At 69.9% G+C, this 47,562-nt stretch carries 41 protein-coding genes (2 of these 41 only partly in view); 27 read left to right on the top strand and 14 right to left on the bottom strand.

Annotation, left to right across the window (positions count from 1 at the left end):
- Positions 1–333: 333 nt before the first annotated feature.
- On the bottom strand, positions 334–2,217 hold the full coding sequence (locus ACX93N_RS01245) for a TolC family outer membrane protein (protein WP_459426562.1): 1,884 nt from the start codon (positions 2,215–2,217) through the stop codon (positions 334–336).
- A 313-nt stretch (positions 2,218–2,530) separates the two neighbouring features.
- Between ACX93N_RS01245 and ACX93N_RS01240 the strand changes: the two genes are divergently transcribed.
- Together ACX93N_RS01240 and ACX93N_RS01235 are read left to right on the top strand one after the other, a co-directional pair.
- Positions 2,531–3,196 (top strand): transglutaminase-like cysteine peptidase, encoded by a 666-nt coding sequence (locus ACX93N_RS01240; protein ID WP_459426561.1) that lies wholly within the window; start codon positions 2,531–2,533, stop codon positions 3,194–3,196.
- 23 nt (positions 3,197–3,219) lie between these two features.
- The gene (locus tag ACX93N_RS01235) at positions 3,220–5,127 is read left to right on the top strand and encodes a bifunctional diguanylate cyclase/phosphodiesterase (RefSeq protein ID WP_459426560.1); all 1,908 of its coding nucleotides are present in this window, start codon (positions 3,220–3,222) and stop codon (positions 5,125–5,127) included.
- Positions 5,128–5,139: 12 nt separating this feature from the next.
- Here ACX93N_RS01235 and ACX93N_RS01230 read toward each other — a convergent pair whose 3' ends face one another.
- The gene (locus tag ACX93N_RS01230) at positions 5,140–5,469 is read right to left on the bottom strand and encodes a hypothetical protein (protein WP_459426559.1); all 330 of its coding nucleotides are present in this window, start codon (positions 5,467–5,469) and stop codon (positions 5,140–5,142) included.
- Positions 5,470–5,583: 114 nt separating this feature from the next.
- On the opposite strand from ACX93N_RS01230, the gene ACX93N_RS01225 reads away from it, so the two are divergent.
- The gene (locus ACX93N_RS01225) at positions 5,584–6,159 is read left to right on the top strand and encodes a helix-turn-helix domain-containing protein (protein ID WP_459426558.1); all 576 of its coding nucleotides are present in this window, start codon (positions 5,584–5,586) and stop codon (positions 6,157–6,159) included.
- A 1-nt stretch (position 6,160) separates the two neighbouring features.
- Here ACX93N_RS01225 and ACX93N_RS01220 read toward each other — a convergent pair whose 3' ends face one another.
- Both ACX93N_RS01220 and ACX93N_RS01215 read right to left on the bottom strand, forming a co-directional pair.
- Complete coding sequence (locus tag ACX93N_RS01220; protein ID WP_459426557.1) at positions 6,161–7,225, bottom strand: COX15/CtaA family protein; 1,065 nt, start codon at positions 7,223–7,225, stop codon at positions 6,161–6,163.
- A gap of 103 nt (positions 7,226–7,328) precedes the next feature.
- Positions 7,329–9,278: an acetoacetate--CoA ligase gene (locus ACX93N_RS01215; RefSeq protein ID WP_459426556.1), complete on the bottom strand. Its 1,950-nt coding sequence runs from the start codon at positions 9,276–9,278 to the stop codon at positions 7,329–7,331.
- Between the two features lie 223 nt (positions 9,279–9,501).
- On the opposite strand from ACX93N_RS01215, the gene ACX93N_RS01210 reads away from it, so the two are divergent.
- On the top strand, positions 9,502–11,406 hold the full coding sequence (locus tag ACX93N_RS01210; RefSeq protein WP_459426555.1) for an ATP-binding cassette domain-containing protein: 1,905 nt from the start codon (positions 9,502–9,504) through the stop codon (positions 11,404–11,406).
- Here the strand turns inward: ACX93N_RS01210 and ACX93N_RS01205 are convergent.
- Positions 11,403–12,593 (bottom strand): amino acid aminotransferase, encoded by a 1,191-nt coding sequence (locus ACX93N_RS01205; protein ID WP_459426554.1) that lies wholly within the window; start codon positions 12,591–12,593, stop codon positions 11,403–11,405. The two genes, ACX93N_RS01210 and ACX93N_RS01205, sit on opposite strands and share 4 nt — an antisense overlap.
- A gap of 207 nt (positions 12,594–12,800) precedes the next feature.
- Here ACX93N_RS01205 and rbsK point away from each other — a divergent pair, with 207 nt between their 5' ends.
- Complete coding sequence (gene rbsK, locus ACX93N_RS01200) at positions 12,801–13,721, top strand: ribokinase (protein ID WP_459426553.1); 921 nt, start codon at positions 12,801–12,803, stop codon at positions 13,719–13,721.
- 138 nt (positions 13,722–13,859) lie between these two features.
- Positions 13,860–14,078 carry a hypothetical protein gene (locus ACX93N_RS01195; protein ID WP_459426552.1) on the top strand — a complete coding sequence of 73 codons (219 nt, stop codon included), beginning with the start codon at positions 13,860–13,862 and terminating at the stop codon, positions 14,076–14,078.
- Between the two features lie 13 nt (positions 14,079–14,091).
- Here the strand turns inward: ACX93N_RS01195 and cmoB are convergent, their stop codons facing one another.
- Positions 14,092–15,078 carry a tRNA 5-methoxyuridine(34)/uridine 5-oxyacetic acid(34) synthase CmoB gene (gene cmoB / locus ACX93N_RS01190; RefSeq protein ID WP_459426551.1) on the bottom strand — a complete coding sequence of 329 codons (987 nt, stop codon included), beginning with the start codon at positions 15,076–15,078 and terminating at the stop codon, positions 14,092–14,094.
- Positions 15,079–15,104: 26 nt separating this feature from the next.
- On the bottom strand, positions 15,105–15,845 hold the full coding sequence (gene cmoA / locus ACX93N_RS01185) for a carboxy-S-adenosyl-L-methionine synthase CmoA (RefSeq protein WP_459426569.1): 741 nt from the start codon (positions 15,843–15,845) through the stop codon (positions 15,105–15,107).
- Positions 15,846–15,963: 118 nt separating this feature from the next.
- On the opposite strand from cmoA, the gene ACX93N_RS01180 reads away from it, so the two are divergent.
- On the top strand, positions 15,964–16,917 hold the full coding sequence (locus ACX93N_RS01180; protein WP_459426550.1) for an aminotransferase class IV: 954 nt from the start codon (positions 15,964–15,966) through the stop codon (positions 16,915–16,917).
- Between the two features lie 5 nt (positions 16,918–16,922).
- Entirely contained in the window at positions 16,923–17,660 is a 738-nt protein-coding gene (locus ACX93N_RS01175; protein ID WP_459426549.1) for a sulfotransferase-like domain-containing protein, read from the top strand.
- A 3-nt stretch (positions 17,661–17,663) separates the two neighbouring features.
- On the opposite strand, the gene lon is transcribed toward ACX93N_RS01175, so the two are convergent.
- Both lon and ACX93N_RS01165 read right to left on the bottom strand, forming a co-directional pair.
- Positions 17,664–20,075, bottom strand: coding sequence for an endopeptidase La (gene lon, locus ACX93N_RS01170; RefSeq protein ID WP_459426548.1), 2,412 nt, complete (start codon positions 20,073–20,075; stop codon positions 17,664–17,666).
- Positions 20,076–20,597: 522 nt separating this feature from the next.
- Positions 20,598–20,939, bottom strand: a complete 342-nt coding sequence (locus ACX93N_RS01165; protein WP_459426547.1) for a DUF1820 family protein — start codon at positions 20,937–20,939, stop codon at positions 20,598–20,600.
- 211 nt (positions 20,940–21,150) lie between these two features.
- On the opposite strand from ACX93N_RS01165, the gene miaB reads away from it, so the two are divergent.
- The 11 genes from miaB (at position 21,151) to ACX93N_RS01110 (ending at position 32,154) form a co-directional block, all read left to right on the top strand.
- Complete coding sequence (miaB, locus tag ACX93N_RS01160; RefSeq protein WP_459426546.1) at positions 21,151–22,503, top strand: tRNA (N6-isopentenyl adenosine(37)-C2)-methylthiotransferase MiaB; 1,353 nt, start codon at positions 21,151–21,153, stop codon at positions 22,501–22,503.
- Between the two features lie 26 nt (positions 22,504–22,529).
- The gene (locus ACX93N_RS01155; RefSeq protein WP_459426545.1) at positions 22,530–23,600 is read left to right on the top strand and encodes a PhoH family protein; all 1,071 of its coding nucleotides are present in this window, start codon (positions 22,530–22,532) and stop codon (positions 23,598–23,600) included.
- Positions 23,597–24,082: an rRNA maturation RNase YbeY gene (gene ybeY, locus ACX93N_RS01150; protein ID WP_459426544.1), complete on the top strand. Its 486-nt coding sequence runs from the start codon at positions 23,597–23,599 to the stop codon at positions 24,080–24,082. The genes ACX93N_RS01155 and ybeY overlap by 4 nt, the downstream gene beginning before the upstream one ends.
- On the top strand, positions 24,075–24,920 hold the full coding sequence (locus tag ACX93N_RS01145; RefSeq protein ID WP_459426543.1) for an HlyC/CorC family transporter: 846 nt from the start codon (positions 24,075–24,077) through the stop codon (positions 24,918–24,920). The genes ybeY and ACX93N_RS01145 overlap by 8 nt, the downstream gene beginning before the upstream one ends.
- A gap of 2 nt (positions 24,921–24,922) precedes the next feature.
- Positions 24,923–26,473: an apolipoprotein N-acyltransferase gene (lnt, locus tag ACX93N_RS01140; RefSeq protein ID WP_459426542.1), complete on the top strand. Its 1,551-nt coding sequence runs from the start codon at positions 24,923–24,925 to the stop codon at positions 26,471–26,473.
- Between the two features lie 112 nt (positions 26,474–26,585).
- The gene (leuS, locus tag ACX93N_RS01135; protein WP_459426541.1) at positions 26,586–29,045 is read left to right on the top strand and encodes a leucine--tRNA ligase; all 2,460 of its coding nucleotides are present in this window, start codon (positions 26,586–26,588) and stop codon (positions 29,043–29,045) included.
- Entirely contained in the window at positions 29,045–29,569 is a 525-nt protein-coding gene (locus tag ACX93N_RS01130; protein WP_459426540.1) for an LPS-assembly lipoprotein LptE, read from the top strand. Before leuS ends, ACX93N_RS01130 begins: the two co-directional genes overlap by 1 nt.
- Positions 29,569–30,573: a DNA polymerase III subunit delta gene (holA, locus tag ACX93N_RS01125; protein WP_459426539.1), complete on the top strand. Its 1,005-nt coding sequence runs from the start codon at positions 29,569–29,571 to the stop codon at positions 30,571–30,573. The genes ACX93N_RS01130 and holA overlap by 1 nt, the downstream gene beginning before the upstream one ends.
- A gap of 103 nt (positions 30,574–30,676) precedes the next feature.
- Positions 30,677–31,408: a translesion DNA synthesis-associated protein ImuA gene (gene imuA, locus ACX93N_RS01120; RefSeq protein WP_459426538.1), complete on the top strand. Its 732-nt coding sequence runs from the start codon at positions 30,677–30,679 to the stop codon at positions 31,406–31,408.
- A 77-nt stretch (positions 31,409–31,485) separates the two neighbouring features.
- Positions 31,486–31,920, top strand: a complete 435-nt coding sequence (locus ACX93N_RS01115) for an OsmC family protein (protein WP_459426537.1) — start codon at positions 31,486–31,488, stop codon at positions 31,918–31,920.
- A 27-nt stretch (positions 31,921–31,947) separates the two neighbouring features.
- Positions 31,948–32,154 carry a DUF2788 domain-containing protein gene (locus tag ACX93N_RS01110; protein WP_459426536.1) on the top strand — a complete coding sequence of 69 codons (207 nt, stop codon included), beginning with the start codon at positions 31,948–31,950 and terminating at the stop codon, positions 32,152–32,154.
- A gap of 79 nt (positions 32,155–32,233) precedes the next feature.
- On the opposite strand, the gene ACX93N_RS01105 is transcribed toward ACX93N_RS01110, so the two are convergent.
- Positions 32,234–34,069: a DUF885 domain-containing protein gene (locus ACX93N_RS01105; RefSeq protein WP_459426535.1), complete on the bottom strand. Its 1,836-nt coding sequence runs from the start codon at positions 34,067–34,069 to the stop codon at positions 32,234–32,236.
- A 215-nt stretch (positions 34,070–34,284) separates the two neighbouring features.
- On the opposite strand from ACX93N_RS01105, the gene ACX93N_RS01100 reads away from it, so the two are divergent.
- The 6 genes from ACX93N_RS01100 (at position 34,285) to ACX93N_RS01075 (ending at position 41,997) form a co-directional block, all read left to right on the top strand.
- Positions 34,285–35,703, top strand: a complete 1,419-nt coding sequence (locus ACX93N_RS01100) for a Y-family DNA polymerase (protein ID WP_459426534.1) — start codon at positions 34,285–34,287, stop codon at positions 35,701–35,703.
- 144 nt (positions 35,704–35,847) lie between these two features.
- A complete protein-coding gene (locus ACX93N_RS01095) occupies positions 35,848–37,029 on the top strand; it encodes a TolC family protein (protein WP_459426533.1) in 1,182 nt (393 codons plus the stop codon).
- Positions 37,029–38,039: an efflux RND transporter periplasmic adaptor subunit gene (locus ACX93N_RS01090; protein WP_459426532.1), complete on the top strand. Its 1,011-nt coding sequence runs from the start codon at positions 37,029–37,031 to the stop codon at positions 38,037–38,039. The genes ACX93N_RS01095 and ACX93N_RS01090 overlap by 1 nt, the downstream gene beginning before the upstream one ends.
- On the top strand, positions 38,036–41,107 hold the full coding sequence (locus ACX93N_RS01085; protein ID WP_459426531.1) for an efflux RND transporter permease subunit: 3,072 nt from the start codon (positions 38,036–38,038) through the stop codon (positions 41,105–41,107). The genes ACX93N_RS01090 and ACX93N_RS01085 overlap by 4 nt, the downstream gene beginning before the upstream one ends.
- Positions 41,100–41,432: a DUF3240 family protein gene (locus ACX93N_RS01080; RefSeq protein WP_459426530.1), complete on the top strand. Its 333-nt coding sequence runs from the start codon at positions 41,100–41,102 to the stop codon at positions 41,430–41,432. The genes ACX93N_RS01085 and ACX93N_RS01080 overlap by 8 nt, the downstream gene beginning before the upstream one ends.
- A gap of 214 nt (positions 41,433–41,646) precedes the next feature.
- A complete protein-coding gene (locus ACX93N_RS01075) occupies positions 41,647–41,997 on the top strand; it encodes a hypothetical protein (protein ID WP_459426529.1) in 351 nt (116 codons plus the stop codon).
- Positions 41,998–42,059: 62 nt separating this feature from the next.
- Here the strand turns inward: ACX93N_RS01075 and ACX93N_RS01070 are convergent, their stop codons facing one another.
- Together ACX93N_RS01070 and ACX93N_RS01065 are read right to left on the bottom strand one after the other, a co-directional pair.
- Positions 42,060–42,617, bottom strand: coding sequence for a lipocalin family protein (locus ACX93N_RS01070; RefSeq protein WP_459426528.1), 558 nt, complete (start codon positions 42,615–42,617; stop codon positions 42,060–42,062).
- A gap of 65 nt (positions 42,618–42,682) precedes the next feature.
- On the bottom strand, positions 42,683–43,876 hold the full coding sequence (locus tag ACX93N_RS01065; RefSeq protein ID WP_459426527.1) for a cation:proton antiporter: 1,194 nt from the start codon (positions 43,874–43,876) through the stop codon (positions 42,683–42,685).
- Positions 43,877–44,014: 138 nt separating this feature from the next.
- On the opposite strand from ACX93N_RS01065, the gene ACX93N_RS01060 reads away from it, so the two are divergent.
- Positions 44,015–45,553: a CYTH and CHAD domain-containing protein gene (locus ACX93N_RS01060; protein ID WP_459426526.1), complete on the top strand. Its 1,539-nt coding sequence runs from the start codon at positions 44,015–44,017 to the stop codon at positions 45,551–45,553.
- Here the strand turns inward: ACX93N_RS01060 and ACX93N_RS01055 are convergent.
- The gene (locus tag ACX93N_RS01055; protein ID WP_459426525.1) at positions 45,550–46,143 is read right to left on the bottom strand and encodes an alpha-ketoglutarate-dependent dioxygenase AlkB family protein; all 594 of its coding nucleotides are present in this window, start codon (positions 46,141–46,143) and stop codon (positions 45,550–45,552) included. The genes ACX93N_RS01060 and ACX93N_RS01055 overlap by 4 nt on opposite strands.
- A gap of 107 nt (positions 46,144–46,250) precedes the next feature.
- Between ACX93N_RS01055 and ACX93N_RS01050 the strand changes: the two genes are divergently transcribed.
- Positions 46,251–47,562, top strand: the 5' portion of a protein-coding gene (locus ACX93N_RS01050; RefSeq protein WP_459426524.1) for a DUF418 domain-containing protein. The gene runs 11 nt beyond the window's last position; the window shows 1,312 of its 1,323 coding nt (coding positions 1–1,312); it begins with the start codon at positions 46,251–46,253; the stop codon falls past the right edge of the window.
- Positions 47,481–47,562 carry the end of a hypothetical protein gene (locus tag ACX93N_RS01045; RefSeq protein WP_459426523.1) on the bottom strand. The gene runs 389 nt beyond the window's last position, so only the last 82 of its 471 coding nucleotides appear in the window; the start codon falls outside the window, past its right edge; it ends in the stop codon at positions 47,481–47,483. The genes ACX93N_RS01050 and ACX93N_RS01045 overlap by 93 nt on opposite strands.

The following is a 47,562-nucleotide window of genomic DNA, read 5'->3' as shown; positions in this document are numbered from 1 at the left end:
GGATGCCCCCAGTCGCTCCCCATTACACGCTTTGTGGGGGCATCCTCCAGCAGCCGCCCCTATCGCCTCAGCAGTGCAAATGACTCAGGCGCAATGGGTGGGTACATACCGAGCTATTGCGGGCATTTTCCCATTTTGCGCTACCCGGCGGCCGCAAAATGCGGCACTTCTTCCTGGAGGTTCCAGCACGCTGCCTGAAAAACACGGCGGTCGTGAACGCGCAAGGGCCTGCGTGGGGGAAGCTCCTTCACAAAGCGTGTAACGGGGAGCGACTGAAGGAGCTTCCGCCACGCAGGCCCGCCCCGCTAACCGCACAGGGACCCGGAACGCCGATCAATTGGCGCTGAGGATCATCTCCACCCGGCGGTTGCGCTCCCGGCCTTCCGCGGTGCTGTTGTCGGCCTTCGGGGCGGTCTCGCCGCGGCCGACAGCCACGACCTGTGCCGGATCGACGCCGTACTCCTCTACCAGCTTGCTGCGCACCGCGTCGGCGCGCTGCTGCGACAGCCACTGGTTGTACGCCTCGTCGCCCAGATTGCAGCTATGCCCCTCGATGAGGGCCTCGACGTCCGGGTGGTCGCGCAGGAAGGCCCCGGCGCGGCGGATCTCCTCGTCGAAACCGGACGTGATCTCGGCGGAGTCCAGGGCAAAGGTTACGTTCACTTCCGCCTCGTAGCGGTCGCTGCCCGCCGGGACGAAGGTCGCGCTGCCCGCGGCCATGGCGGCGAGGGCTGCCCTCGACTCGGCGCTCGCACCCTCGCCGTCGGCCGCGCGCCTGTCGAGGCGGTCAAAAAGCGACTCACGGTCGATGGCAATCTCCGGCGGCGGCTCCGGCGGACAGAGCGGCTGGGCATTCTCGTCGTCCGGGTCGCGGCTGAAGTCGAGCTTCAGGGCCTCGATCTGCTCGGCATTGAGACCGTCGAGTTCGAGCGCGGCGAGCAGCAGACCCATGTTGGCCAGCGTCTCGGCACGGGCGCCTATGAGGTTGGTCTGCGCCGTGATGTAGGCACGCTGGGTGTCGAAGAACTCGTTCTGGCTGTCGAGGAGGTCCAGGAGCGTGCGCTGGCCGATGTCGAACTGGTCCTTGTAGGCCCGGCGCGTCTGGTCCTGGGACTCGAGGTTGCGCTTGAGGAGCTGCACCTGCTCGGTCAGTGCCCGGATGTCGTTGAAGGCGATCATCGTCTCCTGGCGCACATTGATGCAGGCCTGCTTGCGCTCTTCCATGGCCGCGTTGTAGAGCGCGTAGGCCTCGCGCTTGCGGGCGCTGTCGGAGCCGCCGCGGAAGAGGTTGTAGTTCAACACCAGCTCGATGGCTTCCTCGTCGTAGGTGCCGTTGAAGCCGTCCGTGTCGTGCTCGATCTCGTTGCGGTAGCGCAGGTCGATACGCGGCATGAACGGCGCGTTGCGGGCATTCAGGAATTCCCGGCTCGCGCGCAGGTTCTCGATCGCCGCGTTGATCACCGGGCTGCGGCTATAGGCCACCTCCAGCGCGGCCTCCCGGAACCTGGGAATCAGCGTATCGGGCAGCGTGGGCATGGCCAGGTCGTCCGCGGGCAGACCGCCGATCACCCGCTGGAAACGCGCCTGCACGTCGTGCAGGTTCTGGAGTTCCGTGACCAGGTTCGACTCCGCGAGGGCGATCCGCGCCTCGGCCTGCTGCAGGTCGACGCCCTGGCTGACGCCGCCGGCGGCCCGCTCCTCGATACGGTTGTAGATCTGCCGGTGGTAGACGTAGTTGTCCTCGGCGTACTCGACGAGCTGCTGGAAGCGCAGCGTGTCCAGGTAGGCCCGCGCCGCCTCCAGGGCGACCGTCTCGGAAATACTGCGCAGGTTGTAGTACTGCGACAGCTTCTCGAAGTTGCGTGTGGCCACGGTGTTGCGCGTCTCGAAGCCGTCGAACAGCATCTGCGTCACCGTGAAGCGGGTCGCATCCCGGGTGTAGCTGCCGAGGTCGACGAGCGGCGTGTCGCGCTGCTCACGGCCGATCTCCGAGGACAGGTCGACGCTCGGCAGGTAGCCGCCGCGGGCCGCGCGCTCGGACTCCCGCGCCGCCTCGAAGTTATAGTACTCCGCGCTGACGCGTGGGTTGGTGTTTACCGCCTGGTTGACGGCCGAGCGGAAGTCCGCGGGGGCACCCTGCGCCAGCACCTGCCCGGCAAGGGCAAGCCCGACGGCGCCGGGGAGCAGTCGTTTCGCGTGACGATGTAGCCAATTCATGAATCTTTCCTCAGGACCCCGTCGCGCGCGACGAGCGTCCGGTTGCTGTAGGGCCGGCTCCGGATGGCCGCCACTCTACCGCAGGTCCCGGCCTTGCGGCGGCTTGCGGCTTGCATTTTTTTCTGCTTTTTTGCGCCTAGTCACAGTTTCCGGCCCGCGCCACACTGGCCCCGTGAACCGACCGCCGACAAGGACGACTGAAGGGCGTGAAATACCTGCATGTGATCGCCAGGCCGGGCCACCGGTGCCGCGCTGCCCGGGGCTTCGGCGGACCGTGAATGGCCCCCCTCAGCCAGCCCGGAGGCCGGTCCCCGTGACCGCGGCGCGGCTCCTGCGCGGGCTGTTGCCCCTGCTGCTGCTGGCGGCGCTGCTCGCGGAGTCGCGCTTTGCCGATCGCGAACAGTTGCTGGCTACGGCCCGGGACCGCTATGGCGCCGAAACGGCCGCCCGCGTCGCCCGGTGGCAGGATCTCCTCGACGCCATGGCGGGCAAACCGGTGCCGGACCAGCTCGACGGCGTCAACCGCTTCTTCAACGTGCAGCTGTCCTGGCGCGACGACCGGGCGATCTGGGGCCGGGAGGACTACTGGGCCACGCCCATGGAGGCCTTTTCCCGGGGCGCCGCGGACTGCGAGGACTTCAGCATCGCCAAGTATGTCAGCCTGCTCGAACTCGGCGTCCCGGTGGAGGCGCTGCGCATCACCTATGTCCGGGCGCGGCCCGTGGGCGGGGGCGAGCCCCGGGCCCACATGGTCCTCGCCTATTATCCGCGTCCCGGCGCGGAACCCCTGATTCTCGACAACCTCGCCGCCTACGTGCTGCCCGCTTCCCGGCGCACGGACCTGACCCCCGTTTTCGGCTTCAACACGGCCGGGATCTGGGTCGGCGACGGGGCCGCCCCGGCGAGCCGCGACCCAACGGCACGCCTGTCCCGCTGGCGGGACCTCCTGCGACGGATGCGGGAGGAGGGTTTACACTGACCGGGCCGACTGGGAGTGAGTCCATGTCCCTCTACAAGCAGCTTTGGCTGGCGATCGTTTTCCTGCTCTCGCTGGTGTTCTGCGTCAGCGTCGCGCTCAGCAGCCTGTCGGCAAAGCGCTACCTGGAGCAGCAGCTTGCCATCAAGAACGCCGACAACGCGACTGCCCTGGCGATCTCCCTGACCCAGCAGGACGCGGACCCGGTGCTCATGGAGCTGACCCTGGCCGCGCAGTTCGACACCGGCTTCTACGAACTTATCCGCCTGACCGGCCCGGGCGGGGAGGTGCTCCTCGAGCGCCGCGACGGCAGCAGCGGCACGCGCGCGCCGGGCTGGTTCACCGCCCTGCTGCCCATCGAGGCAGCGCCGGGTATCGCGACGATCCAGCGCGGCTGGAGCCAGGCCGGCACCCTCGAGGTCCGCAGCCATTCGCGCTTTGCCTACGACGAACTGTGGCAGGCCACCTGGAGCCTTGCACTGGCGTTTTTCCTCACCGCCCTCGCCGCGGGTGCGGTCGGCTCCGTGCTGCTGCGCCGGCTGCTCGCCCCGCTGGCCGGCGTGGTCGGCCAGGCCAGCGCCATCGGCGAGCGACGCTTCGTCACCCTCGAGGAACCGCACACCCGGGAGTTCCGGGACCTGGTCGCCGCCATGAACCGCCTCTCGGCCCGCGTCCGGGACATGCTGGCGAGCGAGGGCGAGCGCCTGGAACAGCTGCAGCGGGCGACCACCGCGGACCCGGTGACCGGGCTCCTCGACCGCAGCGCCTTCGGCGCTCAGCTCGCCGCCACGCTCGCCGGCGACGACGCGGGCGCGACCGGCAGCTTCTGCATGGGCCGGCTCACCGAACTGGTGCGCTACAACGAGGCCTACGGCCACGAGGTCCTGGACGCGGTCCTGGCCAGCGCCGGTCGCAACCTGAACACGCTGTGCCGCGAGCGGGACTGGTCCTGCGGCCGCCTCAACGGTTCCGACATCGCCCTGCTCGCGCCCGGCGCCGAGGACCCGCGGGTCGTCGGTATGCAGCTGCAGGACGTGCTCGCAGCGGCCTTCACCGCCCATGACGTGCAGCTGCCCGAGATCCCGGTCGCCTGCGGCGAGTATCACCCGGGCGACCGCGCGGGCGACCTGCTGACGGCCCTGGACGCCGCTCTGCAAGGCGCGGAGCGTGGTGGCACCGGCGAAGTCGCCCTCGCCCAGCGCGGCGCGAGCACGCCGGTAAGGGAACAGCTGGAGCACTGGCGCGCGCGCCTGTCAGCCGCGTTTTCCGGTGACGGCTTCACGCTCGTCACCTTCCCGGTGCTGGAACACGGCGGCGCCGTGCTGCACCGGGAAGCGCTGGTGCGCCTGCGCGAGCACGGCGAGCTGCTGCCTGCGGCACGGTTCCTCCCCTGGATCAACCGCATGCAGCTCGGCGGGGAGCTGGACCGGCGGGTCGTGGAGCTCGGACTGCGTCTCGCCGCCGAGAGCGGTGAGCCGCTGGCCGTGAACCTGTCGACCGCCGCCCTCGCCGACGATGACTTCCCCGGCTGGCTCGACCGCCGGGCCGCCGAAGCGGGGAACGCCGCCCGGCTGGCCCTGGAGGTCGCCGAGAGCGCGGCTTACCACCACCTGCCAAACTTCCGCCGGCTCTCGGCGGTGGCCCACCGCCACGGCATGCAGACGGGCATGGACCGGGTTGGCCGCCGGCTGGCCGATCTCGGCCAGCTGCACGACGTGGGCATAGACTACGTCAAGCTCGATGCGGTGTTCGTGCGCGACATCGACAGCGACGCGACCAACCAGAACCTGCTGCGCACCCTCAGCACCCTGGTGCACGCGGTCGGAGTCAGGGTGATCGCCGAGGGCGTGGAGAACCGCGCACAGTGGCAGGCGCTGGAAGCCCTTGGCGTGGATGCGGTGGGCGGGCCGGGCGTCCGGCCCGCCGGGGAATGACGCGCCGGCCGCTCAGTCGTCGCCGAGGAGGTCGAGGCTGCCGCCGATGCGGCTGCGCAGCTGCTGGCGGTGCAGGACTTTCTTCTGCGCCGACGCGGGCAGCTCGGTGAACAGGATGATGCCCTTGTCCACCAGCAGATCGACCAGGTCCTCGATGACGCGTACCAGTTCGAGGTCCGAACTGGCGAGCTGCCCTGCCTCGCCACCCCGGCTGCCGGCCAGGCGGTCGAGGAAGCCCGAGGCCTGCAGCTCCTCCTCGCTGACTTCTTCGACGCAGTCTCCCTCCGCCTCGTGACTGGCGGCGACGATGGCGCCCTCGGCATTGCGCTTGACGAATGGCATCGCTGTCCCCCCCCCGGCGGTCCGGGCAATGATGCACGCGCGGACCGGCCCGGGCAAGGGCGCGGCAGTGCTAGACTCTGCGGCTGATCGAGGCCCCGGGAGAAGACCGACACCATGACCAGCGCCCCCGGCGACCCCGCCAGCAGGGTACTCTGCGAGCGGGTAACCACGCTGCGCCAGAAACACCGCTTCACCCTGGAGCAGCTCGCGGCCGCGTCCGGCGTCAGCCGCTCCATGCTCAGCCAGATCGAGCGCGGCCGGGCGAACCCCACGCTGGCGGTGACCTACCGCATCGCCCAGGCCTTCGGTATCAGTATCGGCGAGCTCGTGGACGATCCGGACGCCAGCGCCAGCATCGAGCGGATCCGCGGCGACGATCCCGGCATGCTGTTCCGCGGCGACGAGGAGTGCAGCATCCGCACGCTGTCGCCGCTGCACCAGGAGAAGGCGGTGGAGTTCTACGAGATCGTCCTGCAGCCCGGGGCCCGGCTCGCCAGCGGCGCCCATTACGAGGGCACGCGGGAACTCTTCACCGTGGCGAGCGGCTGTGCGGAAGTCAGCGCCGGCAGCGACCACTGCCCCCTCGCGGCCGGCGACACGGCCCACTACCGGGCCGACGTGGACCACGTCATTGCCAACAGCGGCACGGAACCCCTGCGCGGCTACCTCGTGGTGACCTACAGCAGCTGACCTAGCGCGGACGGGGTCGCGCCTGCGCCTCCGGCAGGCGGCGCAGGCCGTGAGCCAGGAAAAGTGCGCAGGAGAGCAGCAGCACCGCGCCGCCCTGGTGGGCGGCGGCGAGCGGGACCGGCACGTGCGCCAGCAGCGTGCTGATGCCGAGAACGACCTGCAGCAACAGCGCCGCCAGCAGCAGCCAGGCTCCCCGGCGCACCCGCGGGGCGCGCTCCCGCCGCAGCACCGCGACGACGAGGGCTGCCACCAGCACCGTCAGCACGTAGGCGAAGAGGCGGTGGTTGAACTGGATCGTGACCACGTCCTCGAAGGCCGCGAGCCAGGCCGGGTCCGTGCGGTAGAGTCCCTCGGGAATGAAGGTCGGACCCATGAGCGGCCAGGTGTTATAGGAAAAGCCCGCGTTGGTACCGGCGACGAAGCCCCCGGAGAGCATCATCAGGTAGACCAACGGCACCAGGGCCAGGGCCAGGGGCGCGAGCGGCGAGCGCCGCGCGCCCGCCGGCGGTGCCAGCAGATCCAGCACCAGCCAGAGCATGAAGCCATAGATCACGACCGCCAGACCGAGGTGTGCCGTGAGCCGGTACTGGCTCACGTCCGGCCGGTCCACGAGCCCCGACTGCACCATGTACCAGCCCAGGAAGCCCTGGCAGCCACCGAGCACGAACAGGAGCAGCAGCTTCGGCATCAGGCCGGGGCGGATACGCCGGCGCAGTGCGAAATAGACCAGCGGGATGAAGAACAGCAGGCCGATGAGGCGCCCGAGCACCCGGTGCAGGTACTCGTACAGGAAGATGACCTTGAACTCGTGCAGGGACATGCCGCGATTGACCAGGCGGTACTCCGGGTACTGCCGGTACTTGTCGAAGACCGCCTGCCACTCGGCCTCGGAGAGCGGCGGAATGATGCCCATGAGCGGGCGCCACTCCACCATGGACAGGCCGGATTCGGTCAGCCGGGTGACGCCGCCGAGCAGGATCATGCCGAAGATGACCGTGGCGCAGGCGGCGAGCCAGAGGCCCACCTGGCGATCATGGCGGGGCGTGTAGGAGGCTGCGGTGCTCATGCTGTCGGGGTCGATTGCTGTCGGGGTCAGGGCCGGCGGGGCCGCAATGATAACGGAAAATCCCTTCCGCCACCGGCCCTCGCGGAGCGGCCGGCCCGTGCCGTCAGTCGGCCAGTTCCGGGCGGCCGCGGAACGCCGCCAGGGCCTCGGGGTTGGCCAGGGCGTCCGTGTTCTCGACCGGCTCTCCGTGCACCGCGCTGCGCACCGCGAGCTCCGCGAGCTTGCCGCTGATCGTGCGCGGGATGTCCGGCACCGCCAGGATCCTGGCCGGTACGTGCCGCGGCGTCGCGTTCTCCCGGATCACGGCGCGGATCCGCGCGGCCAGCGCCTCGTCGAGCACGGCGCCGTCGCGCAGCACCACGAACAGCACCACGCGCACGTCGTCGTCCCGGCGCTGGCCGATGACCACGCTCTCGAGCACTTCCTCCACGCGCTCCACCTGGCGGTAGATCTCCGCCGTGCCGATGCGCACGCCCCCGGGATTCAGCACCGCGTCGGAGCGGCCGTGGATAATAAAGCCGCCGTGCGCCGTCAGCTCGGCATAGTCGCCGTGGGCCCAGACCCCGGGCCAGCGATCGAAGTAGGCACCCCGGAAGCGGCTGCCGTCCGGGTCGTTCCAGAAGCCCAGCGGGCAGGACGGGAAGGGCCGGGTACAGACCAGTTCGCCCTTTTCGCCCGTGACGGGCTCACCGGCCTCGTTCCAGACCTCCACGGCCATGCCGAGCCCGGCGGCCTGGATTTCCCCGCGGTAGACCGGCAGCACCGGGCACCCGCCCACGAAACAGGACACGATATCGGTCCCGCCGGAGATCGAGGCGAGGCAGAGCTCCGCCTTGATGTCACGGTAGACGTAATCGTAATGCGCCGGCGACAGCGGCGAGCCGGTAGACAGCATCGTGCGCAGTGAGCCTAGCTCATGGCTCTCCCGCGGGCGATGACCGGCCTTCTCCAGGGCGGCGATGTACTTCGCGCTGGTGCCGAACACGGTGATCCCCTCGCGGTCGATGGCATCGAGGAGCGCGCGCCCGTCATCGGCGAAGGGCGAGCCATCGTAGAGCACCAGCGTCGCCCCGCTGGCCAGGCCCGAAGCGAGCCAGTTCCACATCATCCAGCCGCAGGTGGTGAAGTAGAAGAAAACATCCCCCTCGCCGAGGTCCGTGTGCAGCTGGTGCTCCTTGAGGTGCTGCAGCAGCGTACCGCCGGCGCCGTGCACGATGCACTTGGGCACGCCGGTCGTACCGGACGAGTAGAGCGCGTAGAGCGGATGATCGAAGGGCAGGCGCTCGAAGGCGATGGCGCCGGCCGCGGGCTGCCGGAACGCCGTCCAGCACCGGGCGCCGGGCACGGTCTCCCCCGGGTCGGCAGTGCCGAGCACCGGGACCACCACCAGCTGCTCGATGCTGTCGATCGCCGCGGCGATCTCGGCCACCCGCGGCAGGCAGTCGAGGGTCTTGCCGTTGTAGTAATAGCCGTCCGTGGCGAACAGCACCTTCGGACGCACCTGGCCGAAGCGGTCGAGGACGCCGTTCACGCCGAAGTCCGGGGAGCAGGAGGTCCAGAGCGCACCGAGGCTGGCGGCGGCGAGCATGGCGACGATCGCCTCCGGCACGTTCGGCAGGAACCCGGCAACCCGGTCCCCCGGGCCCACGCCGGCATCGCGCAGCGCAGCGGCCACGGCCGCGACCTCGCCATAGAGTGCGTCCCGGGAGAGGACGCGCCGCTCGCCGTTCTCGAGCAGGGAAACGATGGCCGCCTGCGGGCCGCGGTGACGCAGGAGGTTCTCGGCGAAGTTGAGCTGTGCGTCGGGAAACCAGCGCGCCCCGGGGAAGCGGTCGCCGTCCACGAGCACCGCGTCTCCCGCATCGCCGATCACCCCGGTGAAGGTCCAGAGGGCCTGCCAGAACGCCTCCGGCGACGTCACCGACCAGCGGTGCAGGGCCTGGTAGTCCCCGGCCACCGGCGGACCGCCGGCAGCCTCCACCGCTGCCGCGAAGGCGGTGAGTCGCGCGCGGCCGATACGCTCGGCGGACGGTATCCAGAGTGGCTCGGTCATCGTTCAGGTCCCCTGTGCGCCGTGCGGTCCCCGGCTGGCCGCGCTGGATGCCGCCTGCAGCGCCCGCCAGGTCGTTGCTTTTGCAACGATCGCCGCAAGGGTCGCACAACGGGACTGCGCCCGCCAGCACCGTTGGCCGCAGCACCGTTGGCCGCAGCACCGTTGGCCGCCGGGGCGCGGGCTGCCGTAGAATGCAGCGCCCAATGCCACCGGACCCCGCCAGATGGAACTCCTCCGCCTCGACCAGGCCAGCCTCGCCTACGGCACCCAGGTGCTCCTGGACCGGGTCGATCTCGTGCTGCGCAAGGGTGACCGGCTGGGGCTCCTGGGACGCAACGGTGCCGGCAAGACGTCCCTGCTCAGGGTTCTCGCCGGGGAGCAGGAGCCGGATGCCGGCAGCCGCTGGCTGCGGCCCGGAACGCGCCTCGCGCGCCTGTCGCAGGCGCTGCCGCCCGGTGACGCGGTAACCGTCTACGACGCGGTCGCCGGCGGCCTGGCGGAAGTCGGCGAGCTGCTCTCGCGCTACCATCGGCTCGCGCACGCCGGCGCCGCGACGGACCTGGAAGCCCTGGCCTCGGTACAGCAGGCCCTCGAGACCGCCGACGGCTGGCGCCTGCAGCAGCGGGTGGAAACGGTGCTCAGCCGCCTGGACCTGCCGGCGGACCGGGAACTGGCAGCGCTCTCCGGGGGCTGGCGGCGCCGCGTCGCCCTCGGCCGGGCCCTCGTCGGCGAGCCGGAGATCCTGCTCCTCGACGAGCCGACCAACCATCTCGACATCCCGGCCATCGCCTGGCTGGAGGCACAGGTCGCCCAGTACGGTGGCGCGCTGGTCCTCATCACCCACGACCGCCGCTTTCTCCAGGCCACCGTGAACCGGATCGCCGAGCTGGACCGCGGGCACCTGGTGACCTGGGACGGCGATTACCGCGGCTTCCTCGCCCACCGGGAGCGGGAAGCCGCGGCCGAGGCCCGCGCAGACGCGAAGCAGGATCGCAAGCTCGCCGAGGAGGAGGCCTGGATCCGCCAGGGCATCAAGGCCCGGCGCACGCGCAACGAGGGCCGGGTGCGCGCCCTTGAGCAGCTGCGCCGCGAGCGTGCGCAGCGTCGCACCGCCCTCGGCCGCGCGCGCTTCGGTGTCGAAGAGGCAGAGGCCGGCGGGCGCATCGTCGCCGAACTCCGGGACGTGAGCCTGCGCCTCGGCGGACGCACGATCCTCGACCACCAGTCGCTGATCATCCAGCGCGGCGACCGCATCGGCATCGTGGGCGCCAACGGTGCGGGCAAGTCGACCCTGGTCAAGCTGATCCTCGGCGAACTCGAGCCGGACAGCGGCGAGGTGCTGCGCGGCAGCCGCCTGCAGGTCGCCTACGCCGACCAGCTGCGCTCGGAGCTGGACCCGGAGAAAAACCTCATCGACAACATCTGCGGGGGAAGGGAGTTCATCGAGGTGAACGGCCGGCGCAAGCACGCCATCGCCTACCTCGGCGACTTCCTGTTCACGCCCGAGCGCATCCGCACGCCGGTCAAGGCGCTCTCCGGCGGGGAGCAGAACCGGGCCGTGCTCGCACGCCTGTTCCTGAAACCGGCCAACGTCCTCGTCCTCGACGAGCCGACCAACGACCTCGATATCGAGACCCTGGAACTCCTGGAGGAGATTCTCCTCGCCTTCGAGGGCACGGTCCTGCTGGTCAGCCACGACCGGGCCTTCATGGACAATGTGGTGACCAGCCTGCTGGTGCTGCCCGGGGACGGTACCATCGACGAGCAGGCCGGCGGCTACAGCGACTGGGAGGCCCGGGGCGGCGGGCTCGTTGCCGAGCGGTCGTCCGTCGGCGAAGGCAGCCGCACAGCGGCGGCAGCCAGCCCCGCGGCGGCACCTGCCGGGCCGCCGGCGCGCGGCGAGCGGAAGAAGCTGTCCTACCGGGAGCAGCGCGAACTGGCCGACCTGCCGGCGCGCATCGAGGCACTGGAGGCCCGCCACGCAGAGCTGGAGGCGATGACGGCCGCAGCGGACTTCTACCAGGGCGATGCGTCGACCGTGCAGGCGACGCTCGCCGAGTTCACGGAACTCCAGGCGACCCTGGAGGCCGCCGTGGAGCGCTGGGCGGAGCTGGAGGAACGCGCCTAGGCAATCACTTTCGCCACGGCATCGGCAACGTAATCGATGTTGCGGGCGTTGATGCCGGCGACATTGATCCGCGATGAGCCGAGCATGTACACGCTGTGTTCCTCGCGCAGCCGCCGCGTCTCGTCCTCGCTCAGGCCGAGGAAGGAGAACATGCCCTTCTCCTCGCGAATGAAGGCGAAATCGCGCCCCGTGGTGCTCTCGAGCTTCTGCACCAGCGTTTCGCGCAGGGCGTTGATGCGGTCGCACATGCCGTGCAGTTCCTCGCGCCAGGCCGCCTCCAGGCCCGGGTCCGCCAGCACGCGGCCGGCCAGCAGCGCCCCGTGCGCCGGCGGCATGGAGTAGATGCGACGGGCCGCCACCTTGGCCTGGCTGAGGATCGCCTCGGCGCTGCCGGCATCGCGGCAGAGAAACTGCGCGATCCCCGTCCGCTCCCGGTAGAGCCCCATGTTCTTGGAGCAGGACGCGGCGACGATGAGTTCCGGCAGCCGCTCCGCCAGCAGCCGGAGGCCCGCGGCGTCCGCCTCCAGGCCATCGCCGAGCCCCTGGTAGGCAATGTCGATGAAGGGCAGGAAACCCTGGCGCTCGGCCATCTCCGCGATGACGCCCCACTGCTCGAGGGTGAGATCCGCACCGCAGGGGTTGTGGCAGCAGCCGTGGAGCAGCACCAGGTCCTTTGCCTTGGCGCGCTTCAGGTCCTCCACCATGCCGTCGAAGTCGACCCCGTGGCTCACGGCGTCGTAGTAGCGGTACTGCTCGAACTCGAGGCCGACGCTGCCGATGAGTGGAATGTGCACCGGCCAGGACGGGTCGGAGACCCAGACCTTCGCGTCCGGGGAGGCGACGCGCGCTATCTCGGCGCCGATGCGCAGCGCCCCGCAGCCGCCGGGCGCTGCCACGGAGGTCACGCGGCCGTCCGCGAGGGCGGCGCTGTCGCCGCCGAAGACCAGCGCCCGCATGCCGCTATTGAAATCCGGGTCACCGGCCGGGGGCAGGTAGGCCTTGCTGGTCTCTTCCTCCACCAGCGCGCGCTGGGCATCGCTGATGGCCCGGAACACCGGGCAGACGCCCTCCTCGTTCATGTAGATGCCGACGGTGAGGTCCACCTTGTCGGGGTTCGGGTCCGCGCGGCAGGCGGCGGCGAGGCCGAGAATCGGGTCATCCGGGAGGCGCTCGAGGGTGTGCAGCATGTCGGCTTCCTTGTCGTTCGGGTATCTCACCGGTGTCGGGCTGGTGCCAGGCCTTGCCGCGGCGAGGCCCGGGGCGTGCCCGGGCCGTGACGGACACCGGCGGGGGGCGTGACGGCGGGGCGGGATTGCGCCCCGGCATTTCGCAGCGAAGAATAGCGTACTCCGGCGACGCCTGCCCAGCGCCGCCCCCTGCCCCGGAGGTTTCCCGTGTCCCGCATCCTCGTCATCGGCTCTTCCAACACCGACATGGTCATCCGCGTACCCGCGCTGCCGCGTCCCGGTGAGACGGTCCTCGGCGGCGAGTTCGCGATCAACGGCGGCGGCAAGGGCGCGAACCAGGCCCTGGCTGCCGCCCGGGCCGGCGGCGCGGTGACCTTCCTGGGCCGCGTCGGGGACGATGACTTCGGGCGCCGGGCTCTGGCCGACCTCGGCGCGGCCGGCATCGACACCGCGCCCTGCATCTTCGATGCGGACAACCCCTCCGGTGTGGCCCAGATCCTCGTCGACGGGGACGGGGAGAACTGCATCGCCGTCGCACCGGGCGCGAACGCCCGGCTCGCCCCCGAAGACCTTGCGGCTGCCGGGGCGCAGTTCCGCGCCGGCAGCCGCGTGCTTCTGCAGCTGGAGACACCGCTGGCAACGGTACAGGCGGCCCTGACCCGGGCCCGGGAAAGCGGCTGCCACACGGTGCTCAACCCGGCCCCCGCGCAGGCCCTGCCCGCGGGGCTGCTCGGGCTGACCGACCTGCTGACGCCGAACGAGAGCGAGGCCGAGCGCCTCACCGGCATCGCGGTCGGTGACGATGCGAGCGCCGCGGCCGCGGCCGAAGCGCTGCACCGGCAGGGTGTCGACACGGTACTGCTCACCCGGGGCGCGCGCGGGGTCTTTCTCTCGCGCGCGGATGGCGAGCAGCAGGCCTTCCCCGCCTTCACGGTCGCTGCCGTGGACAGCACCGCCGCCGGGGATGTCTTCAACGGCTGCCTGGTGACCGCCCTCGCCGAAGGCATGAGCCTCGCCGCCGCGATCCCCTTCGCCCAGGCGGGCGCCGCTCTCTCCGTACAGCAGCCTGGCGCGCAGGACAGCATACCGGCGCGGGCGGCCATCGAGGCTTTCCTTGCCACTGCCTGAGCCCTGCCGGCGCCCGTGAGGAGCCCCCGCGGGCGCGGACTGTCAGAATTTCACAGCAAAGCTGCGCAGTTTTTACGCGATCGATTTACCTTGACTGCGTTACAGTTTCTCTTGAATACCCGTGTGAAGTGTCGAGCCATGACAGAAGAAGCACCCGGAAGCAACAATAAGCAGGGGGCGCAGGCCGGCGAGGAGAACCGCAAGAGCCTGGTCGCCTTCCTCAAGAGCATCAAGTTCCGCCGCGGCGGCAAGCGCGAGGAAGTCGCCGAGTGCGACGGTCACTTCGCCGGCCTCAAGGCCAAGGTCAAGCGCCGCCGGCCCAAGGACGAGACCCTCGCCATCCGCAGCGCCAACTGAGCCCCGACGGGGTTCAGGGCGCCTTCGCGACCACCACCGCCCGGCGCGGCGCCGGGTAGCCTTCGATCGTCCGGCCCGGGTCTGAGGGGTCGAGGAAATCCGCCAGCGAGTGAAAGCGCATCCAGTCGGTGCGCCGCTGTTCCTCCGTACTGGTCACCGTGACATCCACCACCCTTGCGTCGCGGAACTTCACCTTCGCCAGCCACCCGAGCAGCGTCGCAGTGCTGGGCAGGAACCAGACGTTGCCCATGCGTGCGTAGCGCCCGCGCGGCACCAGGGTCATGCCCGCTTCGCCCTCGATGACCAGTGTCTCCAGCACCAGCTCGCCGCCGGGGCGCAGGCAGTCGCGCAGGGCAAGGAGATGGTCCAGGGGGGAGCGGCGGTGGTAGAGGACGCCCATGGAGAAGACCGTGTCGAAGGCCGGCAGCGGCCGCGGCACCGCCTCCAGGGGCAGCGGCAGCACGTTCACCGCGGCATCGCGGAGATAGCGCTGGAGGGCCTGGAACTGCAGCACGAAGAGCGGGCTCGGGTCGATCCCCGTCACCTCCGCCGCCCCGGCCCCGCGCATGCGCCAGCAGTGATAGCCATTGCCGCAGCCCACGTCGAGGACGCGCCGGCCTTCGAGCGGCGCAAGCGCCCCGGCCAGCCGGTCCCATTTCCAGTCCGAGCGCCATTCCGTGTCGATGTGCAGCCCGAAGAGCTCGAAGGGCCCTTTCCGCCAGGGGTGCAGCCCCTGCAGCGCCCCGCACAGCGCCTCCCGCATCGCCGGCGCCAGGGGCGCGGATGCCTCCGCGCCGACGCGGCCCCGGTCGAGGTGGACGGCCGCGACGTCGATGTCGGGAAGGGCGTCGAGCGCCGCCTGCCAGCGCGGCAGGTCACCGTGGCGCTCCGGGGAGAGGCCCTCGGCAACCTGCTCCGCCAGCAGGGGCGCCCAGGATGCGAGGGGACCGTCGGCCCAGCGGCGGGCCAGCGCGTCGATGTTCAGACCTTGAGGGTTCACGCCTTGAGGGGTCACGACTTGAGCAGTCACGCCTTGAGGGCGATGAGCGACGCGAAATTGAAGCACTGGAACCAGACGTCGCAGGAGGCGAAGCCGGCGGCGCGGCAGCGCGCCCGGTGCACGTCCAGGGTCTCGGGCAGCAGCACGTTCTCCAGCGCGCTGCGCTTCTGCGCCACCTCGAGGTCCGAGTAGCCGTTGGCGCGCTTGAACTGGTGGTGCAGGTCGATGTTCAGCGCATCCAGGGCCGGGTCCGCGAAGGTGACTTTCTCCGAGAGCACGAGCACACCGCCGGGGCGCAGTCCCGCGCAGATACGCGCGAGCAGGGGCTCCCGGTCCGCGACGGGGACGAACTGCAGCGTGTAGTTGAGGACGACCATCGACGCGTCCTCGATGGGCACCTCGCGGATATCGGCCTCGACGAGGTCGACCGGCGTCGGATGCGCGTCGGCGTCGATCACTGCCCGGCAGCGCTCGAGCATGGCGGGGGAATTGTCCACCGCGACGATGCGGCAGCCCCCGGTCTCGATGTGCTGGCGCATGGCCAGCGTCGACGCACCGAGCGAGCAGCCGAGATCGTAGAGCGTACTGCCGGGGCTCGCGAAGCGCGCCGCGAGCAGCCCGGACAGGGCCACGACCGTCGGATAGCCGGGCACCGAGCGGCGGATCATGTCCGGGAAGACCCGGGCGACCTCGCTGTCGAAGGTGAAGGGTGCCGTGGCCCCGAGGGGGTCGGCAAAAAGCCTGTCGCTGGCGTCGCTCACTGTCATCGGGGGTCGTGGCACTGCGTGGCGCCATCCTACCATGCGCCGCCCTTGGCAGCGGTGCCGGCGAGGGTTGATAATCGCCCCCTTTTGCCCCCCCCGTTCCACGCCCGGAGACCCGCCCATGAAAGGCACGCACGAGTACGTCGACGACCCCCGCAACGCCGGGATTCTCATCGACATCAATGGCGAACTGGTGCCGCGGGCCGAGGCGACGGTCTCCGTGTTCGACTCGGGTTTTATCCTCGGCGACGGCGTCTGGGAAGGGCTGCGGGTGGAAAGCGGGACCGTGCTCTTTCTCGAGCGGCACCTGGAGCGGCTCTTCGAGGGCATGAAGACGCTGGACTTCGAGCCGGACTTCGACCGCGACGCCCTCACCCGCCGCCTCTACGCGGTACTCGGCGCCAACGGGATGCACGACGGTGTGCACATCCGCCTCATGGTCTCCCGCGGGGTCAAGGCCACCCCCTACCAGGACCCGCGCATGACGGTGACGCCGCCCACGGTAGTGATTATCCCCGAGTACAAGGATCCGCTGCCGGAGACCGTGGACCGGGGCGTGCGCCTGTTCACGGTGCACGTGCGCCGGGGCTACTCGGACGTGCAGGACCCGACGCTCAATACCCACTCCAAGCTCAACTGCATCACCGCCTGCATCCAGGCGGCCAAGGCCGGTCACGACGAGGCGCTGATGCTCGACCCGCACGGCTTCGTCGCCACCTGCAACAGCACGCACTTCTTCATCGTGCGGCGGGACGAGCTGTGGACCTCCACCGGGGACTACTGCCTCGACGGCATAACGCGCGAAAAGGTACTGCAGATCGCCGGCGAACTCGGCATCCCCGCGCGGGAGAAGAACTTCACGCTGAACGACGTCTATAACGCGCAGGAGGCGTTCGTCACCGGGACCTTTGCCGGCCTGGTACCCGTGCGCGAGGTGGACGGCCGGACCATCGGTGATGGTGGCGGTGAGGACAGCGGCAGGCGCCCGTTCATCACCCGCCTGCGCCAGGGCTACCGCGACCGCGTGCAGCGCTACATCGACGGCCCGGGGGCCAGCCACCCGCGGGAGGGCTGAGCGCCGTGCGTCGCATCGCCATGTGGTCCGGGCCGCGCAACATCAGCACGGCCATGATGCGGGCCTTCGAGAACCGGCCCGACTGCGCTGTTGTCGACGAGCCCTTCTACGCCGCCTACCTGGTCGAGACCGGCCTCGAGCACCCGGCGCGGGAGGCCATCATCGCCAGCCAGCCCACGGACTGGCGCGTGGTCGCCGAGGACCTTGTCCACGGCGCGCGCGGCGATGCCACTGTCTTCTACCAGAAGCACATGACGCAGCACCTGCTGCCGTCCATGGATCTCGCCTTCACCGACGGTCTCGAGAACTGCTTCCTGATCCGCGAACCGCGGCGGATTCTCGCCTCCTACGCGCGCATCCGCCCGGCCTTCAGCCTCGAGGAGGTCGGCTTCCCGCAGCAGATCGCCCTCTTCCGCCGGGTCCGCGAGCGCCTCGGCGCCGTGCCGCCGGTGATCGACTCCGCACTCACGCTGAAAGACCCGGCAAGCGTCCTGCGCCAGCTCTGCGAGAGGATTGGCATCGCCTTCAGCGACCGCATGCTGCACTGGCCCGCGGGCCCGCGGGACAGCGACGGGGTCTGGGCGCCGCACTGGTACGCCGCCGTGGAGGCCTCCACGGGCTTCGCACCGCCGGAGCCGAATGCCGCGCCCCCGCCCCTGCCCGCGGCGTACGAGGCTCTGTGCGCGGAAGCCGAGGCGATCTACGCCGAGATGCTACCCTACGCGATCCGCCCGGACGACTGACCCCTAGTGCAGGGCCCCGTCCCGACGGTGGGCGGAGAACACGTACTCGAACACTTCCCGGTAGCTGCGCGCGAAGTGGGCCGTCATGCCCTGGCGCAGGTAGTCCGGCAGTTCCTCGTAGTCGCGCTTGTTCGCCTGCGGCAGGATCACCTCGAAAATGCGGCTGCGCCGCGCGGCAATGATCTTCTCGCGGATGCCCCCCACCGCCAGCACCTGCCCGGTGAGCGTGAGCTCCCCTGTCATGGCCAGCGGCCGGCGGATGCGCTCGCGGCGGGCCAGCGATACCAGCGCCGTGGCCATGGTGATACCCGCGCTCGGGCCGTCCTTGGGCGTCGCGCCTTCCGGCACGTGCAGGTGCACCATGGCCATGTCGAAGAAGTCCCGGTCACAGCCATAGTCCTTGAGATGCGCGACCACATGGCTGTAGGCGATTTCCGCCGACTCCTTCATCACGTCGCCCAGCTTGCCGGTGAGCTTGAAGCCGCGGTTGAGCGTGTGCACCTGCGATGACTCGATGGCCAGCGTCGCACCGCCCATGGCCGTCCAGGCCAGGCCCGTGGCCAACCCGACACCACGCTGCGGGCGCTCCTGGGTGTAGACCGGCTTGCCGAGCAGATCCTCGATATCCTTCTTGCCCACGCGCAGCTTCGCGCTGCGGTCGCCGTCCATGAGCCTGCGGATGCTCTTGCGCATGATGCGGGCGAGCTGCTTTTCGAGGTTGCGCACCCCCGCCTCGCGGCAGTAGGACTCGATCACGACCTTCAGCGCCGCGTCGTTGATCTTCAGCTGCTCCGGCGGCAGGCCGTGGCGCTCGAGCTGCTTCGGCCACAGGTGGTGCTTCGCGATCGCCAGCTTCTCCTCGGCGACGTAGCCGGCGAGGCGCAGCACCTCCATGCGGTCGAGCAACGGCCCGGGGATCGTGTCGAGCTGGTTCGCGGTGCAGATGAACAGGACCTGCGACAGGTCCACGCGCAGGTCCAGGTAGTGGTCGAGGAAGCCGGTGTTCTGCTCCGGGTCCAGCACCTCAAGCAGCGCCGAGGCCGGGTCGCCCTGGTAGGAGGCGCCGATCTTGTCGATCTCGTCGAGCATGATCACCGGGTTGGCGACCTTCACTTCCTTCAGCGCCTGCACGAACTTGCCGGGCATGGCACCGATGTAGGTGCGCCGGTGCCCCTTGATCTCCGCCTCGTCGCGCATGCCGCCGAGGCTGAAGCGGTAGAACTCCCGCCCCAGCGCCTCGGCCACGGAGCGGCCGATGCTGGTCTTGCCCACCCCCGGCGGCCCCACGAGCAGGAGGATGGAGCCGGCGATGCGGCCGCGGAAGGCGCCGACGGCGAGGAACTCCAGGATGCGCGCCTTCACGTCCTCGAGACCGTCGTGCTCCGCATCGAGCACCTGCTGCGCGTGGCCGAGGTCCAGCTGGTCCTCGGAGTACACCCCCCAGGGCAGGCTGGTCGCCCAGTCGAGGTAGTTGCGGGTCACGCCGTACTCCGGCGAACCGGTCTCGAGCACGCCGAGCTTGTGCAGTTCGTCCTCGATGCGCTGCGCCACCGGCTCCGGGGGATCCAGCGCTGCGAGGCGCTCGCGGAACAGCTCCGCATCGGAGGTGCGGTCGTCCTTGGAGATGCCGAGCTCCTTCTGGATGACCTTGAGTTGCTCGCGCAGGAAAAACTCCCGCTGCTGCTTCGAGACTTTCTCGTTGACCTGCTCGCTGATCTTCCCCTGCAGTTCGGCCACCTCGCGCTCGCGCCTGAGCAGCCCCAGCACCTTCTCCATGCGCGACTGCAGCGGCAGGGTCTCGAGGATTTCCTGCAGGTCCTCCCCCGACGCCGTGGTCAGCGCCGCGGAGAAGTCCGCGAGCAGGCTCGGCTGGTTCGGGTTGAAGTTGGCGAGGTACTGCTTGAGCTCTTCGCTGTACAGCGGGTTCAGTGGCAGCAGTTCCTTGATGGCCTTGATCAGGGCCATGGCATAGGCCTTGATCTCGTCACTCTCGCGGTCGCCCTGGCTGCGCGGGTACTCGACCTGCACCAGCCACGGCGCCTCGTCGGTCAGCCAGCGTACGATGCGGAAGCGCTTGAGCCCCTGCGCGAGGAAATGCGCGGGGTTCTCGGCCATGGACTGCGGCTTGTGCAGGCGCACCGCGCAGCCGAGCTCCGGGAACTGCCGCTGCTCCACGTCCCCCGGGGCGATCCCGGGCACAAACGCGAGCCCGACCACGCCGCTGCCGCTGCGGCCCACGGCCTTGAGCGTCTCCCCCCACTCCTCGGGGTTGATCGCCACGGGCTGCACCTGCCCGGGAAAGAACGGCCGGTTCGGCACGGGCATGAGGTAGATGGTATCCGGCAGCACCTCGTCGGCCACCGCCGGCGCCGCCTGGCTCCCCTGCCCCGCCTTCGCTTCCTGCTCGTCGCTCATGCTGCCATCCACTCGCCGAAAGCTCTGGATGTGGGGCTTTTTTACGCTTATTCAAGCTTCAAGCGCTGGTGGAGCCTGCTGACTGGGGAGGTGCCACGTTGTCGCGTCGCGACCCGTAGGCGACCAATGGAGCCGCTTCCACGCCAGCGGTGCCATATTGCCGCGTCGCGGCGGGAGGGGGTGTCCCGGACACGCCAATTCGCCATCCATGGCGGCTCGGGCTCGGCGTCCTGCCTCGCACGGTCCGGGACACCCCCTCCCGCCACGCCGCTGCCGACGGAGCACGATGCAACGCCGTAGCACCTGCACAGCCGTTCGCTGGCTACGCCGTCAGGGGCCGGCGCGGAAAAGGGGTACCGGGATCGTGCACGGCCACGGAGGGCCGTGCCCGAGCTGCCATGGATGGCGCTTTTTGCGTATCCCGGTACCCCTTTTCCGCGGCGGACCCGAGCTACGAAGCTGCGCCTTCGGTCTCTCGGTCTACAAAAGCGCCGCTCTCAAACGCCCGAAGCAGAGAGCATCCTACTCCTCAGGCCCGTGCTGCCCGGGATGGTTCGGGGGGAAGGGGAAGGCGGCGACGTTGCCGCGGGGTTTGCCCTCGGAGATCTTGCCGGTGCCTTCCTTGTCGACCTCGTCGATGCGGATCACCGAGTGCAGGGGAACGTAGCTGCGCTTGACACCGCTGAAGGCGTTCTTGAGCTTCTCCTCGCTCGGGTCCACCAGCAGCTGCGAGCGCTCACCGAAGACGAACTCCTCGATCTCGATGAAACCCCAGAGGTCACTCTGGTAGATCTGCCGGGCATAGACCTCCACGACCTCGTTGCCGTTCTGGAAGATGACCTTGTAGACCGGTTGTTGCGCCATGTTCTCGGATTGGTTCTGTGCTGGTTTCGTGACGGGTGTCGGGTGGACCGCGACAGGGCCCGCCGCACGGGCGGCCGGCCATGGTACCACCAAAAAAGGCAAAAGCCATCGACCCTAGGTTTGGCCGGGCAGCGCCGGTATAATGCGCGCCCGTTTTAACGACGGGCACCATTCATTGACAAGAGCACAGGGCATCGCCCGGGGAAAAGACGTGGCCAGGAAACTGTACGTCAAGACACACGGCTGCCAGATGAACGAGTACGACTCCGCGCGGATGCAGGACCTGCTGCGCGAGAGCCACGGCCTCGTGCCCACGGACGACCCAGAAGAGGCCGACGTGCTGCTCCTGAACACTTGCTCCATCCGCGAGAAGGCACAGGAGAAAGTATTCCACCAGCTCGGCCGCTGGAAGCAGCTGAAAGAGAAAAATCCGAACCTGGTGATCGGCGTCGGCGGCTGCGTGGCCAGCCAGGAAGGCGCGGAGATTGGCAAGCGCGCCCCCTACGTGGACCTCGTGTTCGGGCCGCAGACCCTGCACCGGCTGCCCGAGATGATGGAACAGCGCGGGCCCGGCGGTACGCTCGTGGTGGATGTCAGCTTCCCGGAGATCGAGAAATTCGACCGGCTGCCGGAGCCCCGGGTCGACGGGCCGACGGCCTTCGTCTCCATCATGGAGGGCTGCAGCAAGTACTGTACCTTCTGCGTCGTGCCCTATACCCGCGGCGAGGAAGTCTCGCGGCCGCTGGACGACGTGATCCTCGAGGTCAGCCAGCTCGCCGAGGGCGGCGTGCGCGAGGTGACCCTGCTCGGCCAGAACGTGAACGCCTACCGCGGCGAGAACCACCTCGGCGAGATCGTCGATTTCGCGGAACTACTGCACTTCGTGGCGCAGGTGCCGGGGATCGACCGCATCCGCTACACCACCTCGCACCCGGTGGAGTTTTCCGACGCGCTCATCGACTGCTATACCGAGATCCCGGCGCTGGTGGACCACCTGCACCTCCCCGTGCAGAGCGGCTCCGACCGCGTCCTCGCCGCCATGAAGCGCGGCCACACGGCCCTCGAGTACAAGTCGAAGATCCGCCGGCTGCGCCGGCTGCGGCCGGATATCAGCATCTCCTCCGACTTCATCGTCGGGTTCCCCGGCGAGACCGAGGCGGACTTCGCAGCGACCATGAAACTGGTGGAGGACATCCGCTTCGACACCTCCTTCAGCTTCGTCTACAGCGCCCGGCCCGGGACGCCGGCCTCGGAGCTGCCGGACGACACGGACGAGGCGACGAAGAAGCAGCGGCTGCATATCCTGCAGGCCCGTATCAACCAGGAGGCGCAGGCGATCAGCCGGCGCATGGTCGGCAGCACGCAGACGATCCTGGTCAGTGGCGTGTCGAAGAAGGATCCGGGGCAGCTCCAGGGCCGCACGGAGAACAACCGCGTCGTGAACTTCGCCTGCACGGACCATGCACTCATCGGCCAGTTCGTCGACGTGCGCATCGAGGAGGCGCTGCCGAACTCCCTCCGCGGCATGCTGACGCCCGCGCCGGCGGCCGCTTCCGCAGGTTGACGCCCTGCAAATCCCCGTTATTCTCAATGACTCATGCACCGGCACCCGCCGCACCTGACATTTTGACCGACGACACCCCACACAGTGAGGCGGTAGAACGCAGCCTCACCCTGGAACCCGACGACGCCCGCCACCTGGCCATGCTCTGTGGCCAGCTCGACGCCCACCTGCGCCAGGTCGAGGACCGGCTGGGCGTGCGTATCGCCTCCCGGGGCAACCAGTTCCTGGTCACCGGGCCCGAGGCGGCGGCGCAGGCGGCCGCGGACCTCCTCGAGCACCTGTACGCCGAGGTCTGCCAGGGTGTGGCGCTCACGCCCGAGTCCCTGCACCTGCAGTTGCAGCAGGCGGGCCTGGAGGCCCGCGCCGAGGCGGCGCGCGAGGCCGACGAGGGCACGGCCGTCGAACCGCTGCAGGTGATCCGCACCCGCCGCGGCTCGATCAAGCCGCGGGGCAAAAACCAGCAGGGCTACGTGCGCAGCATCAAGCACTGCGACGTCAACTTCGGCATCGGGCCCGCGGGCACGGGCAAGACCTATCTCGCCGTGGCCTGCGCCGTGGAGGCGCTGCTCGAGGAGCGGGTGCGGCGCATCCTCCTCGTGCGCCCCGCCGTGGAGGCGGGGGAAAAGCTCGGCTACCTCCCCGGGGACCTGGCGCAGAAGATCGACCCCTACCTGCGCCCGCTCTACGACGCGCTCTACGAGATGCTCGGCTTCGAGACCGTGAACAAGTACATCGAGCGCAGCATCATCGAGGTGGCGCCGCTCGCCTTCATGCGCGGCCGCACCCTGAACGGCTCCTTCATCATTCTCGACGAGGCGCAGAACACGACCCGCGAGCAGATGAAGATGTTCCTGACCCGCATCGGCTTCGGCTCCACCGCCGTGATCACCGGCGACGCCACGCAGATCGACCTGCCCCGCGGCGCCCAGTCGGGCCTGACCCACGTGGCACAGATTCTCCAGGGGATCGACGGCATCGGCTTCACCTGGTTCGCCAACCGCGACGTGGTGCGCCACCCGCTGGTACAGCGCATCGTCGAGGCCTATGACGAGCATGACGACCGGGCCACGTCACTGGAAAACAGTCGCCGATCATGATGCTCGACCTCGTGGTACTAAAGGCCTGTGAGGCGACCGTGCCCGGGGAGGAAGAGTTCCAGCGCTGGGTCGGCGCCGCCCTTGCCGCCGCCGGCCGCGAAGGGGATGCCGAGATCGCCCTGCGCGTGGTCGACGATGCCGAGATGGCGGCGCTGAACGAACGCTTCCGGGGCCGCCCAGGTCCGACCAACGTGCTGTCCTTCCCCGCCGATCTCCCACCGGGCCTCGAGCTGCCGCTCCTCGGCGACCTCGTCCTCTGCGCCCCCCTCATCGAGCGGGAGGCGCGCGAGCAGGGCAAGGCGGTCGCGGCGCACTGGGCGCACCTCGCCGTGCACGGCACGCTGCACCTGCTCGGCTACGACCACCAGGCGCCGGCGGAGGCCGCCGCCATGGAGGCCCTGGAAACCGACATTCTCGGCAGCTTCGGGCTGCCCTGTCCCTACGGCACCGAAGCCGCGGAGGAATCCCTGCACTGTGAGTGATGATCGCAACGGCCAGGACGGCGACGAACGTTCCTGGCTCAACAAGATCGGCCAGCTGTTTTCCTCGGAGCCGCGCAGCCGTCGCGACCTCGAGGATGTGCTCAGCGTCGCCGCCGAGAACGAGGTGATCGACGAGGACGCCCGCAGCATCATCGAGGGCGCGATGCAGGTCAGCGACATGCAGGCCCGGGACATCATGATCCCGCGCGCGCAGATGGTGGTGATCAAGGCCGAGAGCAGCCTCGAGGAAATCCTGCCGCAGATCATCCGCTCGGCGCACTCGCGCTACCCGGTGATCGGTGACAACCCCGATGACGTGCTCGGCATCCTGCTGGTCAAGGACCTGCTGCCGCAGATCCTGCGCAAGGAGACCGACGCCTTCGACATCCGCGACCTCCTGCGGCCGACCGTCGTGGTGCCCGAGAGCAAGCGCCTCAACGTCCTCCTGCGCGAGTTCCGCCAGAACCGCAACCACATGGCCATCGTCATCGACGAGTACGGCGGCGTCGCAGGGCTGGTGACCATCGAGGACGTGCTCGAGGAGATCGTGGGCGAGATCGAGGACGAGACCGACGTCGAGGAAGACCAGTTCATCCGCCGCATCGGCGACGAGGAGTATTTCATCAAGGCGCTGACGCCCATCGAGGACTTCAACGAGTACTTCGAGGCCCGCTTCAGCGACGAGGAATTCGACACCATCGGCGGCCTGGTCATCCACGCCTTCGGCCACATGCCGGCCCGCAACGAGACCACGCGGGTGGGCACCTTCGAGTTCAAGGTCATTAACGCAGACCAGCGCAAGATCCACAGCCTGCGCATGCGGCCCGTGGACGACTGACGGTGGCCCGTGCCACCGGGAGCCCGGACGCCGGTAACCCCGACGCCGGCAGCACCCGTGAGCCGGCGCGCTGGCTGAGCGCGCTCATGCCCGTTGCCGGCGCGCTGCTGACCCTTTCCTTCGCGCCCTTCGGCTTCTGGCCGGCGGGTATCGCCGGCGCCGCGCTCTTCGGCTACAGCCTGTGCACCTGCGGACCGCGCCGGGCGGCCTGGCGCGGCTGGCTTTTCGGCGCGGGACTCTTCGGCACGGGCGCTTCCTGGGTCTACGTCAGCATTCACGTCTACGGCGCCGCGCCCGTTCCCCTGGCGGTGTTTCTCACGGTCGTCTTCTGCGCCGGCCTCGCCCTCCTGCCAGCGGCCTTCGCCGCGGCCTACGCGGCCTGGATACGCCCGCTCCCGGGCGGCATGCTGCTCGGCTTCCCGGCCCTCTGGGTACTCTTCGAGTGGCTGCGCAGCTGGCTGCTGACGGGCTTCCCCTGGCTCTACCTGGGCTACGCCCACCTCGACAGCTGGCTCGCCGGCTGGGCACCGGTGGCCGGCGTCTACGGCGTCTCCTTCGCCGTGGCGCTGACGGCCAGCTGCCTGTTCCTCGCCTGGCGCAGCCGCCGGCCTGCGGCGCTGCTGGTCTACAGCGCGCTCCTCGCCGTGCTCTGGGGCGGCGGGCGCCAGCTCGCGCAGGTCGAATGGGTGGCGCCGGCAAGCGAGCTGCCGCTCTCCGTCGCCCTCTACCAGCCGAACATCCCCCTGGAGAAGAAGTGGAACCGGCGCTACTACGGCGACATCCTCCGCCAGTACGAGGCGGCCATCGGCCCGCAGCTGGCGCACGACATCGTCATCTGGCCCGAATCCGCCATTCCCCGCCTGTACCGGAGCGCACGTCCCTTCCTCGACCCCGTCAGTCGCCGCGCACGCCTCGCCGACAGCACCCTGATCACCGGCATCCCCACGGCGCCGGAGCCCGGCGTCTTCCACAACAGCATCATCGCCCTCGGCCAGGGCTCCGGGCTCTACCACAAGCAACGGCTGGTCCCCTTCGGGGAGTACGTGCCCCTGGAGCGATGGCTGCGCGGCCTGATCGCCTTCTTCGACCTGCCCATGTCGAACTTCAGCCGCGGGCCCGCCGGCCAGCCGCCACTGCGCGCCGGCAGCCACCGCGCCGCGCCCTTCATCTGCTACGAGATCGTCTACCCCGGGCTGGTGGCGAGCGGCTCCCGCAACGCCGACCTGCTGGTCACCATCAGCAACGACACCTGGTTCGGGGCCTCCATCGGCCCCCTCCAGCACCTCGAGATGGCGCGCATGCGGGCGCTGGAGAACGGCCGCTACCTGCTCCGCGGCACCAACAACGGGGTGACGGCCATCATCGACCACCGCGGCCGGGTGCGCGCCCGCACCGCGCAGTTCGAGGAGGCCACCCTGGTCGGCGACGCCCGCGCCATGCTCGGCCATACGCCCTTCACCAGCTTCGGCACCGGCCCGGTGATCGGCGGCTGCGCCGTCCTGCTGCTGCTGATGGCACTGGCCTACCGGATCTTCTGGCGAGACGGCCGCTGAGCGTCGCCGCTACGGCGGAATATTGATACCATCCCGCTTCTCTTTTTTTCTTTCGCGCGCCCGCGCGGAGCCCGGGCCCGACGACCTGACGCAACGGAACCAGAAACGACCCATGGACGAGCACTACGACCCGCAGGCACTGGAGGCGGCGGCCCAGGCCTACTGGGAGGAACAGGGAAGCTTCGCCGCCAGCGAAGACCACGCGCGCGAGAAGTTCTACTGCCTGGCCATGTTCCCCTACCCCAGCGGCAAGCTGCACATGGGACACGTGCGCAACTACACCATCAGCGACGTGATCGCGCGCTACCAGCGCATGCAGGGCAGGAACGTCCTCCACCCCATGGGCTGGGACGCCTTCGGCCTGCCGGCGGAGAACGCCGCCATCGCCAACCAGACGGCACCGGCGGCCTGGACCTACAGCAACATCGAGCACATGCGCGCGCAGCTCAAGGCCCTGGGCTTCAGCTTCGACTGGCAGCGCGAGCTCGCCACCTGCCGGCCCGAGTACTACCGCTGGGAGCAGTGGTTCTTCACCCGCCTCTACGAGAAGGGCCTGGTCTACAAGAAGATGGCGACGGTCAACTGGGACCCGGTGGACCAGACCGTGCTCGCCAACGAGCAGGTCATCGACGGCCGCGGCTGGCGCTCCGGCGCCCTGGTGGAACGGCGGGAGATTCCGCAGTGGTTCCTGCGCATCACCGCCTACGCCGACGAGCTCCTCGACGGGCTCGACCGGCTCGTCGGCTGGCCGGAGCAGGTGCGCACCATGCAGCGCAACTGGATCGGCAAGAGCCGCGGCGTCGAGCTGGCGTTCAGCCTCGATGAACCCGTGGCCGGCGAGGCGCGCATCGAGGTCTATACGACTCGCCCGGACACCCTCTTCGGCGTGACCTACCTGAGCCTCGCGCCTGAACACCCGATCAGCCAGGCCCTGGCGGCGGACAGCCCGGCGCTGGCCACCTTCATCGAGGAGTGCCGCAAGAGCGGCGTCTCCGAGGCCGAGACGGCCCAGGCCGAGAAGCGTGGTATGGACACGGGGCTCACCGCCCGGCACCCGCTCACCGGCGAGGCCATCCCCGTGTGGGTCGCCAACTACGTGCTCATGGACTACGGCTCCGGCGCGGTCATGGCCGTGCCCGCGCACGATCAGCGCGACTGGGAGTTCGCCCGGCGCTATGACCTGCCCATGACCGTGGTCATCTGCGAGGAGAGCGGCAAGCCGGCGGATGTCAGCGAGGCGGCGTACACGGACTACGGCCGCCTCACGAATTCCGGCGACTTCGACGGGCTGCTCTTCGAGGACGCCTTCGAGGCCATCGCCGCGGCGCTTGCCGAGCGCGACGCCGGCCGGGTCACCACCCAGTACCGGCTGCGCGACTGGGGCGTTTCGCGGCAGCGCTACTGGGGCGCACCGATCCCCATGCTCAACCTGCCGGACGGGGGCGAGATCCCGATCCCGGCGGACCGGCTGCCGGCGCTGCTGCCGGAGGACGTGGTCATGGACGGCGTCACCTCGCCGCTGAAGGCCGACCCCGAGTGGCGCCAGTTCGAGTTCGACGGCCAGGTCGTCGAGCGGGAGACAGATACCTTCGACACCTTCATGGAGTCGTCCTGGTACTACGCCCGCTTCACCTGCCCCGACTACGAAGCGGGCATGCTCGACAGCGAGCGCGCCAACTACTGGCTGCCCGTGGACCAGTACGTGGGCGGCATCGAGCACGCCATCCTGCACCTGCTCTACGCACGCTTCTTCCACAAGCTCATGCGCGACGAGGGCCTGGTGGATTCCGACGAGCCGTTCCAGCGCCTGCTCACCCAGGGCATGGTGCTCAAGGACGGGGCCAAGATGTCCAAGTCCAAGGGCAACACGGTGGACCCGACCGCGCTCATCGAGCGCTACGGCGCCGACACCGTGCGCCTGTTCAGCATGTTCGCGGCCCCACCGGACCAGTCCCTGGAGTGGTCCGATTCCGCCGTCGAGGGCGCGCACCGCTTCCTCAAGCGGCTCTGGCGCATGGTCGCCGAGCACGTTGCCGAAGGCCCGGTACCCGCCCTGGACCCGGCCGCTCTCGACGACGCGGCCCGCGACGCGCGGCGCAAGGTGCACGAGACCATCGCCAAGGTCAGCGACGATTACGGCCGCCGCCAGACCTTCAACACGGCCATCGCCGCGGTCATGGAGCTGTGCAACGAGCTCGGCCGCCTCGACGGCACAGACCCGCAGGCCCGCGCTGTGCTCCGCGAGGGCCTGGATGCCGCCGTGCGCCTGCTCTGCCCGGTCGTGCCCCACGCCTGCCACCACCTCTGGCGCGCCCTGGGGCACGAGGACGACGTGACCTGGGCACCCTGGCCCGCTGTGGACGACAGCGCCCTGGCGCGCGACAGTATCGAGATGGTGGTGCAGGTGAACGGCAAGGTGCGCGCAAAAATGTCCGTACCGGCGGACATCGACAAGGCCGGGGCCGAGGCGGAGGCCCTGGCGCAGCCCAACGCTCAGCGCTTCCTGGAAGGCAAGACCGTGCGCAAGGTGATCGTGGTGCCCGGCAAGCTCGTCAACATCGTGGTCGGCTGATGGCCTCGTTAATGGCCTCGCCGCTGCCACGGCTCGCCGCCGTCCTTGTCGTCACGCTGCTGGCCGGCTGCGGCTTCCACCTGCGCGGCACCGGCGGCGGTACCGCGCTGCCGGACAGCTGGCAGGCCATGCACCTGCAGGCGGCGAGCCCGAACAGCGAGTTCACCCGGGTCCTGCGCGCACGGTTCACGGCCAGCGGCATCCGCTGGGTGAATGCCGGCGAAGCGACGCACCGCCTCGAACTGGGCCCGGAGCGCTTCGCCCAGCGCAACCTCTCCATCAACGCCGAGGCCCGGGCCGCCGAGTTCGAGCTGACGCTGCGCGCCACCTTCGCCGTGCGCGACGGCGAGGGCGCCCTGGTCATGGGCCCGGAGACGGCCCAGGTCGCCAAGCAGATGGAGAACGATCCGCGCAACGTGGTGGGCAAGGCGGAGGAGATACGCATCCTCCGCGACGAGATGCGCGGGGAACTGGCGCAGCAGATCATCCGCCGCATCGCCTTCTTCGCCGCCAGCAGCGGCTGATGCGCATCACCCCGGAGCAGCTCCCGGCCCACCTCGCGCAGTCGGTGCTGCCTGTCTATCTCGTCAGCGGCGACGAGCCGCTGCTGGTACAGGAATGCGCCGACCAGCTGCGGGCCGCGGCCCGCGCCGGCGGCTGCAGCGAGCGGCAGGTCCTGGACGCCGACGGCCGCGACTTCGACTGGCAGGCCCTGCGCGACTGCGCGGCGAACCTGTCGCTCTTCGCCGAGCACAAGCTGGTGGAACTGCGGCTGCCGGGCGGCAAGCCCGGCACCGAGGGCAGCAAGGCGCTCTGCGAGTACCTGGAACTCGCCGACCCCGGCGACCGCCTGCTGATCGTGGCCGGCAAGCTCGACAGGAACGCCGGCAATAGCAAGTGGTACAAGGCCATCGACCGCGCCGGCGGCACGGTGCAGGTGTGGCCCGTGCGGCCGCGGGAACTGCCGGGCTGGCTCGAGCGGCGCATCCGCGGCGCCGGCATGCGCATCGACCGGGACGCCCTCGCCCTGCTCGCCGAGCGCGTCGAGGGCAACCTCCTCGCGGCCCTGCAGGAGATCGAGAAGCTCAAACTCCTCGGCACAGACCACATCACCCTGGACGCGGTCACCGACAGCGTCCTCGACAACGCCCGCTACAACCTCTTCGCGACCATCGACGCCGCCCTGGCCGGCGACACCGCTCACGCCCTGCGCATGCTGCAGGGGCTGCGCGGCGAGGGCGTCGAGCCGGCGGTGGCCTGCTGGGCCGCCAGCCGCGAGGTGCGCCTGCTCGATGAGCTCGCCCGCGACATCGCCGGCGGCCAGCGGCCGCAGCAGGCCCTTGCGGCGCGGCGGGTCTGGAAGTCACGCATGGGCGTGCTGCAGGCGGCGCTCGGCCGCCACGACCCGGCCAGCTCCGCCGCGGCCCTGTCCCTGGCGCTGGCCGCGGATGCCGCCGCCAAGGGCTACGGCCCGGGCGACCCCTGGCTCGCCCTGGAGCAGCTGCTCCTGCATATCGCCGGCCCGTAGCGACCTGTCGCCTTTTCGGGCAGGTCATTCCCGGCCAGCTTGCGCTCCCCGGCAACGGCGACTACTGTACAGGCATACAGTATTTGTACAGGGAGAGCACACCATGAACGATGCATTGCGCGAAGTCGTCAGCCGCCGCGACACCTGGCTCGGCCGCGATGGCCAGCCGCTCTTCGGCGGCGCGCCGGCAAACAGCGACCACCACGGCCGGGACACGCTGGCCACGGGCTATGCCGCCCTCGACGGTGCCCTGGTTCACGGCGGCTGGCCCCTGGGCAACACCGTCGAACTGCTCAGCGATAGCAACGGCCTCGGCGCCATGGGCCTGTTCCTCCCCGCCATGGAGCGGCTGAGCAGCCGCGGCCGCTGGCAGGTCTTCATCGCCCCGCCCTGCACGCCCTATGCGCCGCTGCTCGCCGCCCGCGGTATCGACACACAGCAGGTACTGCTGGTACACCCGCGCAGCCGCGAGGACCTGCTCTGGAGCACCGAGCAGGCCCTGCGCAGCCCCACCTGCAGCGCGGTCTTCAGCTGGCTCGGCGCCGGTGACTACCGCTACGCGGAGCTGCGCAAGCTGCAGCTGGCGGCCACCGCCGGCGACAGCCTCGCGGTCCTGTTCCGGGCCACGCCCGCGGCCCAGGCGCACGCCCCGGCGCCCCTGCGGCTGCAGCTCCCGGCCTATCGCCAGGTGCACCTGCTCAAGCAGCGCGGCGGCCGCCAGGGCATCGACGTCTCCCTGCCGGCCAGCGACGATGTACCCGGCCAGCCGCAGCTGTGGGAACTGCCGGCCTTCACGCCGGCAGCGGCAAGCCCCGCCGCGGCCCCCGTGGCCTAGTGTCGCACCGGGTAGCGACGGCGTGGCACCATGGGGTATAAATCCGCCGCATTCACCGGCTGCCAGGGAGGCATCCCATGCAAGAGTTACCCCATCACTACACCGTATCCGCCAGCGCCGGCGACAATGACAACGTCCTGGTCCAGGCCACGGACCTGCCGGAGATCGTCACCGCCGCCCCCGCCGAGTTCGGCGGCCCGGGCGACCGCTGGTCCCCGGAGTCCCTGCTCATGGCCGCCGTCGCCGACTGTTTCATCCTCAGCTTCCGCGCCATCGCCCGCGCCTCGAAGCTCGAGTGGACCGGCATCGAGTGCAGCGCCACCGGCACCCTCGACCGCGTCGAGCGCGTCACCCGCTTCACCGAGGTCCAGGTCAGCGCCACCCTGCGCATCCCCGCCGACACGGACCCGGAGAAAGCCGACCGCCTGCTCCACAAGGCCGAGCAGTCCTGCCTTATCACCAACTCCATGACCGCCAGCACCGCCCTCACTACCGAGGTCGTGAGCGAGTAAACGCACACAGCCAAGACGGACCACCCCATGGACCAATGGCTATCGGACTACGGCGTAACGCTCGGCGTCGGCGGCCTGATGCTGTTCATGGTGTTCATCGTCTGGGACCTGGCGCGGCGCAGCAATGCCGGCCGCCTCGGCACCTTCGTGCTGTTCATCGCCCTCGCCATGGGCATCGTGGGTTTCCTGATCAAGGGCGCGATCACCTACCTGCTGGAGCACGGCGGGCTCTAGGCGGGATCCAGGCGGGATCCAGGCGGAACCCGGGCGGGAAAAGGCGCGCGGCCGCCCGGCCGCGCGCCCGGGGGCGGCCTCAGCCTGCCCGGGTCTCCTCGACGAGGCGCTCGATCTTACGCTCGAGGATCGACAGCGGCACCGGGCCGTCCTTCAGTACCTCGTCGTGGAAGGCGCGGATATCGAAGCCGTCGCCCAGGGCGCGGCGCGCCTCCTCGCGCAGTTCCATGATCTTCAGCTTGCCGATCATGTAGGCCGTGGCCTGGCCCGGCATGGCGATATAGCGCTCGATGGCCTTCACCGCGTCACCCTCCGGGTTCGGCGTGTTCTCGAGGAGATAGGCGATCGCCTCCTCGCGGCTCCAGCGCTTGCTGTGGATGCCGGTGTCGACCACCAGCCGGCAGGCGCGCCAGAGCTCCATGGCCAGCCGGCCAAAGTCGGAGTACGGGTCCTCGTAGAAGCCCATGTCCTTCGCCAGTTCCTCCGTGTAAAGGCCCCAGCCCTCCGTGTAGGCCGTAAAGCTCGCGTACTTCTGGAACTCGGGAATATCGTCCAGGGCCACGGTGATGGCGCGCTGCATGTGATGCCCGGGAATACCCTCGTGGAAGGCCAGGGCCTGCAGCTGATAGGTGGGCATGTCCGCCATGTTGTAGAGATTGGCGTAGTAGATACCCGGGCGGGAGCCGTCCTTCGGCGGCGCCTGGTAGAAGGCCTTGCCGGCGGACTGCTCGCGGAAGGCCTCGACGCGCTTGACCACGATTTCCGCCTCCGGCAGCAGGCCGAAGTACTCGGGCAGGCGCTCGCGCATGGCGTCGATGCTGCGCCGGGCCTCGGCGAGGTAGGCCTCGCGGCCGGCGTCCGTGTTCGGGTAGTAGAACTGTTCATCCGTGCGCATGAACGCGAAGAAGTCCTGCAGGCTGCCCTCGAAGCCGACGGTCTCCATGATGGCGCGCATCTCGCCGTGGATCCGTGCGACCTCGGCAAGGCCGATCTCGTGGATATCGTCGGCACCGAGCTCCGTGGTGGTGTACCAGTTCAGGCGCGTGGCGTAGTAGTCCTCGGCCCGGGGAAAGCGCCAGATGCCATCGGCCTCGGCCGCCTGTTCTGCCTGCGTCTCCACGGCGGCGATGAGCCGCTCGTAGGCGGGCTCGACGACCTCGACCAGCGCCGTGCGCGCCTCCTCGAGGAGCCGCTCGCGGGTTCCCTCGTCGAGGGCGAGGCCTGCGACCTTGTCCTGGAAGTCCGCCCACAGCGTGGAATCCTCGCCATCGTCGTCGTAGGGCACGCCGGTGATCACGTTGCGCGCCGCCTGCACGATCTGCGGATACTGCCAGTCCGCGAGGACAAGCCCTTTTTCCGTGCGGATCTCCAGCTGCGCGATCACCTGGTCGAAATAGTCACCGACGCGACGCAGGCGGCCGATGTAATCCTCCGCATCGGCCAGGCTGTTCACCCGGTGGATATTGATGAGCGTGCTCGGTACCTGGGTGTGCGGACCGTAGAACTGGGTAATGACAAAGTCGTGATGGCGGAACGCATCCCGGGCCAGCAGACGCTCGAGGTTGAGCTTGTAGAGGTCCCAGGACAGCTGCTCGTCCGCCGGCAGGGCGTCGCGGTCGAAGGTCTGCAGCCGGGTGAGACGGCGCTCGTTGATCGCGCGGGTCTCGTCCTGGAAAGCCTCGGAGACGCTGTTCCACTGGTCATTCCTGGTCTTGATGCCGCGGTAGGTCGCGGTCAGTGGATAGCGCGCCATGTCCTCGGCATAGGCCTCCTCGAGGAAAGCGCGGAAGTCGGACACGACGGCCTCGCCACTGTCTGTGGAGGCGCTGGAGGCCACCGGGCCATCGTCCTGGCCGCAGGCCAGGAGGCCGGCGGCGAGGAAAAAAGCCAGGGGCGGGCGAAAGGGTCGAAACACGGGATGCTCCTTGCTGGCCGGGAGTGAAAAGCGATGAGCGGACGGCGCCGCCGAGGGCGCGCATGATGACCCAGCGGCGACCGGATTGCCAACGCCCCCGGGGAGCATGGCGCGCTGGACAGGTGAGGGATGCGCGGAGATACTGGATGCATGTACAGTATCTATCGTAAGCTGGCCGGGTTTTACCTTCGCCCGCCGCGCAGCGGGGGGCGGCCTTGAGCCTGTGGCTCTGCCTGCGCTTTCCGCGGCTGGCGCTGGAATGCCAGGCCAGCAGCGAGGAGCGGCCGCTGGCCCTGGTGGAGCGGCAGCGGCTGCTGCAGGTCAACGATACCGCCGCCGCCCTGGGACTGGCCCCGGGCCAGGGTGTCGCCACCGCCCGGGCCCTCGCCGGCGACGAGCTGCAGCTCCTGGCCCGGGATCGGGGCCGGGAAGCCGACAGCCTGGAAGAGCTGTGTTGCTGGGCCTACGGCATCACCCCGGTCCTGCACCGCTGGCGCGAGGACTGCCTGCTTCTCGAGATCGGCGGCTGCCTGCGCCTGTTCGGGGGCCTCACCGCGCTCCTGGGCCGCGTCGACCGGGGCCTGGCACAGCGCGCCCTCAGCTACTGCCGCGGCATCGCGCCGACACCGAAGGCCGCCTGGCTGCTGAGCTTCGCCGGCGAACCGGCCGCCAGCGCCCTCGAGCAGCCCCTCGAGGAACGGCTGGCGCCGCTGCCCCTCGCCCGCCTGGCGGTCCTGCTCCCGGCGCTCGGGGCCCTGGAGGAAGCCGGTCTTGCGCGCCTCGGCGATGTCCTCGCCCTGCCGGAGCGGGCGCTGGGGCGGCGCTGCGGCCGCGAGGCGGTAGCCCTGCTGCAGCAGGTGACCGGCCGCGCCCACGACCGCCAGCCCGCTTTCCAGCCGCCGCTGCGCTTCCGCGCCCGGCACCGCTTCGGCTACGAGGTGACCGGCAGCGAGGAACTGCAGCCGGCGATCCGCCGGCTGCTGGACGCCCTGGTCGCCTTCCTGCGCAATACGCAGCAGCAGACCGGCACCCTGCACTGGCATTTTATCGGTGCCCGCGGGCAGCGCCAGGCGCTCACAGTACGCGCCAGCGCGGAAACCGGCGACGCGGCGACCTGGGCCGGGCTCATCCAGACGCGCCTGGAGCGCTACCCGCTGGCCGGGGGCGTGGAGACCCTGGTACTCCGCTGCGACGAGCTGGCACCGGCCACGCCCGGCGGGGGCGACCTCTTCGCCGAAGCCGGGGCGGAGCCGCTGGCCAGCCTTCGCGACCGGCTCCGCAACCGCCTCGGGCAGCAGGCGATCCGCCACCTCGCCTGCCGCAGCGAGCATCTTCCGGAACGTGCCACGGCCACCAGCGCCGAACCCGCCGCCGGCAGTGAAACGGCCTGCGGCACCTTGCGGCCCTTCTGGCTCATGCCGGAACCCGTGCCATTGCGCGCGGGCGGGGACGGCAGCCTCCACGGCCACGGCCGCCTGGTGCTGCTGCACGGACCGGAACGTATCGAGGACAACTGGTGGGAAGCGCCCGTGAGCCGCGACTACTTCGTCGCCGAGGGCCGGGACGGCGGCCGCTACTGGGTGTTCCGGGACCGGCGCCGCGACCGCTGGTACCTGCAGGGCGTCTTCAGCTGAATACCGGCATGCGGCACCTTATCTTTGAAAAACAACAGGTTAGCAACATAGGATATTTGCCGCAGGCGCCCTTCGTGGTCATGTGCAGGATGTCGTCGGCGGAGGAAACCCCTAGTATGGCCCGGCCTGCAGAGGGAGGGATACATGACACGATACCGGCTCCACCGGCCGCCAGGGTTCTGCCTCTGGCTGGCCCTGCTCACGGCCGTCCCGACGGCCGGCGCAGCCACCCTCGGGGACGCCCTCACCGGCGCCCTGGAGCGCGCCGGCCCGCTGGGAGAAACAGACCTGCCGGAAGCCAGCAGCTGGCTCTCGGGGGTCCCGACGCTCTCTGCCAGCTATGTCGACAGCCAGGAGCCCCTCGGCACCGACGAGGCGGAAGTGAGCCTGAACCTGCCCATCAAGTCGGCCGCGCGCCGGCGCCTCGACGGTGAACTGGAAGCGCAGGCGAGCGACTACGCCGAGGCCGCCGCCGCCTACCGGCGCTGGCTCTACGCCGGCCAGGTCCGCGAGGCGGCCTGGACCCACCGCCTGGCGGCCCTGGACCTCGCCGCGGCGCGCGAGCGCCGGTCACTGCTCGCCGAGCTGAACGACCGCCTGGGCCGCCTCGCCGACAGCGGCGCCATTCCCCGCTACACCGCGCTCATCACCGCGCGCTCCCTGGTCGACGCGGAACTCACCGTGGACGAGGCCGAGCGGGCCCTGGCCCGGGAAGAGCGCCTCTTCGAGGCCCTCACGGGCCTGTCGAGCCTGCCGACAGACCTCGCCGAGACCGGCCCGCCACCCGCCGTGCCGGACTGGCAGAGCCACCCGGCACTGCGCCGCCTCGAGGCTGCCCGGGCGCAGGAGACCACGCAGCTCGCGCTGTCCGCCCCGGCCACGGCGAGCTGGAACCTGTCGCTCATTGCCCGCGAGTTCGAGGGGCCGCAGCTCACGGAGGACCAGTACGGCGTGGCCGTGGAGATGCCGCTGAACTTCCTCGGCACCCAGAGCAGCAGCAATCGCAGCCAGCAGAGCGCGGCCCGGCGGGATTACCTCATCGCCCGGGACCAGCTCTGGCTGTCCCTTCGCCGGCAGTGGGACACGCTCCAGGCAGAGGCGCAGCACCTGGCCCGCCGCCGGGAGCTGCTCGGCGAGGCCGCAGTGCTCGCTGACCGGATCGAGGCCCAGGTCACCGCCCTGGAAGCCAGCAACGAGATCGAGGCAGAGCTGCGCCTGCAGCGCCTGCTGGATGTACTGGACACCCGCGCCGCCCTGGCGCGGACCGAAGCCCTGATCGGGCGCAACGCGGCGCGCCTGCGCCAGGCCGCCGGGAGGACCCCCTGATGCGCATCACCCTGTTCCTGCTCCTCTGTGTCGCCGGCGTCGCCCGCGCGCAGGACGTGCCCCTGGCCGCCCTCGGCGACCTCGACCTGCGCTATGCGCCGGTGGAGGTCATTGACCGGGTCCCGGGCGCTCCGCTCCGCGGGGTCGTACGCGCCCGCGGCGGCGAGGACTACCGGGTGCTGCTGCCCCGGACCGCGCACCGGGCGACCTTCGTCGCCGTGCCGGGCCAGCGGGTCGCCGCCGGCGAGCCGGTGGTGCGCCTCGAGGGGCCGGAGATCCATCATTGGCAACTCGAGTTCGAGGCCGTCACCGAACGGCACGCCCTCGCCGAGGCGCGCTATGCGCGCAACCGTCCCCTCTACGAGGATGGCGCGCTGCCGGCGGAGCGCTGGGCGGCGATCCAGGACAGCTTCCTCGAACTCAGCCTCGAGTACGAACACATGCGTCATTTCGGTGAGCTGTTGCTGCCCGACGAGGACGAGGACTCGCTTCTCGTCGGCGCCCCCATCAGCGGGATGCTTCACTTCGATTCGCGCGAGCCGGCGCGCGGCGAGCGGGAAGTGCTGTTCTCGGTCATTCCCGACGATGCCCTCCACGTCCAGGTCGAAGTGCCCGTCGACCGCGCGGAGAACCTCCGCGACCTCGCCGTCGGCGACTGCAGGCTTGCCATCGCCAGCATCGACCGGGCCGCCGACGGCTTCTTCGTGGCGGCCTGGAGCGAGGCCCTCAGGGGCGACTGCCGCTGGACCCCGGGCACGGTACTCAGCATCAACCCGCGCTACGCCACCGCTGCGCTGGTCATTCCGCGGGCAGCGCTCTTCCAGTGGCAGCGCGAGGCCCATGTGTTCGTGCGCGACGGCGAGCAGTTGCGCGCCCGGCCGGTCACCGTGCTCGGCGACACGGCCGGGGGCTATGCCGTCGCCCGGGACCCGGCACTGGCGGACAGCGAGGTGCTCGTCGCCTCGGTGAGCGCCGCGCAGGGCATCCTCCTCGGTCTGGGGAGTGAATGATGCTGCCCGCGATTGTCCGCTTCTCCCTCACCCAGCGCCTGTTCGTGGCGGTGCTGGCCCTGGCAGTGACCGGCCTCGGCCTGCGCGCCTGGCTGCAGCTGCCCATCGATGCCTTCCCGGACATCGCCCCGACCCAGGTCAAGGTGATCCTGAAGGCACCGGGCATGACCGCGGAGGAGATCGAACGCCGGGTGACCTACCCGATCGAGACCGAGCTCCTCGGCATCCCGCGCCAGGCCATGCTCCGATCCACAACGAAGTACGCGATCACCGCCATCACCCTCGACTTCGTCGAGGGCACCGACATCTACTGGGCCCGGCAGCAGGTCAACGAGCGCCTCGCCAACGTCCGCGACCGGCTCCCCGCCACCGTGGAGGGCGGCGTCGCGCCCATGAGCACCCCGCTGTCGGAGATGTTCATGTTCACCCTGGAAAATCCGGACCTGGACCTCATGGAGAAGCGCCAGCTCCTCGACTGGGAGATCCGCCCGGTCCTGCGCACGGTCCCCGGGGTCGCGGACGTCAACATCCTCGGCGGCTACGCGCGCAGCTACCAGGTCACCCCGGACAGCAACCGGCTGGCGCAGCTCGGTCTCGGCCTCGAAGACCTGCGCCGCGCCATCGAGAACAACAACCGCAACGTCGGTGCCGGGCGGATCAGCCAGGGCAACGATGTGCTGGTGGTGCGCACCGAAGGGCGCCTGCTCGGTGCCGAAGACCTCGCCGCCGTGCCGGTCCCCGCGCCCTCCGGCGACTTCTACCGCCTTGAGGACCTGGCCCGCGTCGAGATCGGCCACCTCGCCCGCTACGGCGCGGTAACCCGGGACGGCGAGGAAACCGCCGAGGCCCTGGTCATCGCCCTCAAGGATGCCAATACCGGCGCCGTGGTCGAGGGGGTGAAGGCGAAGCTCACCGAACTCGAGCGCAGCATGCCCCCGGGCACCGAGCTGAACGTGTTCTACGACCGCGCGCGGCTGATCGACACGGCCATCGGCACGATCACCAGCGCACTGGTACAGGCAGTGCTCCTGGTCATCGGCCTGCTCGCGCTGTTCCTGGGCAACCTGCGCGCGGCGCTGGTCGTGTCCCTGTCGCTGCCGCTGGCGGCGCTGGTGACCTTCCTGCTCATGGACCTGACGGGCCTGTCCGCCAACCTCATGAGCCTCGGCGGCCTGGTGATCGCCATCGGCATGATCGTGGACTCCTCCGTCGTGGTGGTGGAAAACGCCGTGACCCGGCTCGCGGACGCCGCACCGCTGCCGCGGCTGCACGTGATCTACCGGGCCACCCGGGAGGTCGCCACGCCCGTGGTGTCCGGGACAGTCATCGTACTCATCGTCTTCTCGCCGCTGCTGACGCTGACCGGCCTGGAGGGCAAGCTGTTCACCCCCGTGGCACTGACCATCGTCTACGCCATGCTGGCAGCGCTGATCATCGCCCTCACCCTCGTACCCATCCTCGCCTCGCTGCTGCTGACAGCGGAGTCGGCGCGGGTGCCGCGCTTCATGCAGCGGCTGCAGGCCCTGTACACGACCACCCTGCGCCGGGTGCTCGCGCGGCCCGCGCCGCTCGCGACCGTGCTCGCCGTGCTCCTGGCTCTCAGCGTCGTGCTCGCCGCGGTGGTCGGCAAGACCTTCATGCCGGTCATGGACGAGGGCGACATCATCGTGCAGCTGGAAAAGTCACCCACGATCACCCTGGCAGCCTCCGTGCACCTCGACGAGCAGATCGAGACCGCGCTCCTCGCCGGGGTGCCGGAAATCCGCCAGGTCGTAGCGCGCACCGGCTCCGACGAGCTCGGCCTCGACCCCATGGGCCTCAACGAGACGGACATCTTCATGGAGCTCGCCCCCCGCGGGGAGTGGGACGCACCGGACAAGGCGGCCATCGAGGACAGCATCCGCGCGGTGCTCGAACGCTTCCCCGGCATCAACACGACCTTCACGCAGCCGATCCAGATGCGCGTGTCCGAGATGCTGACAGGTACCAGCGGCGACGTGGCCATCAAGATCTTCGGCGACGACCTCGCCACGCTTGCCGACCTCGTGGAGCGCAGCGCCGCGGTCGCCCGTGGGATCGAGGGCGCCGTGGACGTCAAAGCCGCGGTGACCGAGGGCGGCAAGTTCCTCGCCGTGCGCGTGCGCGGCGAGGTCGCGGCCCGGCACGGCCTCGACACCGAGGCGCTGGCCGACCGGCTCCGGGCCCGGCTGGAGGGCCTCGGCATCTCCGAGATCATCGAGGGCCGCAGGCGCACCCCGGTGCTCTTCGCCGCACCGGCCGGCGCCACGGACCGCCCCGCAAGCCCGTCGGCCCTGGCGCAGCAGCCCGTGGTCCTGCCCGATGGCAGCGTCGCGCCGCTGTCCGCCATCGCCACGATCAGTTACGAGGAGGGGCCACTGCTCATCGAGCGCGAGCAGGGCCGGCGCTTCGGCTCCATCACCCTGAACGTCGCGGGCCGGGATATCGTCGGCTTTGTCGAGGAGCTCCGTGTTCAACTGCGTGAGCGTGCCCCGCTGCCGCCGGGCTACAGCGTCGCCTTCGGCGGCGAGTTCGAGAACCAGCAGCGCGCCATGCGCAACCTGCTGCTGGTGATTCCCGTGGCCCTGGCGCTGATCCTGATCATCCTGTTCACCACGTTCCGCTCTCTCGTGCGGGCCGGCCTGATTCTCGGCAACATTCCCTTTGCCCTCATGGGCGGCATCATGGCGCTGTTCGCGAGTGGCGAATACCTGTCCGTTCCCGCCTCCGTGGGGCTCATCGCCCTGCTCGGTGTGGCGGTGCTGAACGGCGTGGTGATGCTGAGCTATTTCGAACAGCTGCGCAGCGCGGCCCTCGGTCTCGAGGAACGCATCCTGCGCGGCGCCGGCCAGCGGCTGCGGCCGATCCTCATGACCGCCACCACCGCCATGTTCGGCCTGCTGCCCCTGGTCTTTGCCAGTGGCCCGGGAGCGGAGATCCAGCGGCCGCTGGCAATCGTGGTCATCGGCGGGCTGCTCACGTCCACACTGACCACCCTGTACCTGCTACCGGTCTTCTACCAGCTCGCGGAGGGCAAGCGCCATGACTGATTCCCGCCTCCTCGTCTTCATGGTGCCCCGGGAGCGGCGCGACGATTTCGTCGACGTGCTCATGGGCCGGAAAGGCCTCGCCGGGTTCACCCTGCTGCCGGCCCTCGGCTTCAGCCGCGAGCACAGTCATTTCAGCATCCCGGAGCAGGTGGCCGGATACCGGGACTTCGACCGCTTCGAGGTCCTGGTGGAAGCTCCGGACCTGCCGCCCCTCCTGGAGCGCCTGTCGGCGGCCTGCGGCCGCGAGCGGCTGCGCTACTGGCTGCTTCCGGTCATCGATGAAGGGCACCTGGCGGCCCCCGCGGAGGGTGCCGAGGAGCCCTGACGCCGCGCCAGGTTCCCCGCAGGCACCTGCCGCGCTGCGCAGGAACGGGTGCCTGGCCCGTTAAAGCACGCTTTATGAATGTTTTATGACAAAACGGTTACAAATTTGCCTTTTGCCCGGCCGCGGGGTAGGGTTTTAGCCAGTGCCTAGCATGGCATCGTTACATTAATGTTACAGGGACGTGAAACTCGCCGTGAGGCGAAGGAGTCTGACCATGAAAACGAAAACACTGAGCATGCTCGGCGCCCTGGCCCTGCCCCTTGTCGCCGGCAGCGCCCTGGCCGAGATCACCCAGGATTGCATCCTCGAAGGCAACGTCGACAAGCGCAAGGCTGCCCAGCTCGGTCGCGATGTCTACGTGAAGTTCCGCAGCGCCGAGGCCGGCGATGCCGCGCCCTGCGACATGAGTCGCAGCAATCGCAGCCGCCGGGTGCAGTTCAAGGCGCCGGGTACCGATGACATCAGCGATGCGCCCCACGGCGCCACGGTGAAGTACCGTTACATCGAGCGCAACCACGAGCGCGGACAGTGGCAGCTGATCGAGCGTTCTGACGGCGCCATCTGACGGCCCACGCCGCCCGGCCCCCAAGCAAGGCAAGGAGTGCCGGGCGGCACGCTCCGCTTTCCTCAGGGCGCCCTGTTCCTCGACTGGTCGACCCAGACCAGCTCATCCGTTGCGAAACCCAGAGCCTCTGCCCGGGCCACGAAACGCTCCTTGAGCGCATCGTCTACCGTGGGCGTGCGCGCCAGCAGCCAGAGGTAGGAGCGGTTGAAGCCGGACACGAACGCATACTGGTAGGCGGCCTTGTCCAGCTCAAAGACCACGTAGGAGCCGTAGAAGGGGCCGAAGAAGGACACCTTGAGGTGCCCCGTGGCCGGCCCCTGGACGAAGCGGGCGATGCCCTCGGCCTCATCCCACTCGCCCGCATCCACGTCATAGCCGCGGTTGAGCACCCGCACCGAGCCATCGTCATTGAGACTGTAGTTGGCATTCACGCCGTCGAGCCCGCGCTCGAAGCTGTGGTCCAGCCGGGCGATCTCGTACCAGCGGCCGAGGTAGCGATCCACCTCGAAACCTTCGACGGGCTCCACGCCGTCCGGCATGCCCGTACAGCCGGCCAGGAGGGCGAAGAGAGAGGCGAAGAGAAAGGGGAAGCAAAGGACGGTAAACAGTCGACGCGGCATGGTTTCCTCCCGCCGGGATGGTCCGGCCAGTATAGCGGCCCGGGGACGCCGCCCGTTGATCCTGCTCAACGGCGGGTGGCGGCTTCCTGCCGCTGCCCGCGCAGTACCGCGCGCCGGGAAAAGACCGGCCCGATGACCTCGAAGACGACGGTGGAACTGATCACCAGGGTCAGGAGCAGGCTGCGGTGCGCCGGCAGATGGTTCGCCGCAACCAGCGCCATGCCGATGGCGACGCCCGCCTGTGGCAGCAGGGCGTAACCGAGCTGCCGGCCCGAGCGGCCATCGAGGCCGGCCGCCATCCCACCGAGCCCGGCGCCCGCGACCTTGCCCAGGGAGCGCAGGCCCAGGTAGCAGACGCCGATGACGCCGATCTGCGCCAGCGCGGCGACATCGAGGCTCGCCCCCGCGAGCACGAAGAAGAGCAGCAGGAACGGGTCCTCGATGTCCTCGATTGCGTGGAAGGGATACTCGTGGTGCCGGGCGAGGTTGGCGATCACCGCGCCGAGGGTCATGGCGGCGATCAGGAAGGACACCTCCAGCCAGAGTGCGAGGCCCCCGCACAGGAACACCAGGCCAATCGCCTCGGAGAGGACGGGCTGACCGGGCCGCACCCGGCCGGTCAGGTAGGCCGCGGGCACGCCGAGGGCACCACCGAGGAACAGGGCACCGAAGACCTCGCTCAGCGCCGTGAGCACGAAGCCGGTTTCTCCGGCGGCGCCCACCGCCGCCGTCGCCACGGCCATGCCGGCAGAGAACAGGACCAGGGCCCAGACATCGTCCAGGGCGACGATGGCCAGGAGCGCGCGGCCGAAGCGGCTGTCACCGCCCGTTTCCTGCACCACATCGAAGACCGCCGCGGCGTCCGTGGCCGAGGCGATACAACCGAGCACCAGGGCAACGGGCAGCGGCAGACCGAGGGCCCAGAGCCCGCCGGCGACCACCGCCGCCGTCAACAGCGCCGCCACGAGGGAAACGGACAGCACCTCGGCGCTCGCGCTGCGCAGCCGTGCCGGGGTGAGCTGGCCGCCGAGGAGGAAACCGACCATGACCAGGGCCATGTCCGCGACCACCGGGAAGAGCGCGCGGATCTCGGCGGGAATCAGGCCGAGCCCCGCATCGCCGATGAGTACCCCGAAGAGGAGGAGCAGCGTCACCCGCGGCAGGAACGTCCGCCGTCCGATGGTCGAGGTCACGAGCCCGAGCAGGAAGACCCCGCCGAGCGTGAGCAGAAGCTGGTAGGAGGTCGCCAGGCCTTCCATCAGTCGTTACTGCGCTGCCGTCCCGTCATGGCGGCTCCCGGCCGGTGCATCCCGTGAGTATACCGTCATCGAGCGCAGCTGCCGTCAGCACGCGCGCTCGGCCACTGCCACTGCCGGGCACTGGATTTTCCCGCGGCCATGACGGATCGTTACGCCATGGGCGACAAGCACGAAGAGATCGAGTTCAAGGCCGGCGTCGATGCCGCCACCCTGGCGAGGCTGCGCCGGCACCGGGCCCTGCGCCCCGCCACCATCGGCCGGGCCAGCACACGCAAGCTGTTGTCGATCTACTATGATGCCGGCGACCTGCGGCTCATGCAGGCGGGCCTCTTCCTGCGCATGCGGCGCAGTGGCGGCCACTGGGAGCAGACCGTCAAGGCGGCGCGGCTGGCCCTGCCCGGGCTGCAGCGGGTCACCGAGGTGACGGACCCGGCCGACAGCCCGACCCCGTCGCTGGCTCGTATCTCGCACGCCGCCGTGCGCCGGGCCCTGGAGGGTGCGCTCGCCGGCGCAGCGCTACAGCCCGTGTGCCGCTCCGACATCCAGCGCACCACGCGGCTGCTGGAAGCAGCCGAAGGCCGCGTCGAGCTCGCCTTCGACCGCGGCTCGGTCACCGCCGGCGACGTAGTGGACCCGTTCTGCGAGGTGGAGATCGAATGCATCGACGGCGGTGCCGAGCCGGCCTGGGCCTGGGCACAGACCCTCCTCGGCAGGGAGGCCGCCCGCCTCGTGCAGCCGAGCAAGGCCGCCCGCGGCTTCACCCTCGTGGCCGGCGGCGAGCCGCTGCGAGCCGCACCCGACCGCAGCAATCCCTCGACGCTCGGCCCGCAGCGCAACGCCGAGGCCGCCGTGGAGGCGATGCTCGCGCTGCTCGCGCGTAGCATCGCCGAGAACCTTTACACCGTGTTCACCCGCGACGATCCCGAGGGGCCGCACCAGCTCCGCGTGGCCTTGCGCCGGCTGCGCGCCCTGCTCGCGGCGTCGGACGGTCTGCTGCGCGACGGCTGCTGTGATGGCCTGGCGCGCCGCGCGAGGGATCTCGGCCGCCTGCTGGCACCGCTGCGCGACGCGGACGTTCTCACGGCACTGCTGCTCGAGGCAGGGCGCGACGACGAGCTCGATGCCGCCCTCGTCGCCCGGCAGCACGCCGTGCGCGAAGAGGTTCGCGAGGCGCTGCGGCAGGCCGGGGCCACGGGCTTCGCGATCACGCTGCTTCGCCTCGTGGACGAGGGCGCGTGGCTGCCGCGCGGAAAGAAACGCCGGAAGCGCCTGCGGCAGCCGGTGGCGGGTGCTCTCGCGCCCGCGCTGGATGCGCAGTGGTCGAAGGTACGTCGCCACGGCAGGGGGTTCGGCAAGCTCGACGCGGCCGCCCGCCACCGCCTACGCAAGGACCTGAAGGTTCTGCGCTACATGCTCGAGATCACCGCCCTCGACCCGGAGGCGCCGCCACCAAGCGGCCTCCTCAAGGCCCTGGGCCGCCTGCAGGATGCGCTCGGCGTACTGAACGATGCGGACAACCTTGCCGGCCTGCGGCTCAGCCTGGACGACCCGGCACTTGCCCGCGCGCTCGCCCGGCGACAGTCCCGGCTGCCGGTGTTGAAGAAGGCGGCGCGACGCAAGGAGCAGGCGAAGGCACGCCGCGCCTGGGACAAGCTGCACGAGCGCTGGCACCGCTAGCGCGCTGAATCGGCCGGGTAGATGTAGCGAAAGGTGAGGTTCACCCGCGGGCCGCAGGACCGCGCCTGCCGCGGGATCTCGTGCTTCCAGTTCGCCTGCGTGTCCCCCGCCATCACCAGGACACTGCCCGCAGGCAGCGGCAGTTTCAGCGGCCTCACTTCCCTGTCGTGGCGATGCTTCAGACGAAAGGGTCGCGGCTCGCCCAGGCTCAGGGAAGCGATCACCGGGCGCTCGCCCAGCTCCGGCTCGTCGTCCGCGTGCAGGCCCATGGCATCCTGCTGGTCCCGGTAGTAGTTGAGCAGCACGCTGTTGAAGGGCGCGCCGGCGAGCCGCTCCATGCGCCGGCGCAGGTCATCGAGGCGCGGCGTCCAGGGCAGCGGCTCGAGCGTCGTTCCCGAATAGCGGTAGCTGGCACCGGGATCCCCGTACCAGGCGAACAGCCGGGGCTGGCGGTAGCGCTTGCCGAAGAGCACCACGTCGCCGCTCCGCCACGGGGTGTCCCGCAGCAGTTCCTCGAGAAGGGCGTCGCTGGCGAGGCCCAGCGCCACGGCGCGATGCAGCACCAGCGTGGCCCCGGGGGCACTGATCACCTCTGATGAGGTTTCCGGAAAAAGATCCATGCGACAATTATGAAGCGGGGGACGGCTCCGGCCCAGGGACGGGCAGCTCCCGCGAGTCTGCTGCCAGGGAATCGTCCATGACCGCCATACCGACCCCGCCCGGTGACCGCATCCTCCTCCTCGACACGCTGCGAGGCTTCGCGGTCCTCGGTATCCTGCTCATGAATATCATCGGCTTCGGCCTGCCGTCGCCGGCCTATTCCCACCCCGGTTTCGACGTTTCCGCCGCACTGTCACCGGACCTCGTCGCCTGGGCCGCCGTCGAACTCCTCGGCGAGGGCTGCATGCGCGGCCTCTTCTCCCTGCTCTTCGGCGCCGGCCTGCTGCTCTTCACCACCGGCGACGGCGCCAAAGGCGCGGCGGTCCACTACCGGCGCATGGGCTGGCTGCTGGTCTTCGGCCTTGTCGATGCCTACCTGCTCCTCTGGTTCGGCGACATTCTCGTCTGCTACGCGATCTGCGGTGCCCTCCTCTACCCGCTGCGCAACGCCCGGACGCGCACGCTGCTCGTGCTCGCCTTACTGGTGGCACTGCTGAGTACGGTGCTCTACAGCGTGCTCCACCTGATGCTGCAGTTCGCCCGCGATGCGCACGAGGCGCTGGCTGCCGGCGGCGACCCGGCCACATTACCCCCGGAGTTCGAGAGCGCTGCCGCCGGCTGGCGGGAGTTCAGCGCCCCCTACCTGGTCGGGGCCGAGGCGGTGCAGGAGGAGCTGAGCCAGCGTCGCGGCTCCTACGCCAGCGCCTTCGCCTGGAACCTGCCGCAGGTGAACAGCATCCTCTTTTTCGTGAACCCCGTGTTCCTGCTCTGGGATGCGCTGATGATGATGCTGCTCGGCATGGCGCTCTACCGTCTCGGCATACTCCGCGGCGAAGCCTCGCGGCAGACGCTGCGCCGGCTGATGCTGGGCGGTTTCGCTCTCGGCCTCGCGGTCAACGGCTGGGAGGTGGCACGCGCCGTCGGCGGGGGCCTGGCCCTGATGGACACCTTCGCCCAGCTGCAGTGGAGCTATCACGCGGGGCGCCTCGGCATGACCCTCGGCTACCTGGGCCTGGTCGCCTGGCTCCTCCAGCGTGGCTGGCTCAACGCCCCAGCAAGGCGCCTCGCCGCCGTTGGCCGCATGGCGCTCAGCAACTACCTGCTGCATTCCCTTGTCGCCCTGTTCCTGTTCACCGGTGCCGGGCTCGGCCTCGTCGGGCACCTCGGGCGGGCGCAGCTGTACCTCGTGGTCCTGGCCCTGTGGACCCTGCAGCTGTGGCTGAGCCCCTGGTGGCTGGCGCGCCACCGCTTCGGGCCGCTTGAATACCTATGGCGCCGGCTCACCTACCTGCGCGTACCAGCGCCGCAGACGGCGGTGGCGATGCCGGAAAACCGCCCGGTAGACCGGC

It is taken from the genome of Pseudohaliea sp. (assembly GCF_054552115.1).
The sequence above is the reverse complement of the archived record's forward strand: the minus strand, read 5'-3'. Positions and strand labels throughout refer to the sequence as shown.

Bases quoted from the DNA above. Each gene is read 5' to 3' on its own strand.
- ACX93N_RS01245 (WP_459426562.1), bottom strand. From the start codon at position 2,217: ATGAATTGGCTACATCGTCACGCGAAACGACTGCTCCCCGGCGCCGTC.
- ACX93N_RS01235 (WP_459426560.1), top strand. From the start codon at position 3,220: ATGTCCCTCTACAAGCAGCTTTGGCTGGCGATCGTTTTCCTGCTCTCG.
- ACX93N_RS01230 (WP_459426559.1), bottom strand. From the start codon at position 5,469: ATGCCATTCGTCAAGCGCAATGCCGAGGGCGCCATCGTCGCCGCCAGT.
- ACX93N_RS01225 (WP_459426558.1), top strand. From the start codon at position 5,584: ATGACCAGCGCCCCCGGCGACCCCGCCAGCAGGGTACTCTGCGAGCGG.
- ACX93N_RS01220 (WP_459426557.1), bottom strand. From the start codon at position 7,225: ATGAGCACCGCAGCCTCCTACACGCCCCGCCATGATCGCCAGGTGGGC.
- ACX93N_RS01215 (WP_459426556.1), bottom strand. From the start codon at position 9,278: ATGACCGAGCCACTCTGGATACCGTCCGCCGAGCGTATCGGCCGCGCG.
- ACX93N_RS01210 (WP_459426555.1), top strand. From the start codon at position 9,502: ATGGAACTCCTCCGCCTCGACCAGGCCAGCCTCGCCTACGGCACCCAG.
- ACX93N_RS01205 (WP_459426554.1), bottom strand. From the start codon at position 12,593: ATGCTGCACACCCTCGAGCGCCTCCCGGATGACCCGATTCTCGGCCTC.
- ACX93N_RS01195 (WP_459426552.1), top strand. From the start codon at position 13,860: ATGACAGAAGAAGCACCCGGAAGCAACAATAAGCAGGGGGCGCAGGCC.
- cmoA (WP_459426569.1), bottom strand. From the start codon at position 15,845: ATGACAGTGAGCGACGCCAGCGACAGGCTTTTTGCCGACCCCCTCGGG.
- ACX93N_RS01180 (WP_459426550.1), top strand. From the start codon at position 15,964: ATGAAAGGCACGCACGAGTACGTCGACGACCCCCGCAACGCCGGGATT.
- lon (WP_459426548.1), bottom strand. From the start codon at position 20,075: ATGAGCGACGAGCAGGAAGCGAAGGCGGGGCAGGGGAGCCAGGCGGCG.
- ACX93N_RS01165 (WP_459426547.1), bottom strand. From the start codon at position 20,939: ATGGCGCAACAACCGGTCTACAAGGTCATCTTCCAGAACGGCAACGAG.
- ACX93N_RS01155 (WP_459426545.1), top strand. From the start codon at position 22,530: ATGACTCATGCACCGGCACCCGCCGCACCTGACATTTTGACCGACGAC.
- ybeY (WP_459426544.1), top strand. From the start codon at position 23,597: ATGATGCTCGACCTCGTGGTACTAAAGGCCTGTGAGGCGACCGTGCCC.
- leuS (WP_459426541.1), top strand. From the start codon at position 26,586: ATGGACGAGCACTACGACCCGCAGGCACTGGAGGCGGCGGCCCAGGCC.
- ACX93N_RS01130 (WP_459426540.1), top strand. From the start codon at position 29,045: ATGGCCTCGTTAATGGCCTCGCCGCTGCCACGGCTCGCCGCCGTCCTT.
- holA (WP_459426539.1), top strand. From the start codon at position 29,569: ATGCGCATCACCCCGGAGCAGCTCCCGGCCCACCTCGCGCAGTCGGTG.
- imuA (WP_459426538.1), top strand. From the start codon at position 30,677: ATGAACGATGCATTGCGCGAAGTCGTCAGCCGCCGCGACACCTGGCTC.
- ACX93N_RS01115 (WP_459426537.1), top strand. From the start codon at position 31,486: ATGCAAGAGTTACCCCATCACTACACCGTATCCGCCAGCGCCGGCGAC.
- ACX93N_RS01110 (WP_459426536.1), top strand. From the start codon at position 31,948: ATGGACCAATGGCTATCGGACTACGGCGTAACGCTCGGCGTCGGCGGC.
- ACX93N_RS01095 (WP_459426533.1), top strand. From the start codon at position 35,848: ATGACACGATACCGGCTCCACCGGCCGCCAGGGTTCTGCCTCTGGCTG.
- ACX93N_RS01090 (WP_459426532.1), top strand. From the start codon at position 37,029: ATGCGCATCACCCTGTTCCTGCTCCTCTGTGTCGCCGGCGTCGCCCGC.
- ACX93N_RS01085 (WP_459426531.1), top strand. From the start codon at position 38,036: ATGATGCTGCCCGCGATTGTCCGCTTCTCCCTCACCCAGCGCCTGTTC.
- ACX93N_RS01080 (WP_459426530.1), top strand. From the start codon at position 41,100: ATGACTGATTCCCGCCTCCTCGTCTTCATGGTGCCCCGGGAGCGGCGC.
- ACX93N_RS01075 (WP_459426529.1), top strand. From the start codon at position 41,647: ATGAAAACGAAAACACTGAGCATGCTCGGCGCCCTGGCCCTGCCCCTT.
- ACX93N_RS01070 (WP_459426528.1), bottom strand. From the start codon at position 42,617: ATGCCGCGTCGACTGTTTACCGTCCTTTGCTTCCCCTTTCTCTTCGCC.
- ACX93N_RS01065 (WP_459426527.1), bottom strand. From the start codon at position 43,876: ATGGAAGGCCTGGCGACCTCCTACCAGCTTCTGCTCACGCTCGGCGGG.
- ACX93N_RS01060 (WP_459426526.1), top strand. From the start codon at position 44,015: ATGACGGATCGTTACGCCATGGGCGACAAGCACGAAGAGATCGAGTTC.